59 protein-coding genes (1 of these 59 running past the window's edge) are annotated in these 55340 nt (G+C 69.6%); 23 read left to right on the top strand and 36 right to left on the bottom strand.

The genetic code is table 11. The features are described 5' to 3' along the window. Positions 1-89, bottom strand: partial view of an Lsr2 family protein gene (locus tag C2L59_RS20285; protein ID WP_103351070.1) — the 5' end (the start) only. The gene continues 262 nt to the left of window position 1, outside the view; only the first 89 of its 351 coding nucleotides appear in the window; the start codon lies at positions 87-89; its stop codon lies beyond the left edge, outside the window. A 144-nt stretch (positions 90-233) separates the two neighbouring features. Further along, positions 234-1745: a lysine--tRNA ligase gene (lysS, locus tag C2L59_RS20280; protein ID WP_103351069.1), complete on the bottom strand. Its 1512-nt coding sequence runs from the start codon at positions 1743-1745 to the stop codon at positions 234-236. Positions 1746-1822: 77 nt separating this feature from the next. Here lysS and C2L59_RS20275 point away from each other — a divergent pair, with 77 nt between their 5' ends. Continuing rightward, positions 1823-2584 carry a class I SAM-dependent methyltransferase gene (locus tag C2L59_RS20275; RefSeq protein WP_199199168.1) on the top strand — a complete coding sequence of 254 codons (762 nt, stop codon included), beginning with the start codon at positions 1823-1825 and terminating at the stop codon, positions 2582-2584. Between the two features lie 47 nt (positions 2585-2631). Beyond that, positions 2632-3030, top strand: a complete 399-nt coding sequence (locus C2L59_RS20270) for a DUF6640 family protein (protein ID WP_199199167.1) — start codon at positions 2632-2634, stop codon at positions 3028-3030. A 6-nt stretch (positions 3031-3036) separates the two neighbouring features. Here the strand turns inward: C2L59_RS20270 and C2L59_RS20265 are convergent, their stop codons facing one another. The 7 genes from C2L59_RS20265 to C2L59_RS20230 form a co-directional block, all read right to left on the bottom strand. Further along, positions 3037-3813, bottom strand: a complete 777-nt coding sequence (locus C2L59_RS20265) for a type III pantothenate kinase (RefSeq protein WP_103351067.1) — start codon at positions 3811-3813, stop codon at positions 3037-3039. A 5-nt stretch (positions 3814-3818) separates the two neighbouring features. Then, positions 3819-4316, bottom strand: a complete 498-nt coding sequence (gene panD / locus C2L59_RS20260; RefSeq protein WP_103351066.1) for an aspartate 1-decarboxylase — start codon at positions 4314-4316, stop codon at positions 3819-3821. Between the two features lie 9 nt (positions 4317-4325). Continuing rightward, positions 4326-5231 (bottom strand): pantoate--beta-alanine ligase, encoded by a 906-nt coding sequence (panC, locus tag C2L59_RS20255; protein ID WP_103351065.1) that lies wholly within the window; start codon positions 5229-5231, stop codon positions 4326-4328. Further along, positions 5228-6133 (bottom strand): Rossmann-like and DUF2520 domain-containing protein, encoded by a 906-nt coding sequence (locus C2L59_RS20250; protein WP_103351064.1) that lies wholly within the window; start codon positions 6131-6133, stop codon positions 5228-5230. Before C2L59_RS20250 ends, panC begins: the two co-directional genes overlap by 4 nt. 144 nt (positions 6134-6277) lie before the next feature. Continuing rightward, positions 6278-7381 (bottom strand): PrsW family intramembrane metalloprotease, encoded by a 1104-nt coding sequence (locus C2L59_RS20245; protein WP_103351063.1) that lies wholly within the window; start codon positions 7379-7381, stop codon positions 6278-6280. Positions 7382-7810: 429 nt separating this feature from the next. Continuing rightward, positions 7811-10123, bottom strand: coding sequence for a DUF6779 domain-containing protein (locus C2L59_RS20235; RefSeq protein ID WP_103351061.1), 2313 nt, complete (start codon positions 10121-10123; stop codon positions 7811-7813). 69 nt (positions 10124-10192) lie between these two features. Further along, entirely contained in the window at positions 10193-10654 is a 462-nt protein-coding gene (locus tag C2L59_RS20230; protein ID WP_103351060.1) for a DUF3180 domain-containing protein, read from the bottom strand. Between the two features lie 61 nt (positions 10655-10715). On the opposite strand from C2L59_RS20230, the gene C2L59_RS20225 reads away from it, so the two are divergent. After that, the gene (locus tag C2L59_RS20225; RefSeq protein WP_103351059.1) at positions 10716-11651 is read left to right on the top strand and encodes a MerR family transcriptional regulator; all 936 of its coding nucleotides are present in this window, start codon (positions 10716-10718) and stop codon (positions 11649-11651) included. An 84-nt stretch (positions 11652-11735) separates the two neighbouring features. On the opposite strand, the gene folK is transcribed toward C2L59_RS20225, so the two are convergent. The 13 genes from folK to dacB all read right to left on the bottom strand — a co-directional run bounded on the left by folK (position 11736) and on the right by dacB (position 25309). Then, on the bottom strand, positions 11736-12227 hold the full coding sequence (gene folK / locus C2L59_RS20220) for a 2-amino-4-hydroxy-6-hydroxymethyldihydropteridine diphosphokinase (protein ID WP_103351058.1): 492 nt from the start codon (positions 12225-12227) through the stop codon (positions 11736-11738). Beyond that, on the bottom strand, positions 12224-12583 hold the full coding sequence (folB, locus tag C2L59_RS20215) for a dihydroneopterin aldolase (protein ID WP_103351057.1): 360 nt from the start codon (positions 12581-12583) through the stop codon (positions 12224-12226). Before folB ends, folK begins: the two co-directional genes overlap by 4 nt. Continuing rightward, complete coding sequence (gene folP, locus C2L59_RS20210; RefSeq protein WP_199199169.1) at positions 12576-13382, bottom strand: dihydropteroate synthase; 807 nt, start codon at positions 13380-13382, stop codon at positions 12576-12578. Before folP ends, folB begins: the two co-directional genes overlap by 8 nt. 35 nt (positions 13383-13417) lie before the next feature. Next, positions 13418-14023, bottom strand: a complete 606-nt coding sequence (folE, locus tag C2L59_RS20205; protein WP_199199166.1) for a GTP cyclohydrolase I FolE — start codon at positions 14021-14023, stop codon at positions 13418-13420. Further along, positions 14001-16400, bottom strand: a complete 2400-nt coding sequence (gene ftsH / locus C2L59_RS20200) for an ATP-dependent zinc metalloprotease FtsH (protein WP_103351054.1) — start codon at positions 16398-16400, stop codon at positions 14001-14003. Before ftsH ends, folE begins: the two co-directional genes overlap by 23 nt. A gap of 201 nt (positions 16401-16601) precedes the next feature. Next, a complete protein-coding gene (locus tag C2L59_RS20195) occupies positions 16602-17435 on the bottom strand; it encodes an ESX secretion-associated protein EspG (protein WP_103351053.1) in 834 nt (277 codons plus the stop codon). A 103-nt stretch (positions 17436-17538) separates the two neighbouring features. Further along, the gene (locus tag C2L59_RS20190; RefSeq protein WP_103351052.1) at positions 17539-18324 is read right to left on the bottom strand and encodes an ESX secretion-associated protein EspG; all 786 of its coding nucleotides are present in this window, start codon (positions 18322-18324) and stop codon (positions 17539-17541) included. Positions 18325-18383: 59 nt separating this feature from the next. Next, complete coding sequence (locus tag C2L59_RS20185) at positions 18384-19793, bottom strand: hypothetical protein (RefSeq protein ID WP_103351051.1); 1410 nt, start codon at positions 19791-19793, stop codon at positions 18384-18386. A 23-nt stretch (positions 19794-19816) separates the two neighbouring features. Then, complete coding sequence (locus tag C2L59_RS20180; protein WP_199199165.1) at positions 19817-20182, bottom strand: hypothetical protein; 366 nt, start codon at positions 20180-20182, stop codon at positions 19817-19819. A 158-nt stretch (positions 20183-20340) separates the two neighbouring features. Continuing rightward, on the bottom strand, positions 20341-20892 hold the full coding sequence (gene hpt, locus C2L59_RS20175; protein ID WP_103351049.1) for a hypoxanthine phosphoribosyltransferase: 552 nt from the start codon (positions 20890-20892) through the stop codon (positions 20341-20343). Positions 20893-20895: 3 nt separating this feature from the next. Beyond that, a complete protein-coding gene (gene tilS, locus C2L59_RS20170; RefSeq protein WP_103351048.1) occupies positions 20896-21855 on the bottom strand; it encodes a tRNA lysidine(34) synthetase TilS in 960 nt (319 codons plus the stop codon). Beyond that, entirely contained in the window at positions 21852-22862 is a 1011-nt protein-coding gene (locus tag C2L59_RS20165; RefSeq protein WP_103351047.1) for a zinc-dependent metalloprotease, read from the bottom strand. Before C2L59_RS20165 ends, tilS begins: the two co-directional genes overlap by 4 nt. A gap of 89 nt (positions 22863-22951) precedes the next feature. Further along, positions 22952-25309: a D-alanyl-D-alanine carboxypeptidase/D-alanyl-D-alanine-endopeptidase gene (gene dacB / locus C2L59_RS20160; RefSeq protein WP_103351046.1), complete on the bottom strand. Its 2358-nt coding sequence runs from the start codon at positions 25307-25309 to the stop codon at positions 22952-22954. A gap of 176 nt (positions 25310-25485) precedes the next feature. On the opposite strand from dacB, the gene C2L59_RS20155 reads away from it, so the two are divergent. Next, complete coding sequence (locus C2L59_RS20155) at positions 25486-26001, top strand: inorganic diphosphatase (RefSeq protein ID WP_103351045.1); 516 nt, start codon at positions 25486-25488, stop codon at positions 25999-26001. 51 nt (positions 26002-26052) lie between these two features. Here C2L59_RS20155 and C2L59_RS20150 read toward each other — a convergent pair whose 3' ends face one another. From C2L59_RS20150 to C2L59_RS20125, 6 genes are all read right to left on the bottom strand, one after another. Continuing rightward, positions 26053-27708, bottom strand: a complete 1656-nt coding sequence (locus C2L59_RS20150; protein WP_103351044.1) for an MDR family MFS transporter — start codon at positions 27706-27708, stop codon at positions 26053-26055. A gap of 172 nt (positions 27709-27880) precedes the next feature. After that, complete coding sequence (gene glyA, locus C2L59_RS20145) at positions 27881-29149, bottom strand: serine hydroxymethyltransferase (protein WP_103351043.1); 1269 nt, start codon at positions 29147-29149, stop codon at positions 27881-27883. 150 nt (positions 29150-29299) lie between these two features. Next, positions 29300-29725 (bottom strand): uL11 family ribosomal protein, encoded by a 426-nt coding sequence (locus tag C2L59_RS20140; protein WP_103351042.1) that lies wholly within the window; start codon positions 29723-29725, stop codon positions 29300-29302. A gap of 33 nt (positions 29726-29758) precedes the next feature. Continuing rightward, on the bottom strand, positions 29759-30277 hold the full coding sequence (locus C2L59_RS20135) for a gamma carbonic anhydrase family protein (RefSeq protein WP_004559890.1): 519 nt from the start codon (positions 30275-30277) through the stop codon (positions 29759-29761). A 145-nt stretch (positions 30278-30422) separates the two neighbouring features. Then, on the bottom strand, positions 30423-31628 hold the full coding sequence (locus C2L59_RS20130; RefSeq protein ID WP_103351041.1) for a M14 family metallopeptidase: 1206 nt from the start codon (positions 31626-31628) through the stop codon (positions 30423-30425). Between the two features lie 107 nt (positions 31629-31735). Further along, a complete protein-coding gene (locus C2L59_RS20125) occupies positions 31736-32323 on the bottom strand; it encodes a TetR/AcrR family transcriptional regulator (protein WP_103351040.1) in 588 nt (195 codons plus the stop codon). A gap of 124 nt (positions 32324-32447) precedes the next feature. Between C2L59_RS20125 and C2L59_RS20120 the strand changes: the two genes are divergently transcribed. After that, complete coding sequence (locus C2L59_RS20120) at positions 32448-32903, top strand: GreA/GreB family elongation factor (RefSeq protein ID WP_103351105.1); 456 nt, start codon at positions 32448-32450, stop codon at positions 32901-32903. Between the two features lie 87 nt (positions 32904-32990). Here the strand turns inward: C2L59_RS20120 and C2L59_RS20115 are convergent, their stop codons facing one another. From C2L59_RS20115 to C2L59_RS20105, 3 genes are all read right to left on the bottom strand, one after another. Further along, the gene (locus C2L59_RS20115) at positions 32991-35681 is read right to left on the bottom strand and encodes an NACHT domain-containing NTPase (RefSeq protein ID WP_146060412.1); all 2691 of its coding nucleotides are present in this window, start codon (positions 35679-35681) and stop codon (positions 32991-32993) included. Between the two features lie 402 nt (positions 35682-36083). Then, a complete protein-coding gene (locus C2L59_RS20110; RefSeq protein ID WP_146060411.1) occupies positions 36084-36464 on the bottom strand; it encodes a hypothetical protein in 381 nt (126 codons plus the stop codon). Next, the gene (locus C2L59_RS20105; protein WP_103351037.1) at positions 36457-36912 is read right to left on the bottom strand and encodes a hypothetical protein; all 456 of its coding nucleotides are present in this window, start codon (positions 36910-36912) and stop codon (positions 36457-36459) included. Before C2L59_RS20105 ends, C2L59_RS20110 begins: the two co-directional genes overlap by 8 nt. A gap of 292 nt (positions 36913-37204) precedes the next feature. Here C2L59_RS20105 and C2L59_RS47130 point away from each other — a divergent pair, with 292 nt between their 5' ends. The 4 genes from C2L59_RS47130 (at position 37205) to C2L59_RS20085 (ending at position 40643) form a co-directional block, all read left to right on the top strand. Then, positions 37205-37525, top strand: a complete 321-nt coding sequence (locus C2L59_RS47130; protein WP_146060410.1) for a hypothetical protein — start codon at positions 37205-37207, stop codon at positions 37523-37525. Positions 37526-38339: 814 nt separating this feature from the next. Then, positions 38340-39434 carry a hypothetical protein gene (locus tag C2L59_RS20095; protein ID WP_146060409.1) on the top strand — a complete coding sequence of 365 codons (1095 nt, stop codon included), beginning with the start codon at positions 38340-38342 and terminating at the stop codon, positions 39432-39434. Positions 39435-39741: 307 nt separating this feature from the next. Further along, on the top strand, positions 39742-39930 hold the full coding sequence (locus C2L59_RS20090; RefSeq protein ID WP_086680911.1) for a hypothetical protein: 189 nt from the start codon (positions 39742-39744) through the stop codon (positions 39928-39930). Beyond that, complete coding sequence (locus tag C2L59_RS20085; protein ID WP_103351035.1) at positions 39927-40643, top strand: hypothetical protein; 717 nt, start codon at positions 39927-39929, stop codon at positions 40641-40643. The genes C2L59_RS20090 and C2L59_RS20085 overlap by 4 nt, the downstream gene beginning before the upstream one ends. A 143-nt stretch (positions 40644-40786) precedes the next feature. On the opposite strand, the gene C2L59_RS20080 is transcribed toward C2L59_RS20085, so the two are convergent. After that, on the bottom strand, positions 40787-42001 hold the full coding sequence (locus C2L59_RS20080; RefSeq protein ID WP_103351034.1) for a helix-turn-helix domain-containing protein: 1215 nt from the start codon (positions 41999-42001) through the stop codon (positions 40787-40789). A gap of 33 nt (positions 42002-42034) precedes the next feature. Then, on the bottom strand, positions 42035-42523 hold the full coding sequence (locus tag C2L59_RS20075) for an NUDIX hydrolase (protein ID WP_103351033.1): 489 nt from the start codon (positions 42521-42523) through the stop codon (positions 42035-42037). Between the two features lie 133 nt (positions 42524-42656). Here C2L59_RS20075 and C2L59_RS20070 point away from each other — a divergent pair, with 133 nt between their 5' ends. The 5 genes from C2L59_RS20070 to C2L59_RS20050 all read left to right on the top strand — a co-directional run bounded on the left by C2L59_RS20070 (position 42657) and on the right by C2L59_RS20050 (position 45232). After that, a complete protein-coding gene (locus tag C2L59_RS20070) occupies positions 42657-42869 on the top strand; it encodes a hypothetical protein (protein ID WP_103351032.1) in 213 nt (70 codons plus the stop codon). Beyond that, positions 42866-43162 (top strand): hypothetical protein, encoded by a 297-nt coding sequence (locus tag C2L59_RS20065; protein ID WP_103351031.1) that lies wholly within the window; start codon positions 42866-42868, stop codon positions 43160-43162. The genes C2L59_RS20070 and C2L59_RS20065 overlap by 4 nt, the downstream gene beginning before the upstream one ends. Before the next feature lie 49 nt (positions 43163-43211). Beyond that, positions 43212-43409 carry a hypothetical protein gene (locus C2L59_RS20060; RefSeq protein ID WP_233223604.1) on the top strand — a complete coding sequence of 66 codons (198 nt, stop codon included), beginning with the start codon at positions 43212-43214 and terminating at the stop codon, positions 43407-43409. Positions 43410-43412: 3 nt separating this feature from the next. Then, positions 43413-44207 carry a Scr1 family TA system antitoxin-like transcriptional regulator gene (locus C2L59_RS20055; RefSeq protein ID WP_103351029.1) on the top strand — a complete coding sequence of 265 codons (795 nt, stop codon included), beginning with the start codon at positions 43413-43415 and terminating at the stop codon, positions 44205-44207. A 128-nt stretch (positions 44208-44335) separates the two neighbouring features. After that, complete coding sequence (locus C2L59_RS20050; RefSeq protein WP_103351028.1) at positions 44336-45232, top strand: phosphotransferase enzyme family protein; 897 nt, start codon at positions 44336-44338, stop codon at positions 45230-45232. Here C2L59_RS20050 and C2L59_RS20045 read toward each other — a convergent pair. Next, positions 45191-46606, bottom strand: coding sequence for a hypothetical protein (locus tag C2L59_RS20045; RefSeq protein ID WP_233223603.1), 1416 nt, complete (start codon positions 46604-46606; stop codon positions 45191-45193). The two genes, C2L59_RS20050 and C2L59_RS20045, sit on opposite strands and share 42 nt — an antisense overlap. A gap of 185 nt (positions 46607-46791) precedes the next feature. Between C2L59_RS20045 and C2L59_RS20040 the strand changes: the two genes are divergently transcribed. Continuing rightward, positions 46792-46971 (top strand): hypothetical protein, encoded by a 180-nt coding sequence (locus tag C2L59_RS20040; RefSeq protein WP_103351027.1) that lies wholly within the window; start codon positions 46792-46794, stop codon positions 46969-46971. Here the strand turns inward: C2L59_RS20040 and C2L59_RS20035 are convergent. After that, positions 46968-47321 (bottom strand): GntR family transcriptional regulator, encoded by a 354-nt coding sequence (locus C2L59_RS20035; protein WP_103351026.1) that lies wholly within the window; start codon positions 47319-47321, stop codon positions 46968-46970. The genes C2L59_RS20040 and C2L59_RS20035 overlap by 4 nt on opposite strands. 143 nt (positions 47322-47464) lie before the next feature. On the opposite strand from C2L59_RS20035, the gene C2L59_RS20030 reads away from it, so the two are divergent. The 8 genes from C2L59_RS20030 to C2L59_RS19995 all read left to right on the top strand — a co-directional run bounded on the left by C2L59_RS20030 (position 47465) and on the right by C2L59_RS19995 (position 54705). Next, on the top strand, positions 47465-47698 hold the full coding sequence (locus C2L59_RS20030; RefSeq protein ID WP_103351025.1) for a hypothetical protein: 234 nt from the start codon (positions 47465-47467) through the stop codon (positions 47696-47698). Positions 47699-47789: 91 nt separating this feature from the next. Then, positions 47790-48578, top strand: a complete 789-nt coding sequence (locus C2L59_RS20025) for an ABC transporter permease (RefSeq protein ID WP_103351024.1) — start codon at positions 47790-47792, stop codon at positions 48576-48578. After that, positions 48578-50749 (top strand): FtsK/SpoIIIE domain-containing protein, encoded by a 2172-nt coding sequence (locus C2L59_RS20020; RefSeq protein WP_103351023.1) that lies wholly within the window; start codon positions 48578-48580, stop codon positions 50747-50749. Before C2L59_RS20025 ends, C2L59_RS20020 begins: the two co-directional genes overlap by 1 nt. 138 nt (positions 50750-50887) lie before the next feature. Next, positions 50888-51172 carry a hypothetical protein gene (locus C2L59_RS20015; protein WP_199199164.1) on the top strand — a complete coding sequence of 95 codons (285 nt, stop codon included), beginning with the start codon at positions 50888-50890 and terminating at the stop codon, positions 51170-51172. A 27-nt stretch (positions 51173-51199) separates the two neighbouring features. Beyond that, positions 51200-51730 (top strand): hypothetical protein, encoded by a 531-nt coding sequence (locus tag C2L59_RS20010; protein ID WP_199199163.1) that lies wholly within the window; start codon positions 51200-51202, stop codon positions 51728-51730. Then, positions 51730-53289 (top strand): DUF3631 domain-containing protein, encoded by a 1560-nt coding sequence (locus tag C2L59_RS20005; protein WP_103351022.1) that lies wholly within the window; start codon positions 51730-51732, stop codon positions 53287-53289. Before C2L59_RS20010 ends, C2L59_RS20005 begins: the two co-directional genes overlap by 1 nt. After that, positions 53286-53516, top strand: a complete 231-nt coding sequence (locus C2L59_RS20000; RefSeq protein ID WP_233223602.1) for a helix-turn-helix domain-containing protein — start codon at positions 53286-53288, stop codon at positions 53514-53516. The genes C2L59_RS20005 and C2L59_RS20000 overlap by 4 nt, the downstream gene beginning before the upstream one ends. Next, positions 53500-54705: a tyrosine-type recombinase/integrase gene (locus tag C2L59_RS19995; protein ID WP_103351021.1), complete on the top strand. Its 1206-nt coding sequence runs from the start codon at positions 53500-53502 to the stop codon at positions 54703-54705. Before C2L59_RS20000 ends, C2L59_RS19995 begins: the two co-directional genes overlap by 17 nt. A 125-nt stretch (positions 54706-54830) precedes the next feature. Here C2L59_RS19995 and C2L59_RS19990 read toward each other — a convergent pair. Then, the coding region (locus C2L59_RS19990) for a WD40 repeat domain-containing protein (protein WP_370444756.1) at positions 54831-55340 on the bottom strand (510 nt) is incomplete at its 5' end.

The raw sequence follows: 55340 nt of genomic DNA, 5'->3' as shown, positions 1-55340 counted from the left end.
CTGACGCCGTCCAAACCGAACTCGACGGTCTCTTCCGCCTCACTGCCGTCGAGGTCGTCGACCAGCGAGACGAGCACCTTCTGTGCCATCCGATTCCTCCTGCGGGGCTTACTCAATGATCTGGGTTCGGGGCGAGCCCCGGGACAGAAGACTTTGTCCAGAACATTAGTACCCGCTTCCGGAGGACAGCGCAAATCTCATTGCCATAACCCGGCCGCTATCCCACGGGCGGGTTATTCGGGACGCACCAGCGGGAAGAGGATGGTCTCCCGGATACCGAGACCGGTCAGCGCCATGAGCAGCCGGTCGATACCCATTCCGACACCACCGCTCGGCGGCATTCCGTACTCGAGGGCACGGAGGAAATCCTCGTCCAGCCGCATGGCTTCGCTATCGCCCTCGGCGGCCAGCCGGGACTGTTCGGTGAGGCGTTCCCGTTCGACGACCGGATCGACCAGCTCGGAGTATCCGGTGGCGAGTTCGAAACCGCGCACGTAGAGGTCCCACTTCTCCGCCACCCCCGGCCGGGAGCGGTGCTGCCGCGTCAATGGCGACGTCTCCAGCGGAAAATCACGGACAAACGTCGGGGCGTGGAGATGATCTCCGACGAGGTGTTCCCACAGTTCCTCGACCAGCTTGCCGTGACCCAGCTTCGGATCCACTTCCAGGCCCCTGGCCTGCGCGAATCCGTGCAGTTTGGCGGCGGGGGTCTCGGGCGTGACCTCTTCGCCGAGGGAATCGGACAACGACTCGTACATTCCGAGTGTGGTCCATTCGCCGGAGAGGTCGTACTCCGAACCGTCGGGCAGGGTGACGACCTGGCTGTCCAGCACGGCCTGCGCGGCCTCCTGGATCAGCTCGCGCGTCATCACCGCGTTCGTGTCGTACGTGGCGTAGGCCTCGTAGTACTCGAGCATCGCGAATTCCGGCGAATGGGACGAGTCACTGCCCTCGTTCCGGAAGTTGCGGTTGATCTCGAAGACCTTCTCGATGCCGCCGACGACGCAGCGCTTGAGGTAGAGCTCCGGCGCGATCCGCAGGAAGAGCTCCAGGTCGAACGCGTTGGAATGCGTGACGAACGGGCGGGCCGCGGCGCCGCCGTGCAGCGTCTGCAGCATCGGCGTCTCGACCTCGGTGAACCCGCGCCGGTGGAACGACTCCCGCAGCGACCGGACCACGCCGGCGCGCGTGCGCACGACGTCCCGCGCGCGCGGGCGCAGGATGAGGTCGACGTAGCGCTGGCGGATCCGCGTCTCCTCGGCGAGCTCCTTGTGCGCCACCGGCAGCGGGCGCAGCGCCTTCGACGTGATGCGCCAGGCGTCGGCCATCACCGAAAGCTCGCCGCGCTTGGACGTGATGACCTCACCCTGCACGAACACGTGGTCGCCGAGGTCGACATCGGACTTCCACGCCGCCAGCGCGTCTTCGCCGACCTTCGCCAGGCTGATCATCGCCTGCAGCTCGGTGCCGTCGCCCTCGCGAAGGCTCGCGAAGCACAGCTTGCCCGTGTTGCGCAGGAACATCACCCGGCCGGTGACGCCGACCACCTCACCGGTGGCGGTGTCGGCGGGCAGGCCGGAATGCGTCGCGCGCACCTCGGCGAGCGTGTGCGTGCGGGGCACCTCGACCGGGTAGGGATCGATCCCCTCGGCGAGGATCCGGTCGCGCTTCTCCCGGCGCACCCGCATCTGCTCGGGCAGTTCGTCTTCGGCGGGCTCGCTGGTGGAAGCGGGGTTTTCGGTCATGGCCCATAGGGTACGAACCCGGCCACGCGCTACGCCAACCGGATTACCTTTCCTTTCCCTCGATTATCCTGGGGTTCGTGAGTGAACCCACACCCGAGCACCGCGCCGAGCGGGCCTCTTCGTTCGGCACCCGCGCGGCCGAGTACGCCGAGCACCGGCCCGGTTACCCCCGGGAAGCGATCGTGTGGGGCCTTTCCGGTGCGACCGGAACCCCGCGCCGGGTGCTCGATCTGGGCGCCGGAACCGGCAAACTCACCCTCGGCCTGACCGCGCTCGGGCTCGACGTCACCGCGGTGGAACCCGATCCGGAAATGCGCGCGGAACTCGAGCGGGCCGCGCCGTCGGCGACGTCGCTGGCCGGCCGGGCGGAACGGATCCCGTTGCCCGACGGCGGCCTCGACGCGGTGTTCATCGGCCAGGCGTTCCACTGGTTCGACGTGCCGGAGGCGATGACGGAGATCGCCCGCGTGCTGCGGCCGGGCGGGGTGTGCGTACCGGTGTGGAACTACGAAGACGAATCGGTGCCGTGGGTCGCCGAGTTCACCGAACTGGGCCGCGACGGCGCCCGCCGCCCGGCGAGCATCGAAAACATGCGCGAGGTGACCCACCCGGCGTTCGAACCATTCGAAATGGAGCGGTTCCGCCACGCCCAACGGCGCACGGCGGAGAGCCTGCTGGAAACGATCGCGACGTATTCGGTGGTGATCGTCTCCGCCCCGGAGGAGTCGGCGGCCCTGCTGGACCGCCTCCGGCAGTACCTCTCGGCCAACCCGGCGACGGCGACCGGCGAGTTCGACCTCCCGCTGGTGACCACGGCCCTGCGCGCCCGACGTCGCTGAACCCGCGTCCTTGACCTCGATCAAGGTGGAGGTCCGATACTGCGGGAATGCGCATTTCACCGGGGCGGGCCTTGATCTCGCTGACCTCGTTGGTAACCGCGGTGGGCCCGTACAAGGCCGACTGGAACGAAACGCACGTGTTCAACCCGGACTGGCCGCCGCACGCGAAGTTCCACAACGGCCAGACGATGAGCCTGGGACTCGCGCTGGGGGCGACCAGCCTGTGGCAGCTCTGGCGACGGCCGACCCGGGCGGGGCTCGACGCCGGGGCCGTGCTGGCGTCGCTGTACTGGGCGACGCAGGTTTCGGCGCTGGCCTACCCCGGGTCCCGCGCGGTGGATCCGCCGGGGGCCGGGCGGTTCCCGCAGGCGAAGATCGCCTTCCCGGCGCTGGCGGTGACCGCGCTGGGGTACGTGCTGGAACGCCGCCGGCTGGCTCGCGGCTGAGGAGGGTCAGGCGCGGACGTTGCGCTCGTACACCAGCCGCAGGCCGAGCAGCGTCAGCTCCGGGACGTGGTCGGTGATCGTCTCCGACTCGCCGATCACCAGCGGGGCCAGGCCGCCGGTGGCCAGCACCGCCACCGGTTCCGTGCCGCCCGGGGCCAGCTCGCGGACGATCCGGCGGACCAGGCCGTCCACCTGGCCGGCGAAACCGTAGAGGATCCCGGACTGCAGGCACTCCACGGTGTTCTTGCCGATCACCGACCGCGGCGGGACCAGCTCGACCTTCCGCAGCGCCGCCGCGCGCAACGCCAGCGCGTCCACCGAAATCTCGATGCCCGGGGCGAAGGCGCCGCCCAGGAACTCGCCGCGGGCGGAGATCGCGTCCACGTTGGTCGACGTGCCGAAGTCGACCACCACGCACGCGCTGCTGTGGAGGTGGTGCGCGGCCAGCGTGTTCACCAGCCGGTCCGCGCCCACCTCCTTCGGGTTGTCCACCAGCAGCGCCACGCCGGTGCGGACGCCCGGCTCCACCACGATCTTCGGGATCGCGGCGTAGTACCGGGCGAGCATCACGCGCAGCTCGCGCAGCACCGCCGGCACCGTCGACAACGCGCTGATCCCGCTCACCGCGTCCGCGTGCGGGCCGAGCAGTCCGCGGACCGTCAACGCCAGCTCGTCGGCGGTGATGCGCGCGTCCGTGCGCATGCGCCAGTCGCCCACGAGCTCGTGCCCGGACCACAGGCCCAGCACGATGTTCGTGTTGCCGACGTCGACGGTGAGCAGCAAGCGGGTCAGCTTTCCGCGTGCAGCAACGCGTCGAGGCGGCGGGCGTCCGCCGTCTCGGCGACCGGGAAGATCGCCGTCTCCTCGTCCGGCGGCAGGGTCACCGTGCCGGACAGCAGCCCGGAGCCCTCCGGCGCGTGGCCGGGATCGGTGTGCCGGTTGACGATCCGGTTGTCGGCGTCGACGAACACCACGCGCGGCTGGTACGTCGCCGCCTCGGCGTCGTCCATCTGGCCGTACGAGATGAGGATGACCAGGTCACCCGGGTGCACCAGGTGCGCCGCGGCGCCGTTGATGCCGAGCACCCCGCTGCCGCGTTCCCCCTTGATGACGTAGGTCTCCAGCCGCGCCCCGTTGGTGACGTCCACAATGGACACCTGTTCCCCCGGCAGCAGGTCCGCGGCCTCCATCAGGTCTTCGTCGACTGTCACCGAACCGACGTAGTGCAGGTCGGCCTGGGTCACGGTGACCCGGTGGAGCTTCGACTTGAGCATCGTGCGGTACATCGTGGACTCCTATTCCCCTGCGTCCAGCCGTTCCGGGTGCTCGACGGCCTTGCCGAGCAACACCGGAACGTTGTCGATCAGCCGGGTACTCCCCACCCGGGCCGCGATCAACAGCCGTGCTTCACCATCGACGGGCGCCGGCCCGAGGTCGGTTCCCCGCAATTCCAGGTAATCCACCTCGACCGCGGGCCGCGCGGCGAGGGTCTTCCACGCGGTCTCCAGGACCGCGTCCGCCCCGTCCCGGCCGACGAACGCCCCCGCGGTGAGGGCGGCCGACAAGACGATGGCGTCTTCGCGCTGTTCCGGCGTCAGGTAGACGTTGCGCGACGACAACGCGAGCCCGTCCCGCTCACGCACGGTCGGCACGCCGATGACGTGCGTGTCGATGTTCAGATCCCGCACCATCCGCTTGATCAGGACCAGTTGCTGGTAGTCCTTTTCGCCGAACAGGGCGTAGTCCGGGCGGAGCAGGTTGAACAGCTTCGCCACGACGGTGAGCACGCCGGCGAAGTGCCCGGGCCGGACCGCGCCCTCCAGCTCCTCGCCGAGCGGGCCGGGGTGCACGGTCACCACGGCGCCGTCGGCGTAAAGCGCGTCGGCGCTCGGGGTGAACGCGATTTCGACGCCGTCCTCGCTCAGGACAGCGAGGTCGGCCTCCAGCGGCCGCGGGTACGCCTCGAAGTCTTCGCCCGCCCCGAACTGCAGGGGGTTGACGAAGATCGAGGTGGCGACGACGTTGTTCGGCAGCCGCTTCGCGCGGCGGATCAGTTCGCGGTGCCCGGCGTGCAGCGCGCCCATGGTCGGCACGAGCGCCAGCTTGCGGCCGACGCCGTGCAGCGCCCGGCTGACCTGGCTCACGTGCTGGGGCGACGCGAACGTGTTCAGGGTGCCGCGGCTGAATTTCGGTGTGGTCACTGGTCTGGGGGCCCTTCGGCGGGATCGTCGAGGAGTTCGGTGAGGTCTTTGGCGGCCGCGGTGTCCAGCAGCCCGGCAGCCGTCGAACGCGCCACCGTGCGCTTGGCCAGCGCGCGGTAGGCCGGCGCCACGTCCGGCGCCCGGTCCGCCAGCACCGCGAGGTGCTTGCGGACCGTGCCGGCGTCGCCACGGGCGACCGGGCCGGTGAGGGCGCGGTCGCCGTGTCGCAGCACATTATCCAACGCCGCCGAGAGCAGTGGCGCGACCAGGCGTTCGGATTGCCCGATTCCGGCCTCCCGCAACAGGTCGGCGCAGTCCGCGACCAGCGTCATCAGGTGGTTTGCGCCGTGGGCCAACGCTGCGTGGTAGAGCGCTCGCGCGGAGTCGGGGATGCGCACCGGCTCGGCGCCCATCTCGACGGCCAGCGCTTCGCCGACGTTCCACGCCGCTTCGTCGCCTTCGGCCGCCGTGACGCCGATGCTGCACGCCGCCAGCCGCTCGAGGTCCTCCTCGCGGCCGGTGAACGTCATCACCGGGTGCAGGGCGAGCGGCAGCGCGCCGGCCTCGGCCGCGGGGGCCAGGACGTCGATGCCGTGCGCGCCGGAGGTGTGCACGACGATCTGCCCGGGCCGCAGCGACCCGGTGGCGACGAGCCCGCGGACCATCCCGGCCAGCGCGTCGTCGGGGAGGGCGAGCAGCACCAGGTCCGCCTGGCGGACGGTCTCGTCGGGCGGCAGCAGGGGCACGTCGGGGAGGAGGCGTTCGGCCCGCGCCAGCGAAGAGGCGGACAGGCCCGACGCGGCGACCACGGTGTGCCCCGCCCGGGCCAGCGCGGCGCCGAGCACGCTGCCCACCCGGCCGGCGGAAACGACGCCGACCGCGAGGCGGGCGGGCCGCATCATGGCGTGCGCCTGTGGACGCTCATGGCTGGCAGACTCCCTCTGCTCTCGTTCCAGTCCCTTTTCCGGGTACCGGACGACGGCGCGAGACTAACTCGCGCCAGCGCACGCCGTTGAGCCCGGGTGACCAGCTTCACCCGGACCGGTTCACCCGCGGGCGGCCTCGTCGGCGAGGCGCGTCGCCTCCGCGCGGGCGGCCTTCAGGGTGCGCAGGAGCTCCTGCTGGCGCTGCCGGTCGACGTCGCTGGTGAGCTGGTGCCGATCGAGGAACGCGAGCTCCGTGACGCTGGCCTGGTACACCGCCACGGCCCTCGCGGCCTGCTTGCCGGACTGCCGTTTCGCCTGCCGCCGCCACGCCCGCCGGCCGGGCAGGCTGGCCAGCAGCTCGACCTCCGACGGCGCGATCCACCGGGCCGCCGCCATGTGCGGCAGCGCGGCGGCGATGATCCGCTGCTCCCGCCGTCGCTGCAGGACGACCAGGTAGACGACGCCGAGGAACAGCGGCAGCATGATCAGGAAGTAGACGGTGAGGAACTTCGAGCCGCCGAGCAGCGCGGCGCTGTTCCACAGGGCGTGCAGGCAGACGGCGGCGAGGTACCCGGCGATCGGCGCGACGATCTTCAGCGCCTTGGTGGTCGTCCGCGCGGCGATGCCGATCCCGATGCCGGTGAGCACGGCGAACAGCGGGTGGGTGAAGGGCGCGAGCACGCCCCGCAGGAAGAACGCGGTGATGACGCCCTGGCTGTGCCCGTCGCCGAAGCCGTAGTCGTAGAAGGCCCGCCCGAAGTAGTAGATGTTCTCGGTGAAGGCGAACCCGGCGGCGCTGAACCCGGCGTAGACGACCCCGTCGACGACGCCGTCGAACTCACTGGACCGCCGCCAGAGGATGAGGACGACGAAGAGCGCCTTCGCGGCCTCCTCGACGACGGGGGCGGAGACGAGCGCGGCGACGGTGTTGCCGCTGCCCTGGCCGAGCAGCTCGTCCCCGACGGCCTCGGCGGTGGTGTTGATGAGCAGCGCGGTGATGGTCGCGATGCAGGCACCCCAGGCGAAGGCGAGCAGCAGGAACTTGGCGGGTTCGGGCTCCCACCGGTCGACCCAGAGGAACCCGGCGACAACGCCGGCCACGGGCACGAGCGCGGCGAGGACACCGATGGTGACGGCGAGGGGCCCGACCCGCGCGGTGGCGAGCCCGAACAGGAACAGGCCGCACAGGGCCACCACGATCAGCCCGAGCACCGGCAGCAGCACGGTGATCCGGCGAGGCCGCCGTCCGCGATCAAGTCCCGTCGCGGGCGAGAGGGTTCCGCTCACAGCCGGTCACCCTACGCGAGGGCGCGGGGACCGGAATGCCGCCTCGGCCCACGCCGAAGTCTGAGCCGGGCCCGACCGCCCCCCGGCCCGCACGCCCCGGCCTTCCGCCTCGGCCCACGCCGAAGTCTGAGCCGGGCCCGACCGCCCCCCGGCCCGCACGCCCCGGCCTTCCGCCCCGGCCCACGCCGAAGTCTGAGCCGGGCCCGACCGCCCCAATGTGGCGTTGGGCGCACCCAATGTGGCGTTCGGTGCATCCAACGCACCCAATGTGGCGTTGGGTGCATCCAGCGCACCCAATGTGGCGTTGGGTGCGTCCAGCGCACCCAACGCCACATTGGGGCGCTTCGGGTCTGGCGAGCCTGCGGCTCAGTCCTCCGCGCGCCGGCGGCGGCGGGGGGTCGAGCCCGTGCCGCCGTTGGCCGCCAGGAGTTCGCTCACCGAACGGCCCGCCGCGTGGGATCCGCTGCCCGGAGGCGGCTCGGGCGTCCGGTGGCCGTTGCGGGCGCCGTTGTGGCCGTTCTGCTCCACGTCGGCCGGGTCGACCGGGGTCATTCCGCGGCGGGACATCGAGGCCCGCTCGGCGACCATGCCTTCCCAGGCCGGTGGCTCGCCGTCCGGGCGCCGCCGGCGACCGCTGGCCGGGGGCTCCGGCGCCGCGGGGACCGCCGGCATTTGCTGGGATTCGTCCGGCTTGCGGCGACGGCCGCCGGAACGGCCCTGGAAGTTGCGGACCGACTCCGGCAACGTCGGGTTCGCCATCGGCGCCTCGGCCTGGGCCGCGGCCTCGCCCGGCGCCCGGTGCGAACCACCGTGCCGCGACGGCGGCTCGTCCAGGATCGGCGACATGTCCGCCCGCGAGAACTGCTCCAGCCGCGACGGGCGGCGGCCGTCGGCGGCCGGCACCGGCGTCGTCGGCGGAACCACCGGCGGCAGGTTCGTGCGCGACGGCTGCCGCGGCGACGGGCCGTTGCTCGGCACCGGCGTCGTCGGCGGGACGACCGGCGGCAGGTCCGTGCGGGAGGCCGCAGCGTCCCGCGGCATCGGCGCCTTCGGCTCGGGCGGCTTCGGCCGGTTCGGCCGCTGGCGCTCGGCGAAGTCGTCGCGGTTCTGGAAGGCCGCGCTCAGGTCCTTGACCGGACGGATGTCCGACCGCGACATCTCCGAAGGCTTCGGCGGCGGCACGTTCGCCCCAGGACGGCCCGGCGCACGCGGCGGCTCGGGCGCCTTGCGCGGCTCGGGCCGCACGCCGTTCGGCTGGCCACCGACGCGCGGCAGGTCCGAACGCGACATCTCCACCCGCGGAATATCGGGCCGCGACATCTCGACGCGCGGAATGTCCGGCCGCGACATCTCCACGCGCGGAATGTCCGCACGCGACGCTTCACCACGCGAACCGTTCGGCCGCGGCGCTTCTACCCGCGGGATGTCCGGCCGCGACATCTCCACCCGGGGAATGTCCGCACGCGACGCTTCACCACGCGAACCGTTCGACCGCGGCGCCTCCACCCGCGGAATATCCGGCCGCGACATCTCCACCCGCGGAATATCCGGCCGCGACATCTCCACCCGCGGGATGTCCGACCGCGACGCCTCCACGGGCCGGATGTCCGACCGCGACATCTCCGCCCGGCGCGCGGGCGGCGGCTCGGGGCGGCGGATCTCGGTCTTCGGCTCCGGCGGCCGCCGGATCTCCGTCTTCGGCTCCGGCGGGCGGCGGATCTCGGTCTTGGGCTCGGCGGGCCGCGGCACGTCACGGCGCGCCGGCTCGGCCGCGGCCTCCGGACGGCGCTCGGGCTGCTTCGCGATCTCGTCCGGCTTCGGCAGCCGCATCGGCTGCGACTCGGCCTGGCGGCGGGCCGCCTCGGCGCGCAGCTCCGCCGCCTTCAGCTCGCGCTGGGCGGCGTTCAGCGCCGGGTCGACCGGCGGGACCGGCGGACGGCGTTCGCTCAGCGGCTTCGGCCGGGCCATCTGCTGGGTGCTCTGGACGGAGACGTTCGCCGGCGTCTTCGGGACCGGCTTGCCGCCGAAGCCCTTGCCCTTGCCGAGGCCCTTGCCGTTCGCGGGCTTCGCGCCCGAGGCCTTGCGGCGGCGCTCGTCCAGGACGCGGTCGATCAGCTCGGTCGGCCGCTCGCCGCCCTCGACCACCGGCTTCTTCCCGGCCATCAGCTGCGCCGGCTTCTTCTTCGGCGCGCCGTCGGGGATCATCCGGTTGTCGTCGGACACCTTGCGCATCCGGGTCGCCTGCGCGGTCAGCGCCACGCGCTCGAGCAGAACCTCGCCGCCGAACAGCGACTGGAGGCTGTCGCGCAGCGCGGACACCTCGTTGCGCAGCGCCTCCAGCTCCTCTCGGCCCTTGGAGTCGGCCGCGGTGCGGTTCTCGGCCTCCACCTCCAGCTCGAATTCGCGCCGGGCCGCGATCTCGCGTTCCAGCTCCAGTTCGTACACAGCCTGCGCCTCGGCGACCGCGTCCTCGCTCTGTGCCGCGTGCTTGCGATACTTCACGGCGAGGAAAGCGCCGATCAGGGCGGCCCAGAGGGCCGCGACGATCCCCAGCCGGAGATAGCGGAGGTCGTCGCTGAGCACCAGTGCGAGGGTGGCTCCGATGGCGAGGACAAAGCCGACAACGAGCCACGGCCTGCCCAAGAGGCGGCCGCGCGAGTCGTCACCCACGCCGGTCATGACTGACACCGTACCTGCTCGTAATCCGAACGAGACCTACTCGGTCCAGCGAGCGGTGGGATTCCAGCGCTAACCGGTCGTCCCGCGGGTGCGCTCACGATCGTGGTCCTGCGGGGTGCGGCAGCAGTGTTCGAGCCACAAAGCCGCTGCTACCAGGGCCGCGGCGGAGCCGGCGCCGACCACCGCGGCGCGGGTGTCGAGCACCGCCGCGACGAGTTCGTCACGTCGCGGAAAAAGATAGGCGAGCGCGGCCAGCCAGGCGCCCGTCATGAAGGCGCCAGCGAGTGACGACGCCTTGGCGAGCGCCACCGATCGGGCGACCCCGATCGCGGCAACGACACGGCCGTTCTTGATCCGCGACCGGATCGAGAAGGCCAGCACGAGCTCGAGCACGGCCAGCACGGCGAAGGTGATGCCGGCGAGCAGCGGCAGTTGCGGCAGCGAGCCGTACGCGACCTGGAAGAGCAGGTAGCCGAGGCCCAGGCCGAGCAGCCCGGCCACCACCAGGTCACGGGGCCGGGTGAAGTGCATGCCTCAACCGTACCGTGGCAGGGTTGACTCTCCCCCGACTGGAGACTTCACCATGCGTCTTGTGGGCACCACCGCAACCTTCACCATCGGCGAGCTGGCCCGCCGGACCGGCCTGCCGGTCAAGACCATCCGGTTCTATTCGGACGAGGGCCTCCTGCCCCCGACCGACCGGACGGACGCCGGCTACCGCCTCTACGACGCGGCGGCGATGGCCCGCCTGGAACTGGTCCGCACCCTGCGCGAGCTGGGCCTGGGCCTCGCCGACGTCTCGGCCGCCCTGACCCAGTCGGCGACGGTCGGCGAGCTGGCGACCCGCCACGTCGAAGCACTCGACGAGCAGATCCGGCGCCTGCGGCTGCGCCGGGCGGTGCTGCGCGCGGTGGCCAAACGCAACTCGGAGCTGGAGGAGGTGAACCTGATGAACCGCCTCGCGTCGATGTCCGACGAGGAGCGCAAGCGGCTGGTCGACGAGTTCTGGGACGAGATGGTCGCCGGGCTCGACATCGACCAGGAGTTCTACCGCCGGATGCGCTCGGGCAAGCCGGAACTGCCCGACGACCCGTCGCCCGAGCAGCTCGAGGCCTGGATCGAGTTCGCCGAGCTGGTCCAGGATCCGGACTTCCGGGCCCTGATCCGCCGCATGAGCGAAACCCAGGCCCAGCAGATCAAGGACGGCGAGTTCGAGCACCCCGCGGAGGCTTGGCGCACCCACTGGAACGAGTGGATGGTCCGTGCCCAGGAAGCGGTCGACGCGGGAGAAAGCCCGACATCGGAGACGGGGCAAACGCTTGCGGCCGAGATCGCGACCGCCTCGGCGCGCCCGGACCAGGACGCGGCTGCGGCCGAGTTCCGCAGGGAGCTGGCGGACCGCTTCGCAGCGAGCGGCGACGCCCGCGCGGAGCGCTACTGGCAGCTGCTGGCCACGATCAACGACTGGCCACCGGTGCCGACGACCCAGCCGGCGGTGGGCTTCATGATCGCGGCTTTGCGCGGCTGAGCGCAGGGAGAGGGCAGCTCGGCGACGGGCCGGGGGTGATCGGTAACGGTCACCGCCGGTTCACCGATGAGTCACCTTTCCGCCTCAGCGCAGTTCGAGGTTCGTCCGGCGGACCGTGGCCACCTCGGCCGACGGGCGGGCCTTCAGCAGCGCCGCGATCGGGCCGTGGCCCGGCAGGATTGCGTCCGGGGCGATCTCCACCCACGGCACCAGCACGCTCGCCCGGTCCGGTGTGCCCGGGTGCGGCAGGAGCAGCTCCGGGTCGTCGGATGTCACGCCGTCCACCGTGACCACGTCGACGTCCAGGGTGCGGGGGCCCCAGTGCAGCTCGCGGACGCGGCCCGCCGACTGCTCGGCCGCCTGGCCTGTGCGCAGCCATGCCCAGTGGTCGCGGGCCGGGTCGTCCACGATGCAGACCGCGTTCAGGAAGTCCGGCTGGTCCTCGACGCCCCACGCCTTCGTCTCGTACACGCTCGACACCGCGACCAGCGCCGGGCGGACCGCGTCGAGGGCTGACCGAAGGAACCCCAGCCGGTCGCCCAGGTTGGAACCGAGGGAGAGGACCGCGCGGGTCACCGGGTGCGCCGGATCGTGACCGCCACGTCGTCGAACGTCAGGGGGATCGGGGCCGATGGCTTGTGCACCGTCACCTCGACGCCGGCCAGGCGCTCGTCGCGCATGACCTCGTCGGCGATCTTGCCCGCGACGCTCTCGATCAGGTCGTACGGCTCGCCCGCGACGATCCCCGCCGCCAGCTCGGCCAGCTCGCCGTAGTGCAGCGTCTTCGTCAGGTCGTCCGACGCCGCCGCGGGCCCGAGGTCGAGCCAGACCGTGATGTCGATGACGAACTCCTGGCCGTCGCGCTTCTCGTGCTCGAAGACGCCGTGGCGCCCGAACACGCGCAGTCCGGTCAGCGTGATCCGGTCAGACATCCGGCGAACCCTTCCACCAAGCGGCGGCCACCGCGACCGCGTCGAGCGAAGCCCCGACCTCGTGCACGCGGACGCCCCAGGCGCCGGCCGCCGCGGCTAGCGCGGAGATCGCGGCCGTGGCGTCCTCGCGACCGTCCGGCGGGCGGGGGGTGCCGTCCTTTTCGGACAGGAGACGGCCGAGAAACCGTTTGCGGGAGGCCCCGACGAGCACCGGGAAACCCAGTGACAGCAGCGAATCGAGCCCGCGCAGCAACGCCCAGTCGTGCTCGGCGTTCTTCGCGAAGCCCAGCCCGGGGTCCAGCACGATCGCGCTCTCGGCGACCCCCGCCGCCAGCGCCTCGTCCACTCTGGACAGCAGCTCGGCGCGGACGTCCGCCACCACGTCTTCGTACTTCGCGAGCGACTGCATGTCCTCGCTGTGCCCGCGCCAGTGCATCAGCACCCACGGCACGCCGGTCTCGGCCGCGACGCGCGCCATGTCCCGGTCGGCCAGCCCGCCCGAGACGTCGTTGATCACCTTCGCCCCGGCTTCGAGCGCCGCGGCGGCGACGGCGGCACGGGTGGTGTCGACCGACAGCGCCACGCCTTCGGCGGCGAGCGCCTTGATCACCGGCAGCACGCGCTGCAGTTCCGTTTCGGCGTCCACCCGCGACGCCCCCGGCCGCGTCGACTCGCCGCCGACGTCGATCAGGTCGGCGCCGCGCGCCCACATTTCGCGGGCGTGCGCCAGTGCCTGGTCGAGCCCGAGGTACCGGCCACCGTCCGAAAAGGAATCCGGCGTCACGTTCAGCACGCCCATCACGACGCACCGGCCGGGAGCGGGAAGCCCCACGCTCACCGGCGCGCCTTGATGAGGTCGAGCGCCTCCGCCCGCGAAGTGGCGGAGTTCTTGAACTGCCCCCGCACGGCGGAGGTGGTCGTGCGCGCGCCGGGCTTGCGGATGCCGCGCATGGCCATGCAGAGGTGCTCGGCCTCGATCACGACGATGACCCCGCGCGGCTCGAGCTTCCGGACGATCGCGTCGGCGACCTGCGAAGTCAGCCGCTCCTGGACCTGCGGACGCTTGGCGTAGAGGTCGACGACCCGGGCGAGCTTCGAAAGCCCGGTGACCTTCCCGGCGGCGTTCGGGATGTACCCGACGTGCGCGACGCCGTGGAACGGCACCAGGTGGTGCTCGCAGCTGCTGTACATCGGGATGTCCGTGACCAGCACGAGTTCCTCGTGGGACTCGTCGAACGTCCGGTCCAGGACCGCATCCGGCTCGGTGTACAGGCCCGCGAACATCTCGCGGTACGCGCGGGCCACCCGGGCGGGGGTCTCCTTGAGACCGTCCCGCTCCGGGTCTTCGCCGCACGCCAGCAGGAGCTCGCGGATCGCCTTTTCCGCCCGGTCGTGGTCGAAGACCGGGCGGTCGGCGTCACTGGGACTTTTCGGGTCCATCCACGTCACGACGCTCCCCCTCGCTCTGCTGGTTGCCGGCCTGGTCGGCGAACCAGCCGTGCTCACGAGGGCGTTCTTCACCACCGGGGCGCCACGACTGGCCCGGCTGACCGCCCGGCGACGTCGCCGGCGTCCAGCCCGGAGGGGCACCGTAGTTCGGCGGACCGCTCTGGCCGGGCGGGTAGCTGCCCGGTTGCTGGGCGCCGCCGTACGTCTGCGGCCAGTGCGCCGTTCCGTTGGGGCCGCCGTTCGGGCCGCCGTAGGGACGGCCGCCGTTCGGGTAGGCGCCCGGCGGGGCGTACGGGTTCGCGTTCGGGTCGACCGGGGACGGGTACGGCGGGCCACCGGGCAGGTCGCCCGCGCCCTGGGCGGTGCCGACCGGGGTCGGCTCCGGCTTCAGGACCGGCTTCTCCTTCTCCGGCGGCGGCCACGGCTCGCCGCGCTCCATCGCCAGCTCGCCCGGGGTCTTGATCGGCGGCTTGTCCGACGGCGTCCGCTCACCGAACTCGTTGAACACGGTGATGTGCGGGCGCTTCTCGACCGTCGCGAAGATCCGCTCCAGGTCCTTGCGGGTCAGCGTCTCCTTCTCCAGGAGCTCGATGACCAGCTCGTCGAGCACGTCGCGGTAGGTGTTGAGCACGTGCCACGCCTCGGTGTGCGCCGTCTCGATGAGCTTGCGCACCTCCTCGTCGATCTCGTGCGCCACTTCCAGCGAGTAGTCCGCCTGCCGGCCGGCCGAGCGGCCGAGGAACGGGTCGCCCTGCTCCTGGCCGTACTTGACCGCGCCGAGCCGGGCGCTCATGCCGTACTCGGTGACCATCGCGCGGGCGATCTTCGTCGCCTGCTCGATGTCCGACGACGCGCCGGTGGTGGGCTCGTGGAAGACGAGCTCCTCGGCCGTGCGGCCGCCCATCGCGAAGACCAGCCGCCCGATCATCTCGGAGCGGGTCATCAGGTCCTTGTCGTCCTCGGGGACGAGCAGCGCGTGCCCGCCCGTGCGGCCGCGCGGCAGGATCGTCAGCTTGTAGACCGGTTCGATGTCCGGCATCGCCCACGCGGCGAGCGCGTGCCCGCCCTCGTGGTAGGCCGTGATCTTCTTCTCCTTCTCGGAGATGATCCGGCTCTTGCGGGCCGGGCCGCCGACGACGCGGTCGACCGACTCCTCCAGCGCCACGTCGGTGATCACGTGCCCGTTCTGGCGGGCGGTGAGGAGCGCGGCCTCGTTCAGCACGTTCGCCAGGTCGGCGCCGGACATGCCGACCGTCCGCTTGGCCAGGCTGGTCAGGTCCGTGCCCTGGGCGATCGGCTTGCCCTTGGCGTGCACCTCGAGGATCGCCTTGCGGCCGCGCAGGTCGGGCGCGGACACCGGGATCTGCCGGTCGAACCGGCCGGGGCGCAGCAGCGCCGGGTCGAGGATGTCGGGCCGGTTGGTGGCCGCGATCAGGATGATGCCGCCGCGCGCGTCGAAACCGTCCATCTCGACGAGCAGCTGGTTCAGCGTCTGCTCGCGCTCGTCGTGCCCGCCGCCGAGGCCGGCGCCGCGCTGGCGGCCGACCGCGTCGATCTCGTCGACGAAGATGATGCACGGCGCGTTCTGTTTGGCCTGTTCGAACAGGTCACGGACGCGGGATGCACCGACACCGACGAACATCTCGACGAAGTCCGAGCCGGAGATCGTGTAGAACGGCACGCCCGCCTCGCCGGCGACGGCCCGCGCGAGCAGCGTCTTGCCGGTACCCGGCGGCCCGTAGAGCAGCACGCCCTTCGGGATCTTCGCGCCGAGCGCCTGGTACCGCGCCGGGTTCTGCAGGAAGTCCTTGATCTCGTACAGCTCTTCGACGGCCTCGTCGGCGCCCGCGACGTCCCCGAAGGTCGTCTTGGGCATGTCCTTGTTCAGCTGCTTGGCCTTGGACTTGCCGAAGTTGAGGACGCGGTTGCCGCCGCCCTGGGCGTTGTTCATCATCCACATCAGCAGGCCCAGCACGAGGGCGAGCGGGATGGCGAAGATGAGGATCTGGGTCAGCACGCCCTGCTGGGTCACCTTGGTGGTGAACTTGGGGCCGGCGTCGCCGTTCTTCGCGGCCAGCAGCTTGTCGTAGATCTCAAGCGACGCGTTGGCCGGGTACTGCGAAATGATCTGGGTGACTTGCTGCCCGTCGACGTCGATCGGCCGCGAGAGGAGCAGCTTGACCTGCTGTTCCTTGTCCTCGAGGCTGGCTTCCTTGACGTTGTTCGAGGTGATCTGGGAGTTCGCCACCGAGATGGGTGCCTGGGTGTACCCACGATCACTGTCGAAGATCGTGTTGTACGCGAACAACGCCAGCAACCCCGCGACGATCCACAGCAGTGGGTTCCTGAGCACGCTCTTCCGGTTCATACGACTCGGCCCTGGTGGCCTCGACCCTCCCTGGTTGGGCGGCTCCTGTGATACCCGCCATCACGATCTTGACAACCCGTGGTGCCTGGACACCTGCCCATCAGGGTACCGCCCGCTGCCGCGTTCATCCCCTGTGAGCCTCTCGCAGGTCAACGGGCGATACCGCGCCCAGGTTCCCGGCGGGCGCCCGCAACGTTCACGCTATCGCGTGCCATCGGACACACTGCTCACCATCTCGCCCAGCCTGGTCCTCAGTGTCGCCGGGTCCGCCGGCGCCACGGTGACCCACTCGCGCCCGTCCGTACCTGCGCGGGAGAGGCTCAGGTAGCGCCCGGTCGCGGTGTCGAACCAGCCCAGCACCCGTGACCGCTGCCGGGCCCCGACCTGCGAACGGCTGTTCGCTGCCAGCTGACCGCCCCGCTGCCGGGGCTGCCCGGCGATCCGGCCGTACGCCTCGCGCGGATCGACGGCCAGGCGTTCGCTCAGCGGCACCCGCCGGGGCCGCCCGCGCCGCTTGCCGTCGTCCTCCGCCGGCCCGGACGGCAGCGGCACCGGCACCGGCACCCGGATCGGCGCGGTGTGCAGGGCCTCGTCCAGCGGAAGTGTGACCGACGCCTCGCTGCCGCGCGGCCCGGCCGGCAGGATCCCGACGACGGCCGAGACGAGACCGTCCGGCGGGACGTCCCGCAGCCAGATGCCGTCGGCGTCCTGGACCGCGAGCACGGCCTTGGTGTCGTCACCCGCCGCGAGGACGCCGACGGTCGGCGCCTCGAACTGCGGGATGTGCAGCGCATCGATGGTCAGCGGGGCGAAGGCCAGCAGGTGCAGCGCGTCCTCGATCGGCGGCGCGAGCCGGCCGCGCGGGTCGCGGATGTCCCGCGCCTTGAGCTCCACGTCGGCGCGGTGGCGCAGCGAGACGCGCTCGTCCTCGGTCGCGCCGTGCGACCGGACGATCAGCGGGTAGGGCAGCTCGCCGACCTGCGCCGACTCCCAGAGGAAATCGAACGCCAGCGGCGAGAAGAACTCTTGCATCATCACTCTCCCGGCTCGGACTCTTGCTCAGCGTAGCCCGCACCACCGACAAAACCGGACCGTCACGGGGCGGCTGGGCACGTCCGAAGACCGATCTTCCCGGAGTTCAGACCGTGCTGGTCGTCGCGGCGCCCGCGAGCATCTCGCCGAGGCGGTGCCGCAGCGTCGCGGCGTCGGCGGGGGCGATGGTGATCCAGTCCCGGCCGTCACGGCCGCGGGTGGCCTGGGTGAAGTAGCGGCCGGTCTCGGTGTCGAACCAGCTCAGCACCGGCGAGCGGCTGCGCCCGCCCATCCGGGTGCGGGCGTTGGCGCCGATCTGGCCGCCGCGCAGCCGGGGCTGGGCGTGCAGCCGGGCCAGCGCCTTGCGGTCCTCGTCGGCCGAAGCGCGCTCGTCGCCGTTGCCCCGGCGCTGCATGAAGTCGACGCCGTGCGCGCCGACCAGCTGCTCCAGCGGCACGGTGAGCGACTTCTCGCTCCCGCGCGGGGCACCCGGCAGCAGCGAGACGATCGCGCTCGCGAGCCCGTCGGGCGGGCACGGCTGCAGGTGCAGGCCGCGGGTGTCCTGGACGGCGAGCAGCCCCTGGCCGCCCAGCACGCCGGCGAACGACAGCAGCGGCTCGGCGTCCGGGGCGATCAGCTGGACGGCGTCCAGGCTCAGTTCCGCGGTCGCCAGGACACCGAAGTAGTCCTCGAGGTGCGGCTCGGGCCGGCCGCGGCCGTCGGCGAGCCCGCGCGCGGTGAGCCCCTCCAACGTGCGGCGGCGCAGCAGCGCCCGCTCGTCGACGGTCGCACCGTGCGAACGGATCCGGAACGGGTACGGCAGCTCGCCCAGCCCGGCGGACTCCCACAGGAAGTCCACCTCGACCGGGGTGAGCAGCTCAGCGTTCGGCATCGAGCCACTCCCAACGAGAACGGGCCGGGCACACCGGCGGTGTGCCCGGCCCGGACGGATCAGCGGTCTTCGTCGTCCCCGGACCACGCGCCGATGACCGGCGGCGGGGTCGCCTGGTTCGCGCCGAAGGCCTCGTCCGGGTCCGCCTCGATGAGGAAGGACGCGTGCGTGTGCTCCTCGTCCTGCTCGCCCTGGGCACCGTGCGGAGCCATGCCGCCCATGCCCGGGCTCATCGGCGGCGGGGTCTGCCCGCCGATGGTGCCCGCGGACGAGACGACGCCCTGCTGCGGCGCCTGGGCCGAAGCGGCGCTCTGGCCCTCGGCCGAGGCCAGGGAGGTGTCGTTCTCGGCCTTCGCGCCGGACTTGCTGCCGGAACCCAGCGCCCGCGACGCCAGCGCGCCGAGGCCGCCGGCCAGGCCGCCGACGCCGAGGCCCATGCCGATCTTGCCGAGCGGGTTGCTGCCGCCGGGGTGGGCGCTGCCCGACCCGGCGGTGCCCGCGCCGGTGACCGAGCCGGCCCCGGTGACCGAGCCGCCGGCCGCGTCGCTGCCCAGCGCCGCCGCGTCGTGGCCGAAGCCCGACGCCGCCGCCGCGCCCGGGACGCCGCCGTGGCCGCCGTTCGGGCCGACCCCGGCGTGCTGCGCGCCGAACGCGCCGCCGTGGCCGCCGAAGCCGGTGCCGTTCGCGGCGAAGACCGCGCCACCGGCACCGGAGAGGCCCTCGACCGGGCCGGTGCTGCCGACGGTGTTGACCGAGTTGAACGAGAAGGAGTTGTGCGACGCCGTCGGCTTCATGCCGAGCGACTCCGGGCCGAAGCTCGGGGTCGAGTTGTCGACCTCCTTCATCGCCTGCGTGTAGGCGTTGAAGAAGGCGACCTGCTGCGCCTTGACGTCGTTGGCCGCGTCCGCCTGCGCCTTCTGGTCGGCGATCAGCGCCGCCGGACCGCCGGCCAGCGCGGCCGTCATGGCCTGCTTGGGGTCGTAGTCCTTCGGCGCGGGCATCTTCTTGACCTCGGCGGCCGCCGCGGCCTGCCGGGCGAGCCGGTCGGACATCGTGTGCGCGGCGTCGGAGGCCTGCGAACCGGAGTTCGCGATGGCCACCAGCGCGCCCTGCGCGCCCGCGGCACCGCGGCCGACCCAGGCGTTGCCCAGCTCGGCGATCGCGTTGTACAGGTGGTCGGACGCCTGCTTCAGCTCGCTGCCGTGGTGCGTCCAGACGTGCCCGGTCGCCTCGGCGGTGCCGGGGTCGTTGTTGTTGACCGCGCCGGCGTAGAGCTGCTGGCTTTCCTGCGCGTTCCAGTTCGGCGGGTTGGCGATCGCGCGGTCGCTGCCCATGTCGAAGCCGCCGGCGCTGCCGCGGGCGTTGGCGACGATGTTCTGCGACGACGCGTTGTCGCCGAGCGGGACCAGCGAGCCCTGGTCGGCAGAGCCGGGAGTGGTCGCCGGCTGGTCGGTGTGGTTCGGAGCCATGACTACGAGTTCCCCCTCTGGGCTCAGGCGTTGCGGAACGGATCGGCGGCGGCCTGGTCGATCTCGTGGTACCGGGACATCGCCGTGACGATGCCCTCCTCGGCGGCGGAGTACTGGTCGAGCAGGTTCTGCAGCGCGGCGGCGTAGGAGTCGCCCCCGCCGTCCGCGCGCTGCACGAACTTCGCGGCCATCGCGTTGCCGACCGGGTTGTCGCCGAGCTTCGGCGGCTGGGCGAGCGTCCCCGCGCCGGCGAGCAGGGCCTCGACGGCGTCCTTGCCGGTGCGGATCTTGTTCAGCACGGCCTGTGCGGCGTCGGGATCGATCCCGACCTGACCCGCCGCGGCCGCGGCCTTGAAGGCGTTCGCGTCGGCAGTGCTGCTGTTCCCCATCTGCACTCTCTCCCGTTCCCCCGACCCGGTTCACCGCGGGCACGATTGGTCTTCGCATAGGTTAACGCACGTGATCAGAGCCTATGACGCAAACAGCGTCCCCCGGGTTCCGAAAATCCGGTGGTTGCGGTGAACGGTCGGTGAACTCCACCGGCGGACTACGAGGTGTAGACCTTCGGGTCCAGGGTGCCGATGTAGGGCAGGTCCCGGTACCGCTCGGCGTAGTCGAGGCCGTAACCGACGACGAACTCGTTCGGGATGTCGAAGCCGATGTACTTCACCGGCACGTCCACCTTCACCGCTTCCGGCTTGCGCAGCAGCGAGACGACCTCGAGCGACGCCGGGTTCCGGCTGGCGAGGTTCTTCAGCAGCCACGACAGCGTCAGGCCGGAGTCGACGATGTCCTCGACGATCAGGACGTCCCGGCCCGCGATGTCGCGGTCGAGGTCCTTGAGGATCCGCACGACGCCGGACGACGAGGTCGCCGACCCGTAGGAGGACACGGCCATGAATTCCAGCTGCGTCGGCAGCGGCAGCGCGCGGGCGAAGTCGGTCATGAACATGACCGCGCCCTTCAGGACGCCCACCAGCAGGAGTTCGCCCTGCCCGTTGGCCGGGTAGTCGGCGGCGATCTGCTCCGCCAGCTCCGCGATCTTGTCCTTGATCTGCTGCTCGGTGACGAGCACGGAGGCGATTTCGCCCTCGTACACGGGTCATTCTCCTCGGGTGGTGGGTTGGGAGGTGAGGCAGAGCCTGCCACGGCACCGGCTCGCCTCCAAGTTGCCGGGTAGCCAGACGCCGCCCTGTCCACGCCAGTGGGCGACCAGCGCGTCGACCGCCCGCAGGTGGGCGTCGGTGAGTTCTCGCACGCCCGAGGCCAGCAGCCACCTGCGGAGAACCCGGCGGCGGACCGCCGCGGGCACCGGCTCGAGGACACCCACATCCAGCCCATCGGGGCCGCCCGCGCGGGTGAAGATCGTGTCCGCCATTGTGTCCAGCGCCTCATTGTCCTCGCGCAGCTGGGCCGCCGTTCGGGCGAGCGCAGCGGCCACCCCGCCGTTGAGGACGTCCTCCAGCAACGGCAGGACTTCGGTGCGCAACCGGACGCGCGTGAAGCGCGGTTCGGCGTTGTGCGGGTCGTCCCACGGCTCGACGCCGAGTTCGGCGCACGCGGCCCGGGTGGTGGCGCGCGGGACGGCGAGCAGCGGCCGGCCCCACGGCGGGTCGTGCGGGCGCATTCCCGCCAGGCTGCGCGGGCCGGAGCCGCGGCCGAGCCCGAGCAGCACCGTTTCGGCCTGGTCGTCGAGGGTGTGGCCGAGCAGGACGAGGGCGTGCCCGGCGAGCGTCCGGTAGCGGGCCTTGCGCGCGGCGGCTTCCGGGCCGCCGGGGCCGGTCACGTCGGCCCGGCGCACCTCGGCCTCGTCGACGCCGAGGGACTTCGCGGCGGCGGCCGCGTCGAACGCGATCTTCGCCGAGCCCTCCTGCAGGCCGTGGTCGACGACCAGCGCGCGGACGACGTGCCCGCGGTGGTGCCCGACGTACGCGGTGGCCTCGGCCAGCGCGAGGGAGTCGGCGCCACCGGAGACCGCGACACAGAGTTCGGCCGGGGCATCGACGGTCTCCAGGAAGCCGCGCACGGCCCGCCGGACGGCCGCGACCGCGGGCCCGGTCATCCGTGCAGGCGCCGGACCCACGCCGCCGGATCGGCGATCTCGGCGCGCGACGGCAGGGTGTTCGGCGACCGCCAGACGGCGTTGAAGCCGTCCATGCCGACGGCGTCCACGACGTGCTTCGTGAACTTCGCGCCTTCTTCGTACTGACGGATCTTCGCGTCGACGCCGAGCAGCGCGCGCAGCAGCCGGTCGAAGACGCCGCCGCCCTTGCGCCGGGCGGTGAACCGCGCGCGGATCGTGTCGACGCTCGGCACGACCTGCGGCCCGACGGCGTCCATCACGTAGTCGGCGTGGCCCTCCAGCAGCGTCGAGAGGGCCAGCAGCCGGTCGAACACCGCGCGTTCCTTCGGCGACTGGAGCAGCTCGGCCAGGTTCAGCTTCGGGCCCTGCTTGATCGCCTCGGGCAGCCGGCCGAACAGGTCGGCCAGGCTGTCGGTACCGCCGCCGGCGAGGCCGGAGACGAGTCGCTCGACCTCGTCGGCGAAGTAGTCGCGCAGCCACCGGACCGCGGTGAACTGGAGCCGGTGGGTGCATTCGTGCAGGCAGACCCAGAGCCGGAAGTCGTGCCCGGACACGTCCATCGCGCGCTCGGCGGCGACGACGTTCGGCGCCACCAGCAGCAGCCGGCCTTCGCGGTCCGGGCCGCCGAAGGGGTCGTACTGGCCGAGCACGCGGCTGGCGAGGAAGGCGAGCACCAGCCCGGTCTGCACGCCGGCGCCGCCGGCCAGGATCGGCCCGAGCGGCCCGCCCTGCTGCGGCAGCGCGCGCCCGGTCAGCGCGTCCAGCCCGGCCGCGGCCGACCGGACCCAGCCCGGGCGGTCGACGACCTCGCCGGGCAGCAGCGGCAGGTCCAGCCCCAGGTTCGTCAGCCCCCGCACGTGCCCTTCGGCCTCGACGGTCAGCTCGCGCAGGTCGGTGACGGCCTCTTCGGCCTGTTCGCGCGGAACCTGCGGGCCACCGCGCACGAGCAGCGCGCCGGTCTGCGCGGCGATCGCCCAGTCGACCATGGGCCGGGTCTGCGTTTCCTGACTCACCCTTCCGACGCTACCTGCCCCGGGCGGGTTTCCGGCCACGATCTTCGTACGGTTCGGCTCCGCTACGAGCAGCCGCACTTGCGGAGGCTCGTCGCGAGGGCGTCGATCGCGTCGCGGCCGGGTTCGGTGTCGGAGCCGTTGGACATGAACGCGAACACCAGCACCCGGCCGTCCTGGTCGAGGACCAGCCCGGCCAGCGTGTTCACGCCGGTGAGCGTGCCCGTCTTGGCCCGCACCCAGCCGCGGCCGGCCTGCGACGCCGGCGTGTCGAACCGCTTGTCGGCGAGGGTGCCCGAGCCGCCCGCCACCGGCAGGCCCGCCAGCACCGGACGCAGCTTCGCGGTGCTCGGGTTCTTGCCCTCCGGCGCCGCCGCGGCGGCCAGCAGCTGGGTCAGCAGCCGCGCCGGGATGCGGTTCTGCGACGAGATGCCGCTGCCGTCGGACAGCACGACCCCGCTGACGTCGAACCCGTGGTCCTTCAGGACCTTGATGGTCGCCTTGGCGCCGCCGGCGTAGCTGGCTTCCTCACCGTTCGCGAGCGCGACCTGCCGGGCGACCGCCTCGGCGAGGACGTCGTCGGACAGCTCCATCAGGTCCGACACCAGCTCGGTCAGCGGAGCCGACTTGACCTCGGCCACCACCTTCGCGTCCTTGGGCGCGGTCGCCAGGCCGCCCGCCGAAGCGCCCAGCTTCGAGGCGACCGAAGAGGCCAGCGCGCTGCCCGCGTTCGCCGTGCGTTGCGAGTTGTTGTCCTTGGGGTTGATGCGGCCGCCGTCGGCCATCACCGGCGCCATCTGCGTCGCGTACGTCGAAGGCGCGTCACCGGCTTCCCAGCCGGGCGCGGTCGTCGCCCCCTTGAACAGGGTCAGGTCGACCTGCACCTTCTTGACCCCCGGCACCGCCTTCTTGACCTGCGCGACGAGGTCGTCGACGTGCGCGCCGCCCGGGTACAGCGGGGAGTCGGTGCCCAGCGGCAGGTTGGTGAGCGTCGTGTCGCCGCCGCCGACCAGGATCACCGTGCCCGGGTCGGCGCCCTGCACGATCTTGGTCGACAGGCGCAGGTTGTGATCCAGCGAGAGCAGCGCGGCCGCGGACGTGAGCACCTTCGTCGTCGACGCGGGCGTCACCGGGGTCCCCGAGCTGTGGTCCCACAGCGCGGTCCCGGTCACCGGGTCGACCACGCTGCCGGTGAGCTGCCCGAGCGCGCCGCTGCCGGCCGCCCCGGCCAGCGCGGACTTGACGCCGTTGGCGGTCGGCGCCGGGCCGGCCACGGCCGGGCCCTGCAGCTGGCGCGTCGCCGAGGCCGGCGACGGCGCGTCGCCCTTGGGCGCGTTGGGCGCCCACGGCAGGGCGAGCCGGTTCGCCACCTTCGGCATCGCGGCGGCGACCCCGCCGCCCGCCAGCACCAGGAGGACGACCACGACCAGCGCGATCAGCTTGCCCTTGCGCCGCTTCTTCGGCGGCTCTTCGCCGGCCGGCGCCTCGGCCGCGGGCGGCACCGGCGGCTCGGCGGGCGGCTCGGTCCGCGGCTGGTCCGGGCGGGGCTGGTCGGGCCGCGGCTGGGGCTGCTGCTGGAAGGCGCCGGGGAACTGGGTCGGCCGCTCGATCCCGACGGTCGCCTCGGCGTCGAACCGCTGCCCGTCGGGCTCGATCCGCTGCGGGCGGGCCAGCGTCCCGGCGGACGCCGAGGGCACCACCCCGCGCGGCGGCTCCGGCGGCAGCGCGGGCCGGCGGTCACCCGGCTCGGCCGGCCGGTCGCCCGCCCGGTCCTCCCGCAGCTCGATGCGCTGGGACCAGGGTGCGTCGGGCCGCTGCTGCTGGGGTTCGACGCGCTGCGGCTCGGCACGTGGTGGCTGCTGCGGCGGCTCTTCGCGGCGGCCCAGCTGCTCTTCGCGGCGTTGCTGCTCCTCACGCCACAGCTGCAGCTCTTCACGCCACGGCTGCTGCGGCTCCTCGGGCTGCTCACGACGTTCCGGCTGCTCACGGGACCAGACATCGCGCTCGACCGGCACCACCGGCGTCGGCTGCTTCACCTCGATGAACTGGGTGCTCTCCGCGGCCGGCTTCGGCTCGGGCTGCTCGACCCGGATGTACTCGGTGCCCTCTTCGGCCGGCTTCGGCGGCTGCTGAGGTTCGCGGCTGCCGAGCCGGTCGGCCAGGTCCTGCTTGGCCGGGGCCGGGGCCGGTGGGGGCGCCGGCTCCTCCGCGGGCGCGTTCAGGCCGGGGACCGGCTCAGGCGCCACGTTCGGCGCGAACCACGATCCCTTCGGCGCGTCGCTGGCTGTGACCTTGGGCACGCCGGGATTGCCGCCGTGACCCGCCGGCGGGTCGGGCAGGGCCATCGGAGTGGTTTCCCGCACGCCGGACGACGAGCGGTCTTCGTCCGACGAAGGCCACATCGGCTGGTCGTTTTCCGGCACCCACCACTCCTTCTCACCTGCCCCGGAAGGGGCCAAGCTCACATGCCGCGAGGCCGACATCGATGCGACTCCGCGCAGGGGCGTAGTCCACACTAGGAGACGTCAAGACAGTCTTGAAGGTTGCCGCCCGCGACGGGCGGGCACGCCCGGATCTATAAAGAAGCAGCGAGGACGCCGTGGAGTTCGACGTCACGATCGAAATCCCCAAAGGGGAGCGCAACAAGTACGAGGTCGACCACAAGACCGGCCGCATCAAGCTGGACCGGACCCTGTTCACGGCCACGCAGTACCCGGCCGACTACGGCTTCATCGACGACACCCTCGGCCAGGACGGCGACCCGCTCGACGTGCTCGTCCTCGTGCAGGAGCCGACGTTCCCCGGCTGCCTGATCCGCTGCCGCGCCATCGGCATGTTCCGGATGACCGACGAGAAGGGCCCGGACGACAAGGTCCTCGCGGTCCCGACGAACGACCCGCGCCTGGAGCACCTGCGCGACATCCACCACCTGAACGAGTTCCACAAGCTGGAGATCCAGCACTTCTTCGAGGTCTACAAGGACCTCGAGCCCGGCAAGAGCGTCGAAGGCTCGTCCTGGGTCGGCCGCACCGAGGCCGAGAGCGAGATCGCCCGCTCGTACGAGCGCGAGACCGACCGCCTGGCCAAGGAAGACGCCAACGGGACCGGTCACTGAACTGAGAAAAGGCCCCCTCGGGAGATCCCGAGGGGGCCTTTTTTCGTGCGGTCAGTGCGCCAGGGCGAGCGCCGGGGCGTCCGCCTCGGCCTCCGCGCGCTGCTCCATCGCCGACTTGTCCGACAGCGGCTTCTCCTTGAGGAACCACACCAGCGCGAAGCCGACGGTCAGCACGATCCCGCCGACCAGGAACACCGTGCTCATCGAGTCGGCGAAGCCCTGCAGGATCGGCCGCGCCAGCGCCGGGTCGAGCGTCGAGAGGAACGACGTGTCGTTGACGTCGAGGCTGCCGCTCTTCAGTTGCTGCGCGAACGCGGGGTTCTGGGCCAGCGCCGACACGTAGGCCGGGTTGGTCAGCGCCGAGCGGATGGCGTTCGCGATCCGGTCGCCGACCGTGCCGAACAGGATCGACAGGAACACCGCGGTGCCCGCCGTGCCGCCGATCTGCCGGAAGAACGTCGCCGCCGAGGTGGCGACGCCGATGTCCTGCGGGCGGACGTCGTTGGTCGCGGCCAGCACCAGCGTCTGCATCGAGGCGCCGAGGCCGAGGCCGATCACGAAGGCGATCACCATGACCAGCGCCAGCGAGCTGTCGACGGTGATCGTCGACAGCGCGAACAGCGCCGCCGCCATCAGGCCGATCCCGGCCACCGCGAACATCTTGTACCGGCCGGTGGCCGCGATGATCCGGCCACTGGTCAGGCTGGCGACCATGATCCCGAGGGTCAGCGGGAGCATCTGCAGGCCGGCCTGGGTCGGCGTCGCGCCCTTGACGATCTGCAGGTACAGCGGCAGCGACATCATCGCGCCGAACATCCCGGCGCCCTGGACGACGGTGACGATGGTCGACATCCGGAACACCGGCCGGTCGAACAGGCGCAGCGGCAGCAGGGCGGCGTCGCCCATCCGGCGTTCGATCCAGACGAACGCGGCCGCGCCCAGCCCGCCGACGACGTACATGGCGATCGAAGCGGCGGAGCCCCAGCCCCACTCGCGGCCCTGCTCGGCGACGATCAGCAGCGGCACCAGGCCGGTGGCCAGCGCGACCGCACCCCAGTAGTCGACCTTCTGGTCCACGCGGCTGTGCGGGAGGTTCAGCACCTTGCTGACGACGACCAGCGCGGCGAGCGCGATCGGGACGTTGACCAGGAAGACCCAGCGCCAGCCGGTGATGCCGGCGAAGGTGTCGATGCCGGCGAAGAACCCGCCGACGACCGGGCCGGCGACGCTCGAGATGCCGAAGACGGCCATGAAGTAGCCCTGGTACTTGCTGCGCTCACGCGGCGCGGTGATGTCGGTGATGATCGCCAGCGCGAGGGACATCAGGCCACCGGCACCGAGCCCCTGGAAGGCGCGGAAGGCGGCGAGCTCGTACATCGACGTCGCCATGCCGCTGGCCAGCGAGCCGACCAGGAACAGCGAGATCGCCGTGAGGTACATGGGCTTGCGGCCGTAGAGGTCGGACAGCTTGCCGTACAGCGGCGTCGAGAGCGTCGCGGTGATGAGGTAGGCGGTGGTGGCCCAGGCCTGCAGGGACAGGCCGTGGAGCTCGTCGGCGATGGTGCGCATCGAGCTCGACACGATGGTCTGGTCGAGCGCGGCGAGGAACATGCCGAGCATCAGCCCGGACAGCACGGTCAGGATCTGGCGGTGAGTCAGTTTGCCGTTCGTAGCGGCTGCTCCTTCCGCCGTGGTGGTGTCGCTCATGGTGGTCTCCCTCGGAAGTCTCCGCGTAGTTGCTTGTACCGTTCAACTACTTGCTTGACCCAAGTATTCCGCGAGACGCTTGTATCGTGCAACCAAATATTCTGTGACCCCGGTCTCGGACACGCCGAAGGGCGGCACTTTCACGTGAAAGTGCCGCCCTCGGGGTTCGGGGTCAGGCGGAGTAGCCCGGGATGGGGAACGGCGCCAGGAACTCGCGGATCTCCGCGGCGATCGTGTCCAGCGAGGCCTCGTCGGACGCGGCCGCCGCGGTGATCGTGCGGTCGATCCACGCCGCCACCTCGACCTGGTGCTCCGGCCGCAGGCCGCGGGTCGTGATCGCGGACGTGCCGAGGCGGATGCCGGACGGGTCGAACGGCTTGCGCGGGTCGAACGGCACCGTGTTGTAGTTCAGCTCGATGCCCGCGCGGTCGAGGGCCTGCGCGGCCGGCTTGCCCGCGACCCCCTTGTTCGTCAGGTCGATCAGCAGCAGGTGGTTGTCGGTGCCGCCGGACACGAGGTCGTAACCGCAGGCCAGCAGCGCGTCGGCCAGCGCGCGGGCGTTGGCGACGATCGTGTGCGCGTAGTCGCTGAACGACGGCTGCTGCGCCTCCCCGAGGGCGACCGCGATCGCCGCGGTCGTGTGGTTGTGCGGGCCGCCCTGCAGCCCCGGGAACACCGCCTTGTCGACGGCCTTCGCGTGGTCGGCGTCGGAGAGGATCATCGCGCCGCGCGGGCCGCGCAGGGTCTTGTGCGTGGTCGTCGTGATCACCTGCGCGTGCCCGACCGGCGACGGGTGCGCGCCGCCCGCGACCAGGCCGGCGATGTGCGCGATGTCGGCGACGAGCACCGCGTCCACCTCGGCGGCGATCTCGGCGAACGCCGGGAAGTCGATCGTGCGCGGGATCGCCGTGCCGCCGGCGAAGATCAGCTTCGGCCGGTGCTGCCGAGCCAGGTCGCGCACCTGGTCGAGGTCGACGCGGCCGGTCTCCTTGGCGACGCCGTAGCGCACCGGCGTGAACCACTTGCCGGTCGCGGAGACGCTCCAGCCGTGCGTGAGGTGGCCGCCGTCGGGCAGCGCCATGCCGAGCACGGTGTCACCGGGCTGGGCGAAGGCCAGGTACACGGCCAGGTTCGCCGGCGACCCGGAGTACGGCTGGACGTTCGCGTGGTCGGCGCCGAACACGGCCTTCGCCCGCTCGATGGCCAGCTGCTCGACCTGGTCGATGAACTGCTGGCCCTCGTAGTACCGCTTGCCCGCGTAGCCCTCGGAGTACTTGTTGGTGAGCACACTCCCGGTCGCCTCGAGCACGGCCTGTGAGACGTAGTTCTCCGAGGCGATCAGGCGGATCTTGTCGTGCTGGCGCTTGGCTTCGTCCTCGACGAGCCCGGCGATGGCTGGGTCGGCGGTGGCGAGCGCGTTCAGTTTCGGCTGGTGTGTCATGGCGTACTCCGGCTCTGGAGTGGCCTTCACCCAGGCGCGCGGTGCCGGCCTCGTCGTCGCTTCCCGGTGGTGCTCCACCTCGATGGCGCCAGTCGCTGCTGCAGGGGAAGAGCGTAGTCCACGACGCTTGAGCCTCGGTTTACGCGATGTTCAGGGCACGACCACGACGCCCATCGACCGGGCGGTGCCGGCGATCGTGCGCATCGCCGCCTCGACGTCGGTGGTGTTGAGGTCCGGCAGCTTGCGTTCGGCGATCGCGCGCAGCTGCTCTTCGGTCAGCTTGCCCGCGACCTCGTGCCCCGGCCGCGAAGAACCCTTGTCCCCCAACGCCTTCTTGATGAGGAACGACGTCGGGGGCGTCTTGAGCCGGAGCACGAAGGAGCGGTCCTCGAACACCGAAACGACCACCGGCACGATGTCGCCGCGCTGCGCCGCCGTCGCCGCGTCGTAGGCCTTCTTGACCTCGACGAGGTTGATCCCGGTCTGGCCCAGCATCTTGCCGAGGTCGACGACCGGGGCGTTGCCCGCGCTGAGCTCGAGCGTGACCTGGTGGGTGAGTTTCCTCTTCGGAGCCATGTCCCGAAGCTAGAGTCTCCAGCTACTGGAGGGTCAAACCGGTTTGGTGCCCGCTCGGTGCCGGCGCGCCAGCTCCTGGTAGATCGCCGCGTTGTGCTCGACCCACATCCGCGCCGAGTCGGTCAGCGGGACGAACTTCTTCGCCGGGCTGCCCATCGCGATCACCTCTTCCGGCACCTCCGTCGCCGGCGTGACGGTGGCTCCGGCCGCGACGAGCGCCCGCGCGCCGATCTTCGCCTTGTCGAGCACCGTAGAGCCGTTGCCGATCAGCGCCTGCTCCCCGATCGTGCAGTCGTGCACCAGGCACTGGTGGCCCACGGTGACGTTCTTGCCGACCTCGCAGACGCCGTCGTTGACGTGGATCACCGAGTTGTCCTGGATGTTGGCGCCCTCGCGGATGACGATCCGGCCGAAGTCGGCCCGGATCACCGCGCCGAACCAGACCGAGGCGTCCTTCTCGACGACGACGTCGCCGATGAGGGTGGCGGTGGGGGCGATCCAGGCGTCCGGGTGGACCTGCGGGCTGAGCCCTTCGAACGAGAACAGAGGCATGCCCGCACCCTAAACCGCGCAGGCCCCCTTCCCCGGTCCAACGGGGAAGGGGGCCGTTCGCAAGCCGCGCCGGACTGGGCCATCCGAGGCTTCGCCTCGGGCCGGGGGCTCCGCCACCCGGAACCCCCGAAAGCACCATCGGGGGTCAGCCGGAGATCGCGGCGTTGATCAGGATGTCGACGGCTTGGTCGTTGCGGGTGGTCTGCGGGACGATCTGGGTGTCGCGCGGGTAGAAGCCCGGGCTGCTGCCCTTCGGGTACATCTCGAAGGTGAAGCTCCAGATCTTGTGCGTCGCCCACATCCAGTCGTTGACGCTGCCGTCGGTGATGTAGAGGTCGCTGGACTGCTCCGGCGTGTAGCCGTTGGTGGCGGCCATCTGCTTGCCGAGCGTCTGGAACTTCTGCGCCTCGGCCGCGGTGAGGCCGGGCGCGGTGTCGGCGTAGGTGTAGCCGAACGGCCAGAGCACCAGCTCGGAGTAGGTGTGGAAGTCGATGTGGGTCTTGATCTGCTGGATGCCGCCGACGACCCGCGAGTTCACCCAGTTCGAGACGGCCCGGGTCTCGGGCGCGGAGAAGGCCGCGGTGCCGCGGTAGGTCTCGCTCGACGTCGAGCCCGACGAGCCGCCGCAGCAGCCCCACTTGTAGCCCCAGTTGCGGTTGGTGTCGGTACCGGGACCCTGGCGGTTCTTGCGCCAGCTGTGGAACGTGCCGCCGGAGATGTCGTACTCGGAGCCGTCCGGGTTGACGCTCGGGATGACCCAGATCTCGGTGCTGTCGACGAGCCGCTTGATGGCGGGGTCGGTCGCGTATCCGCTGGTCAGGCGCTGCACGATGTGCAGGCACATCTCGGTGGTGAGGTGCTCGCGCGCGTGCTGGTTGCAGGTGAAGAGGACCTCGGGCTCGTTCTCGTCGGTGGCGGCGTTGTCACTGATCTTGATCAGCGAAAGCGCCCGGCCTTCGTACGAGGTGCCGGCGCTGCCGAGCTTGGTCAGGGACGGGTAGTTCGCGACGGCCTTCTGCAGCTCGGTCTGCGTCTCGGCGTAGGTGTGGTAGCCGGTGTAGCCGGCCGGGAAGTCCGCGGCGGCCGCCGCGCCCGGCGACCGGTCGACCTGGCCGAGCGCCTTGACGCCGAAGCCGAGCGCGCGCAGCTGGGCGGCCTCGCCGGGGTTGGCGATGACGGTGGTCGTCGCGCCTTCGGCGTCGAGGATGTCCGCGCCGGTCCGCGCGACCTCGGTGCGCTGCTGGGCGGTGGCGGCACCGGTCACCTCGTACACCTGCGGTCCGCCGGGCTGGGCGGCACCGGCCGGGCCGCCGGTGGTGAGCACCAAGAGGGCGGCCGCGGCCGCGGCCATGCACGTTCGTGTGCGCATCACGTCTCCTGCTCTCGGGGGTGCCTCGACCTTGGCCGGAGCCGGACAGAGGGCGCAATCCGGAGCAGTACGGATCTAATGGGTGGTTTCTACCCGTAGTTCGCGAAACAGAGCGCCTCGATGTCGGCACGCAGCGTGGCGAACGGCCGCGGGCGCACCCGCTGCTGGACGACCGTGCCCAGCAGGTAGGACAGCAGCGCCCGGGCGCGGGCCCGCGGGTCGTCGACGTCGAGCGGGGCGAGGAGCTCGGCGAGCAGTTCGGTGAGCGAGGTGAGCATGACGTCGATGGCCTGCGGGTGCTGCGCCCGCCCGGCGGCGATCCAGTACTCGAACCAGAGGAAGGCGGCGTTCGGGTTGGCGGCGAAGACGCGCAGGTACTCCTCGAGGACGGCGAAGAGCCGTTCCCGGGGTTCGTCGTGCTTCGCGGCGACCTCGCGCAGGCCGGCGGCGAAGGCGGTGATGTGCGCGGCCATCGCCCGGTCGATGAGGACGTCGATGTCGGCGAAGTAGTAGTGGATGGCGCTCTTGGTGAGCGGCCCGGCGTCGGCGATGGCGCGGACGGTGCACCCCGCGAGGCCGTCACGGGCGAGCACGACACGGGCGGCTTCGACGATCTGCTCCTGCTTGGCCAGCTGGTTCGGCGAGAGCCGTTCGCTGCGACCGGGGACTGCGCTCACGGTGATTCTCGTTACCTTCTTCCTGGACGCCGGCCTGGAAATCCTAGGGCAGACGTCCTGTCGGTGGCGTTCGGGTGAAAAACCGGATTGGCCACCCCGCTCCGCGCAGCGGACAATGCCCGGCATGGTGATCTCAGGGGACAAGGGGCTCAGCCCGGCTGCGCGCAGCCAGCTGGAGAAGGAAATCGCGAACTTGCGCGCACAGCGGGAGGCCCTCGCGCCGCAACCGGGCGAGCAGGAGCGCACGGGCGACGCGGCGGACCAGGCGGACGTGATCGACCGGGCGGAGGCCGCAGCCCGCCTCGACCGCCAGATCGCCGACCTGGCGGCCAAGATGGAGCACGGAGGCTACGGCAACAGCCAGCTCCCGGACGGCACGATGGTCGCCCTCCGCTTCCCGGACGGAGACGAAGAGACGTTCCAGGTGGTAACGGTCCCGGGAGAAGACGCGGACGCGATCACCTCGGACAGCCCCCTGGGCCTGGCCCTGGTAGGAGCCAAGTCAGGCGACGAGATCACCTACCGGACGCCACGAGGCGACGCGAAGGCCACGGTGGTGAAGGTGACGCCGCCGAAGTAGCGGTGACGATCCCGAAGGCCCCCGCTCGGCGAGCGGGGGCCTTCTCTCGTGTTCGAGATGCCCCTTCCGGGTGGTTCTCACTGTCGGTCACCCCTCGTTGTCGGCCAGCAGGGCGCGCACGGTGTTGCGCCGCTCGTCTTCAGCGGCTGTTGCCGCCACCGAAGACACGAAGGTTTCCCGCCGCAACTGGACACCGGCTGCCTTCACCCTGCGGAGCACCAACCGAGGGAGGCGAAGCAGGAAGAGCCATCGAAAGACGCGACGCCAGGGACTGCTGCCCCAAGGCGGCTGGACGTTGGCCAAGATCGCATAGGAAAACCGCCGGGCCCGCGGGTACATCAGCGCGGCGCCGATCAGCGCCAGCATCACGTAGAACAGAAGAGCGAATACCGTGCCAATCGTCGCGCCCAGCAGGGTGGGCACCCTCCCGAGGGGTAGGACGACCGCTGCGAAAACTGCCGGGTACGCCGCCAAAGAGAGGAAGGCGAACGAAACCGAAACCCACCGCGGTCGAAGACGCCCAGGAGGGACCAGCGTGGCCAGGAGGTCGATCCCGGTTGCGTCCGGTTTGGTCCCGAACGGTGACGGCAGCCTCCGGGTGATCACCAACGTCAAGGCGTAGCTGTACATCGAAGGCCCCAGAATCCGCCGCGCATTCCACAGTGATCGTGTCTCGGCCGACGGGGGTTTGCCGTCGAAGTACCACCGGCTCGAGTCGGCCAGTGAACCGTTGACGCGCGTCTGCAGCGGTGTGGGATCTCGGTCTGCCAGTTCGTCCGCGATGAATTCGCTGGTCATCCCCGCGTGGGCGAGGACGATGCTCCACTGCTCCAGCTTTTTCGTGTTCTGGGTGACCGGACGAAGTGCTTCGAACTTCTGGATCGCCAGCGAGCGAAACGCCGGATCGTCGAAGCTCGCGATGATCAGCCCCGGCCGTTCCGCCACCAGGTCCATACCAACCGCGTCGGCGAGTCGAAACGCGGCGGGAGCGTCCGTCCTGGCGAACGTCACGAAGACTCGGCTCAGGCGACTCTTGTCCGACTGGATGAGGGCGGCGAAGAACTCGTCCTTGTGCCCATCGTCCTCGCGGTTGAACAGGACCCGCCACTCCGCTTCGTCGGACAGCACCACGCTGAACAGGTGCAACCGTCGGAGCCAGTCCTCGTCCCATCGGTCGGAGGGGGTCGACTCCAGCGCTTCCTCCTCGCTGGCGCGGTAATCCGCCCAAAGGGCGAGGTCGTAGGTCTGCGTCTCCAAGAAGCAGCGCCCGAGTGTCTCACTTTCGACGAAGGGGGCGAGTCCGACAAGGGCGTCCGTCCGCTCAGACCGGTGCATGGACGCCACACAGAAGGGAATGACCTCCACAAGTCGGCTCCGCAACTGCGCCTGAGACGACTTGGCGAAAGCCTTCTGCAGGTCACGCAAAGCTTGCCACCCGCCGGTGATTCCCTGCGCGAATTCGCGTGCGGCGAGGAACTCGCAGAAAGTCAGGTGGATGAACCGGAACGACTCGCGTGGCCGTTCTTCCGAGATGACGCCGGTTTCGTTCAAAATCCGCAGGAATTCGACCTCGGCGACCTCTGCGGACGCTTGGAGGACATCCCGCACCACCTCGATCGCCTTCGACCAGCTCAGTGAATTGGCCGGCTGCGCCGGGTCGGCGATGTTGTCGCGGGCCAGCCGCCCGAGAATGGTTTCGCGCTGCTCGCGCAGCATCGACCGAGCTTGGCCGCCGAGCTGCCGGCTGCGTCGCCGGACCAGCAGCTCCTCCACGACGTTCGAGTAGAACGCAGTACGGGTGTCCGGGGCGCCGCCGTCGTGCCTGCCCTCGACGTCGCTGGCGACGTACATGGCCAGCACGAGCGGGTTCGAGCACATTTCCCGGAGCGTCGGCCGGTCGGCCAGCTCACTGTAGAGCCGGGTGACGTGCGCTTCGTGGTCGTCGTCGAACGGCCAGTTGCTGAGGAACCGATAGACACCGCTCGGCGTGAACGGCTGGATCTGGACCACCATCGGGAAGCCGTCGTCGAAGTGCTCGCCGATCTGCTGGTGGAACTGGCTGCGCATGGTCAGCACGACCGAGTTGCCGTCGCTCTTGTTCTCCAGCAGCTTGCTCAGCTCCAGGATCGCCGTGGCGACCCGGGGATAAACGTCGCTGGCGACCTCATCCAGCCCGTCCAGCAGGACCACCACGCCACGGCCGAACGCGTATACGTCGAACAGCTTCTCCATCTCAAAGCCCTCAACGGCGGCGACACTGCGACGCAACTCCCCATAGGCCCATTCGCCGAGTAAGTCTTCGGCCAAGTCGGGCGGCGAGAAGGTCTTCAGCTCCAGCATGATCGGCAGCTTGTGCTGGGGGTGACCGTGCAAGCCCTGGCTCAGCATCTGCCGAAACATCTTCTTGACGAGAGAACTCTTACCGGAGCCGGGATCGCCGATGATCCGCACCCGGAGACCCTTGCTCGACACCTCTCGCAGAAGGTTCTGAGAGCCCAGTTTTTTGCTGAACCGCAGCGGCACGAAGACCGAGTCCGTCTCCAGGAAAACGGACGTCCTTCCGGGAACGGCGAGGTACCGGCTGCCGGACTTCCCGAGCAGGGTGCGGCAATACCGCCGAAGACTGACGCGGCGCATCAACGCGGTCCGGAAGACCCGCCCAACCGCGAAGAAGACCGCGTCGAGGAGCTCTGAGGCGTGCTCCTTGAGGAACTTGACAAGCCGGCGGATCAGGAAGTAGCCGATCGGCAGTACGACGGCGGAGAGAGCCGCCGTCATGGGATCGAACCAATTGAGCACGCAGACCACCCCTCGCTCGACGTCCGCGCACCTTGGTCGCTCACCGCGGCGCAGCTGTTACGGCGCGCGGTCTACCCCAGCGGGTGGTCTCCGGGATCTGTTCAACGGAGCCGAGTCACTCAGCCAGTCACCCACCAGACGAGTCAGGCCCCACCCGAGGTGTCTCGGATGGGGCCTGACCTGCGGAGCCGCCTGGGGGAATCGAACCCCGACCTATTCATTACGAGCGGAATTCGTCACTTGTTGACCTGGGTCGCGGGGTTCTGACCTGCATGTTCGGAGTCTTCAGGCGTCCGTGGACGTCCGTCGGTTGCCACCCTGATTGACCCTCACATCGCCCCTCAGTCGGCATGAGATAAGAACCCAGGCAGCACTGTCGAGCTAGCTCGCTCTCCGGTCTGCGAAGAGGTATCCAACGACGGCGGACAGGGCTCCGAGGATGGGACTTACGACGGTTTGAAGGATGGTCTTCGCGAAGTCACTGTCGAACCAGTGCGCGGCGAGACCGAGGGCGACGAGCAGCAGGCCGGCCCCTACGATGCCGACTAAGATCCAGAGAGTCCAGAGTCGCAGCTGATGCGTCTTCTGAGGCGTCCCGACTTCGACCGTCTTGCCCGACTCGACCGGATCGTTCGTGATGACCGTCCTACCGACGCCGACAGGGTCGTCGGCGATGATCTCCTTCGACGGCAGCCCCACTGCGCGGCGATTCGCCTCTTCAGTTTCACGCTCCAGCGAGTTCTCGCCGTCGGGATCACTCATCATTAGCCGTGAGTCGCTTGTAGAGCTCCTCGTATGTCGAGCGTAGATGGGGCGACGAAGGCCCCGCCAAAATAATCCTGACGCTGGCCTCCGCCGTGGCCGGCAGGCGGAAGGAGCGGTGGTAGCGGAGCTGGCTCCCGTCCCAACTCGCCGCTTGCACCTCTGACGCAAGGTCGATTGCCTGATCTCCGACCTTCTGCCGCAAGAAGGTGGAGAGGGCGCCCAGGAGTACGTCGTTGCGCTCGCGCTCGATCGCAAGCTCCGCTTCGAGGGCGTCGCACCGCGCATCAACAGTGGGACACCGAGTGCAGTCCGGATGGTGCGGCGCGTCGGACAGGGCGGGCGTGAGTTGGATGTCACCGCGGTGAAAGCCCGGAATGACGTCAATAGGCGTCTCGGACTCCGGCTCCTCATGCGACTCGGCGAATGCTTCACCTCGGCTGGCCACCCAGGACCTCCTGCTCCACGCTCACACCCCACGGCAAGGTGGCGCACAGACTACTCCCGCTTCCCGACACTCCTACGGGAGGCATCTCCGCAGGTCAGACCGTACGGTCGTACTGGATATAGGGGGTCGGACATGGTAACAGCCACATCTCGATATGCAAGTTCATCACATCGAGCACGCCAACATGTCGCATCAGAACCGCACGCATGACATACTTGCGCCGGTCCCAGGGGCGGTTTGACAATGATAAGACGAGATGATAAGGCGCCCCTTGAGCTCAGGAGGATTGACGATGTCCGCTGCAAGAGGACGCAAGGACTACGAATCCAGCGGTGACACCGAGGTCCGCACTGAAAGTGTCGAACAGGGCGAATCAAGCGTGGACCCGAAGCGACAGCTCGCCGCAGCGTCCGTCACCCGACTCACTGTGAACATCGGGCCCTCCACCGCCGAAGCTCTGCGGATGGTCGCTGACAACGAAGGCGTCACTGTCACGGAGGCGCTCCGACGTCTCGTGAGCTACGGCGAACTCCTCTACCGCGCCGTGAAGGTCGACGGAAAGGATGTCCTCTTCCGCGAGGGCAAGGAGACCCAGCAGGTGTTGATCGCCTGAGTTCCTCCCTGCGGCCACTCAGGCCGTGGAGCCAAGACTAGGCAGTCTTGATCAGCCATCCCTCGGACCTGTCGGGCTACTCTCTCGCGCCGAGCACGGGCGAGCACTTCGCATACGAAGGAGTTCGTCCAGGTACGGACGTGTCCCAGCTTCTCAGCCTGGACCAGGAGCGCCAGCACCTCGTCATCGGGATGACGGATGTCATAGAGGGCGCGAACATGTTCGATCAGGAACGTGGTGCGGCGCGAGTCGATGGTTAGCTCGGCTGGGTCAACGGTTGCGGCCAGGCGGGCGGCTTCGGCGTGGTCGCCGCATTCGGGGTTGACGAGACGCGCTAGAGCACGACGTTGACCGGCTGAACAGCAGGAGTTCCGGTTGCCCTAATCGACGTGCTTGGCCAGGCCGACGGCCTCGTCGAGCCGCGGTGACGTCGCCGCCCAGGACGGATTCGGTGTAGCAGGCGGTGAGGGTGAGCGCGCCGCGCACGTCGTAGGCATCGGCCGGCACGTAGGTCAGGGCAAAGCTCGGCGAGCCCGAAGACTCGGCTTATTCCCACCGAGACCGGACAGAGCCTACGTGCGCGCGAACTCAGCGAGGGCGATCCGACCGGGTTCACCGAGCTGCTGCACTGCCTCGTGGCCACGGTCGGCGGCGAGCCAGCCAAGCTCGAAATGCCAGGTCAGAGCAATGTGCCGGACAGAGCAACTCGCGCTGCCTATCATCGACTCCTGACCAGGAGAGCAAATCGCACGGTGGAGGGGACCCGATACCTATATATGGGCGCCTCGTGTAGTGAAACCGCAAACCGCCGATGGTGAGCCGCACCGGCGGTGACTGGGTTGCGCTCGGTCGCGCCGCGATCCTTGACCTTCTTGCCGACCAGCACGCAGCGCCGCTGGTCGAACTCGAAGCCCGCATCTGCGATCGCCCGTGGAAGGACCGGCACAACCCGATCGACCCGCACATGCTGACCCGGGCGCGCAAGGAACTCCTCGCCGAGGAGCTGATCGACGAACTTGTCGCAACCACTCGGGGCGGCGGCGACGTTGCAGTCTTCCACCTCAGCCCAATCCGACGTGGCATGAGCCGAACCATCACCGACGCTGCCGCCCGCAAACGCCTGCTGATCGCCCGCTGGAAGAGCTGGTCTCGCGGCAGCAAGCACATGCCCAACCTCATCGGCGCCGGCGGCGAGCACGTCGTCCACCAGTCTCTACTCACCTCGGCCGCCTACGGCTACCGAGTCCTGCAGCCAACGCGCGGCGAGGTCGGAACCATCTACGAACAGCCCGTCCCCGGTGGGCCGCTCGACAACGCCGCCTGGCTGCTGACGATGGACCAGCGCACCCAAATGCCGGGGCTCCCCTACCTGGTTCCTATCGAGGTCAAGAACGTCCGACACACCCTCTATCCCAACCACTGGGAGTGTTACCAGCTGTTACACAAAGCCGCCGGCCTCGCCAACGCACATCCCGAATTTCCCGTGCTGCCCATCCTCATCTGCCGCAAAGCGCACTACCGCGCTCGTCAGCTCGCGAAAGACCTCGGCTTCCTGATCTTCGAGACCCACGACCAGTACGTCTTGCCTAGCGAGCGTCTCCGACTCGACCACTTCGAGGAAGTTCGCAACGAACTCGGCTTCACCGACCTCACCGTCACCGACCAGCCCAACCCTCGCCTCGTTGACTGGCTCTCCGGCACGGTTCATCGCGAAGCCCCGAGGTTCGCGACCCGCTGGATGACCTTCGGCCGCCACTACATCGACACCTACGCGGCACTGCGCGACGAACGCCTGCGTTGGCGCCAGCGCACCCCCTGGCTGGAAGCCCTACACGCTGCGGTCGTAGCCAATTTCGACACCGCCGGAGGCTGGGCGCCTGCGGAGGAGGACGAACCCGACTCGCCGTAGGACGGCCAGCCCGTCGGATGTCCACTGAGACAGCTGACCCCACGGGGGTTGTCAGCTGGTTCGTCAGGCATCAGCAAGCCTTGACCTGCAAGAACGGGTCTGCCCCGGCAACGGCCTCGTACTCTTACTGGGTCATCCAGAGGAGCAGATTCCCGAATGGCGCCCGCCACCATCGACAGACGCTGACTGGTAACGAATAGGTAACATCTCGCCACGAAGGGGTAGTTCGACACGACAGCGGTACGTTTCTGTCAGTGGTTCCGCACATGATGTCAGCGGGAGTTCGACGAGCCGGGAGGGGGCAGCGATGACCGTTGAAGTGATCAAGGTGTCGACCGATCAGCTGCGCAGGGATCGCGAGCAGTTGCTTCGCGACCTTCGGATCACCGAAGATGACTTGCGCAGCCGAGTGACCGGCGAGCTTGCCACCAGCGACGAGCGCGCAGCACTGGAACGTCTCAAGGAGATTGCCTTCTTGCTTGGCGAGGACGAGTGACAGCTGACCTCCACGAGGAAAGCGTCAAGTTCGCGCAGCAGATACAAGATTTGCTCGACGCGGTCCTGCCGGTAGCGAAAGAAGAAGACCAGGAAGTTCGAAAACTCAAAGTTATCGAACACGAGGACAGCTACGCCATCCGACCAGGCACCCTACAAAAGGTCGGCACAGTGTGGCTTACGAAAGGTGGGGATCATGTCGCAGACCTTCACCTCTCGTACTTGTGCGCACTCGACCGCAGCCGAGGATTCCTAGCCGTTCGGAAGTCAAAGTTTCAACTGACTTCCGTTCGCCCGAAAGAGGGGACACCCCTCTTGCGACTGGATTTCGAAAGCAAAGCCCATACTGTGCCTGCCGCACACTGGAACGTAAACGGTGAACGCGGGGCTACCTCAGTGCTGCTTTCCCGGTGCAACCCCGATCACGTCGGCTTGCTTTCGCAGGTACACCTGCCCGTCGGCGGCGTCAGATATCGCCCATGCCTAGAAGACTTCTTGGACTTGCTGCTGACGGAGTTCAAATTTGACCGAAACCCAGCATGGCAAGACCAAATCGAGGATGGCCGCGAAAACTGGCGACGCCTACAGACACGTGCAATTGTGCGCGACTCCCCTGAAGACGCAGCAGAAGTGTTGGCCAAACTTGGCTACTCAGTAACGCCTCCCGATAGCGGCCATACTGCGACCAATCTCGAAGCCTTACGTTGCCGCTAGCGTCAAGGCCTTGCCTGTGAACTCTGAGCGTAGCTGCGTCGCGTCACGAGTGGAGCGCAGCTGCGTATGTAGCAACGGGGGGCTCGATCGTACAATTCCCGCGTCGATTGAGGCCGTTCCCGTAGTTCCGGCACCAGGAATTCCTATTCGACCACGCCGTAGTGGGTGGCGAGCGCAGCGAACTCCGACCCACGACGCCGTGTAGCTCGGTCGACCAGACGACGCATCGTGGTCTTGCCGAGTGGCTGATAGCGCACCCAATCAGGGGCCAAATCGCGCGCCTCGGCGAGCCAGGCCAGCGCGTCTCGGTCGTGGCGAAGGTCAGCAGCCGCCGCCGCGAGGAGCAGACGATGGCCAGCTTCCCAGAACGCCGGAACATCGCCCGTGGTGTCAGGTACGGCGGCCGCCAGACGGAGGGCCTGTTCGGGGTCGCCAGCGCGCGCCGCAAGCTCGACGTTCTGGAGTGCAGCGACGCGGGGGCCAAAAATCGCGGCCTCGGTCGCCGTGTCGCCTCGTGACCGGATCGCAGCCGCATGAGCAGCTACAAGGAGGTCCTCGGCGCGGCCGGCGCTCCCAGCGCGTAGAGCCGCGGTAGCCGCGTTGAACAGCAGGTTGCCGAACACACCAGCGCGCACCGGGTCGCGGTCAAGCATCCGCGGTTCGATCGTGGCGGCCGCCTGCGTGGCGACGCGCTCAGCGTCCTCTGCCCGCCCCTGGCGGACCAGCGTCCACGCGAGGTAACGCAGCGAGATTGCGGCCTCGACCTCCGGAGCGTCCGACTCAGCAGCAGCCTCAATCGCCCGAGCAGCGGAGGTGTACGCCAGGTCGTCGAAACCGAGCCGACCCGCGATGCCGGCGCCGAGCCGGTACGCAGTCGATAAGACGCGATGCGCGCCGGCCCGCTCCTCGTTGTGAGTGTCGCGGACGCCCCGGCGAGCATCGGCCAGGACGACCGGCAGCGCATGCAGCAACTCGGTGTGCCGGCCGTCGACGTACGCCCGCCATGCCGCGTGTGCGCTGGCTGTGAGCTCCGGGAGGGGCAGCAGGTCCCGGGTGTCGGCTAGGTCCTCAAGGCCGGGGATGGATGAGTCCGCGGTGATTGCCCGGCGAAGCGGGGCCACGTCGACGTCACGGGAGTGGGGTGCCGGCATCGTGCCGAGCAGGGCATCAACCGGCACGCCGAGCGCGGCGGCGAGTCTCCGGAGGGTGGCGGGGCGGCTGGTCGTCCGAGTGCCCTGTTCGATGCGGGCCACGGTGTCTACGCCAACCGAGGCAGCTTCGGCGAGCCCTTCCTGCGAGAAGTCGCGGGCTTTGCGGATGCGCGTCAGGTTCTCGGCGAGCGGGTTGTGAGCGGTCATCCGTCCTCCGACTGTGTGCGCGCGGTAACCAGACTATCGCGCTATGCGCCTGCCGTCTTCGCAGATCAGCAGCTCTCCGGTGTGCGCGGCGTCGAGCGCAGCCGCCATTCGCCGGGCGAGGATCGGTTTGAGTCGCGGCGCGGCGGTGTCGAGCGGCAGGAGCGCCACCGACACGATCTCGGGGTCCGTGATCGGCAGCGCCTTGATCTCGGCCTCGGTCACGAGACCACCGTCGAAGACGAACGCCATCCCCTCCGGCATCCGCGAGTCGTCCGGGATGTAGTCGATCACCAGCAGGTTGCGGAGCGGTCGGTCAATACCGACTTCCTCGGACGTCTCGCGGGCCGCGGTGCGCCAGGGCGGTTCTCCCTCTTCACAGGCGCCGCCCGGGATGTCCCAGTGCGACTTGTACGACGGCTCGACGAACAGCACGCGGTCGGCCTCATCACGGAACAGGACGCCGGCGGACATGCGCTTGCGGTTGAGCGAGCGCACGTAGTCGTCGAACGGGAGCAAGTCCACGAGGCGAGGCTACCGGCGGCGGGCGAAGCCCCGCTGATCTATGCCTTTCGCCCCTAGTTCATGGGCTTTGAGCAGCCGAAAGCATGGTTACTGGCTGTGTTTTGAGTGTCCGCGTTGGACGACAGTTGATCAGGTGACGGCACAAGACGGGGGATCGACCGGGCGCGATGACCGGCCGACGTTCTGGTGTGGTGCGTCGCTGTTCAACTCGGGTGGTCAGCGGCTCAACGAGATCGATCTCGACACCTACCGGCATCCGCAGAAGCACGCGGACATGACCGATGCTGACTGGGAGCAGGCCGCCGCCGCTCTCCGGGCGTTCGAGGTCGAGCGGGGGCTTCGATGACTGCGGTGGACGACGGGCCGATGACCGACGCCGGCTCGCATCAGGACTTCTGGGAGTGGCACGAGTTCACCGGGGGCGACGGGTGGGCTCACCTGTACTTGCACTCGGAGATGGCCAACCCGCGGCTGTTCATGCTGCTGCCCTGGTGCCTGACCGACGTCCGCTTCCCGCTGGAACACGACCGGCCCAGCATCAGCCCCCGCCGGATCATCCCGAGACCGGGCCGGGTGTGCCCCGTTTGCGCGACCCAGAACGAGCACCGGCGAATCGAGGTGCCGCGTGCACGCTCATGACCGCGAACTGCTCGCCGCACTCTCGAAGGTCAACTCCAAGATCGGGAGCGTGACGGTCGAGCTGCTGGCCCTCCAGCCGGACGACGCAGCCTACGCCGCAGGCTTGCGCACCCTCGGCCGCCAACTCGTCCACATCGGCGTCGCGTTAATCCATCGCATCGGTGAACTTGATGGCACCGACCTCGATCTATTTGCCTTGCTCACCGCACCCGACATAGAACCCCCACGACCGAACGGAGCGGTCTAAACCGTGACCGAAACTGCCCTCCGACCAGCCGTCATCGCCCTGGCGGGCGGCCTGCGCGAAGCCCGCAACGAGCGCGGCATCGGCCTGCGCCGGCTCGCCGACATGATCGGCATCTACCCCGCCGTGCTGTCGAGCTTCGAACTCGGCCACCGCGCGCCACAGGACACGATCGTGGCCCACATCCTCGGTGTCCTGCGAGCACCGCAAGACGTGCGCGAACACCTCATCGACCTGGCCCGCCGGTCCCACGACCCTGACCTGATCGACCGCACCGGACGCGCCGAGAACTACCTGCACACCGCCTTCGAACAGCGATCCACCCGCGTGACCGAGTGGTCGCCCACGCTCATCCCCGAGGTCCTGCAGACCGCCGAGTACGCCCGCGCCTTACGCGACACCGGCCTGCTCGACCCCGACGCCGCCGACGTGGGCTGTCTTCTCCGGACCGCACGTCAGCTCGCCCTGTCCGACGAGCCGGGGCCGCCGCACACCTTCCTGATCGGCGAGGTGGCCACGCGGCCCGACGCTTGCACCGGCGATGTCCTCCGCGACCAGCTCGACCAACTACGCACCTGGGCGAGAAAGCCGCGGATCGGCGTGCGGATCGTCCCCGCCGCCAACTGCCCGCCTGGTCTGGTCGAACCGTTCACCCTCTACGAACGCCGCGCCGGCGCACTCGCCATCGCGCTGCGCCACCACCACGGCGCGGTCTACTCCACCCACCAAGCCGCCTTGACCACCTACGAGAACGCCGCCCGAGCACTCCAACGCCACGCCACAGAGAACGCGTGGCCCTAAGCCCCCGGCCGGCACGTCCTGCTATCCCCCCCGAGCGGCGCGCCGGCTGGGCCTCACGCCCCGATTCGCTGAGCACACGTTCCTGCCGAAGCTCTAGCCTGGCCAAGGCACCCCGATAGAGGAGTCTGATGACATCGACGAAGGCTTTCACGACGGAGCGGACACAAGCTGTCTTCGAGGCAGCGTGCGCCTTCGCCGGGCTGGACGCGACCGACGCAAAGCGAGTCCGGTTCGGGGAGAACGCCATCTACCGCCTAGCCGACGGCTCCGCCGTGGTCCGCATCGGCCGCTCCATCCCCGCCGCCACGAAGGAAGTGCTCGTCGCCGGATGGCTCGCCGAGCATCGATTCCCCGCAGCGACGGTGCTCGACGGCAACGAACAGCCCTTCGTCGAAGACGGGCTACCCGTCACCTTCTGGAACTGCCTCGAAGAGGACGACACACCGATCACCCCGGCGGAGTTCGGGAAGCTGCTGCACGACCTGCACGCGCTCCCCCACCCGACGGACTTCCGACTGCCGGCCTTCTCCCCAATGCCGAAGGTCGAGCCCCGCCTTCAAGCCCTGAAGGGCAAGCTGCCCGAAGCCGACCTCGACTTCCTGCGCGACCGGCACGAGGAACTCTCCGAGAAGTTCCAAAACCTTGAGTTCCCCCTGCCCGCCGGCCCCGTGCACGGCGACGCGCACCCCGGGAACGTCATGCGCGCCCCGGACGGAACGCTCAACCTGATCGACTTCGAGGACTTCGCCTACGGACCGCGCGAGTGGGACGCCGCCGTGCTCTCCGTCCGTCACCAGGCGTTCGGCTGGGCGTCCGAAATCGAGTACGACTCGTACACCGCGGCCTACGGCTTCGATCCGATCGACTGGCCGGGCTTCCCCGTGCTCAGGGCAACACGAGAGCTGAACATGACCATGTGGCTCTCGCAGACCGTCGACGAGTCCGCCGAGGTGAAAGCCGAGGTCGAGAAGCGGATCAGCGACCTACGCGACGACCAGGCGCCCCGACACTGGAAGGTTTTCTGACGGCAGGTGGATGTTGGCGAAGTCAAGGAATTCCTTCACCAACGGGTCGCCGGCATGCCCGCCCAGGCGTCCGCGGAAGTCGTCGAGATACGAGATCACCCGGAACGACTTCAGCTTCGCCGCGGTCTCGACGACCGACCTGGCCACGTCCAACGCCTCTTCGAGGTTCCCGCCTTGCAGATGGGACGTGGCCAGCACGGTCCGGCAGAACGAGAGGCTGCGAACGTAGGTCGACTCCGAGGCAGCAATCGACGCAGCCGCGTGGTGGTTCGCCAACTCGGCGTTCCCGATATCGCGGAAGCAGTGCGCGAACTCGGCGTGCAACTCGGCTTCGTCGAAGTAGTGAATCCACTCGGGATCGTTCTCCCGGATGCCCTGGCAATGCCACCGTTCAGCCGTGAGCAGCGCAGCCGTGACGTCCTCCGCCCGACCGAGCGACGCAAGCGCCCTCGCTTCCATCGCGTGAAACAGCGCCATCGTGGTCGGAGTGGCGTAGCCGTTCGCGCCCTTGTACGCGGCTCGTGCCAGGTCGACCGCCCGCTGGAAGTGCCCGAGGAAGTTCGCCTGGTGGGACATGCCCGCGAGGATTCGGCCGCATAGCGCCTTGTCGCTGGCCGCCTTCGCCAGGCGGAACGCCTGTGTCAGGTACCGCTGCGCGAGGCCGTGCGCGCCCGTGTCGTAGGTCGTCCAGCCGGCGAGCCGCGTTAGGGCAGCGACCTCCCGGAAGTACTCGCGGCCGATCGGGTCCTGCGGGGACACGTGCCTGATGTTCGGCAAGATCTCCTGGTCGAGGAACGAGGCGACGAGCGACTTCGGCCGGCCGCCGCCGTACTTGTAGTCGAAGCTGCTGAACATCGCGGTTGCCTCGCGAACCGCCTCGACGTCCACGACGGTGATCGAGCGCGGCTCGGTCGGCGGCCGCGATCCTTCGGTGTCCGAGTCGGTCAGCCACCGGATGACCAGGCCGCTCCATGCCTCCGGGACGACGGACAGCGGTCCGACCCGCTTCGGCGTCCGTAGCTCGAGTTCGGTGATCGCGCCCAACGCGACCAGGCTGTGAGCGATCTCCTCCGGGTACTCCAAGCCGACGTCATCCGAGGTGGTCTCGGCCGCTGCGGCGAAGCCGATCTCCTCCAGGCCGACGGGCCGGCCGAGCAGTTCGCCGAGGACGCCGGCGATCAGCTGACAGGTGCGCGGGTGCGGCTTCGTGCCGTCGAGCCAGCGCTTTACCGACACGTGGTCAGCGCTGACCAGCTCGCCGCCGTCTCTCTGGCTGCGTTCGCGCACACGGCGGGCGAACCCCTTGTTCGTCGCCCCCGCCTGTCGCATAACCGCAGCTAGAAGTGCGTTCGGCTGCTTCCCCTTGTCGACCACCGGTACCTCCGAAGGTCATTAAAGCACCCCCCGTGCACCCCCCACGTGCAAAAAGGCACCCCCGCGTGCACACTGCTGCACCCCCGCCTCCGCGCGGTTTCCTGGGTTCATCAGCGACAACGTCGAATCGAAAACCTCGATTCGGATCGGCCTCCAGGCCCGTCGCGGAACGAAAGGAGACCGTGATGGCGAAGAACAACTTCCCGGTTATGAAGAGCGGGGGCGGCCTGGTCGTCGGGCTCGCGATCGTCGTGCTGATCGTCAAGTACCCGGCCGACTCGGCGAGCTGGGCGAGCGGAGCCGCGCACGGTGTCGGCGTCGTGATCGACGGCGTCGTGCAGTCCCTCCGCGCCCTGTTCGGCTAGCGCTCCCCCAGCTTCCGCTCGATCTCGCCGAGACGCTTCCTGATCTCGGCAATGGCCTGCCAGACCCGCTCGTCTCCCGATGCCTCGGAGCGAACCGCGGAGTCACCCTCGGCCGGCTGGGTGCGGACGAACGAGCCCTTGCCGTGCCGGATCACCACCAGGCCCTCTTCCCTGAGGTGGGCAACGGCGCTCTTGGCCGTGTTCACCGCCACCCCCCAGGAATCGGCCAGTTCCTGGTAGGTCGGCAGCTGCGCCCCGGGGGCGTACTCCCCCGACAGGATCGCGGCCCGGAGACCGCCGGCTACTTGCAAGAACGGCGCACGCGGGTCGTCCGGATTCAGGGATGCCATACCACCAGCGTAGGCCAAGTCAGTTGGCTAAGTCAGTTCTCCCATGTCAGTTGACAGAGTTAATAGACAGGACTTACGTTGAGTTCCGGCCGACACCGGCCGCTCCCGAGCGGGAGACCTACAAGTCGTTGGAGTTCACACCAATGGATGACCTCATCCCTTTGCCCAGCTACGCCCCGGACGGCCTGACCGAGTCGGACATCGACGCGATGATCGCCGAGCACTTCGTGACGGCTCACGACCAGGAACCGGCGAACACCGACCCGGCACCGACCACGGACCGCGCCGCCACGCATCGACACGTCCGGCGCATCAGCCGCCAGAACGTCAGCTCGGCTCTCCGGGGCCGGTCGGACAGCCCCGGCGCGGCTGCTTGAAGCCGCCCCGGCCCGGCGCACGGAACCGCCAAGAACCACCCGCCGGACCGGGCTTCTCCCAACCACTTCCAAGCCAGTCAGGAGAACACCCATGGTAGGGCTCGACACGCCCACGAACACCCGAAGCGCGTACCCGCCTTCGGTCACCGACCTGCTGCCCCGCGTCCGTGAGTTCGCCGCGGACCTGGGCGAGTGCCCCTCCCGGAACCGGATCATGACCGAGTTCAAGGTGGGTGCGCCGAAGGCCCGCGCCATCCTCGCCGCGCTGAACGAGAAGGCCGACACCAAGCCCGTGCGGAAGCAGCACGCGGTGACGGAACCCGCCGAGGTCGAGGAACCGGATCAGGAGTCTCAGATTCCGGACGAACCGGCCTCAGATGACGCAGAGCCGCAGGTCAACGTCACCGCAGACCCGGGCGCGTCGCCGGAGAAGGTGCGGCGGATCAAGCTGTGGCCGGTGCTCCTCCTGGCCCTGCCGGCGTTCGTCGCCGTCTGGAGCGGCTGGGTCGGCCTCGGCAGGCTGACCGGGTTCGGCCCGATCCAGCTCCTACCGGGCATCTGGGACCACCTGACGATCAACTCGGCGATCACGCTCCCGATCGGGGTCGAGACCTACGCGGCGTTCGCCCTGCGAGTCTGGCTGTCCCCGGCGACCCGGACCCACCGGGTTCGCAGCTTCGCGAAGTGGTCGGCCCTGGGTTCGCTCGTCCTCGGCATGGTCGGCCAGGTCGCCTATCACCTGATGTCCGCCGCGGACGTCGAGCGTGCTCCCTGGCCGGTGACCACGCTCGTCTCCTGCCTGCCGGTGGCCGTCCTCGGCTGCGGCGCTGCCCTCGCACACCTCGTACGCGACATCACCGACCAGGAGGTGAACGACTGATGAGCACCACCAACGAACCGCACGGCGGACGCGTGATCGCGTTCCCCAGCACGGCGCCCGCCGACGCCGACCCGTTCGTCATCGACGCCGAGTCCGGCGACGAGGCCGCGGAGCAGTCGCCGGCCATCCCGGTCGACCGCCCGGTCACGGACGGCTCGTCCTGGCTGGACCGCCTCCGCTCGCAGAACCGCCAGGCGATCATCCCCGGCTACCTCAAGTCGACGGCCGACGCGAAGGACGCCGCGAAGTGGGTGGGGAAGCACTACGCGCATAAGGCCGGCTACCACGCGGCCCGGTCACCGCTCTACGCGCTTCGGCTCGCGGCGCGCTCCCCTCGCGGCCTTTTCCTCCTGCTCGCGGCGACCGGCCGATACGTGACCGACGCTGAGGGGCGCCCGGCCCGCTCGGAGACGGCCACGGCCGACAAGGCCGATCTCTACCTGAAGCTGTCGCAGCAGCGTGACCGGCGAGTCGTACTCCGGCTGATCCAGCTCGGTCTCGTGTCGACGGTCGGCTTGGTCCTGGTGTTCACGCTGCCGAACGTCCTGCCGGAGTGGGTGATCTGGGCCTGCGGCGCCATCGCGGTTGGCCTGCTCGGAAAGCTCGGGTCCACCCGGGACAACCCGGTGGTGTCGTCTCGCGCTGTCCTGTCCACGCAGGTCCAGAAGCTCACGAGTGACAACGTCGTTCAGGCGCTGTCGGTGCTCGGCATCGCGGGCATCAACCAGGCCCTTGCCAAGATCCCGAACGCGATTGGGTTCACGGCGCCGATCACTCGCGACGGGCCGGGTTGGCGCGCCGACGTCGACCTTCCGCCGGGCGTCACGGTGTCCGAAGTGGTGGAGCGGCGCGCGAAGCTCGCGTCCGGCCTCGGCCGTCCCCTCGGGTGCGTGTGGCCGGAGGGCAACGCCGAGGTTCATCCCGGGCGGATGGTCCTGTGGGTCGGTGATCAGGACCTGTCCAAGTCGCGGCAGGCAGCTTGGCCGCTGCGGAAGCCCGGCACCGTGGACCTGTTCAAGCCGCAACCGTTCGGCACCGATCAGCGCGGCCGGTGGGTGGACGTCACCCTGATGTTCATCTCGATGGTCATCGGCGCGATTCCGCGGATGGGCAAGACGTTCACGCTGCGAGAGCTGCTGCTGATCGCCGCGCTGGACCCGCGGGCCGAGCTGCACTCGTTCGACCTCAAGGGAACCGGCGACCTCTCGCCGCTGGCGCCGGTATCGCACCGGTACCGCGCCGGCGACGAGCCTGAGGACATCGCGTACGCCGTCGCCGACCTGCGGGCGCTCGCCGACGAGCTGCGGCGCCGAGCGAAGGTGATCCGCGAGCTGCCGAAGGACCTGTGCCCGGAGAACAAGGTCACGCCGGAGCTGGCGGACAAGAAGTCCCTCGGCCTGCACCCCATCGTGATCGGTGTCGACGAGTGCCAGAAGTGGTTCGAGCACTCGGAGTACGGCGCGGAGATCGAGGAGGTCTGCACCGACCTCGTGAAGCGCGGCCCGGCACTGGGCATCGTGATCATCCTCGCGACGCAGCGACCGGACGCGAAGAGCATCCCGACCGCGATCAGCGACAACGCGGTGATGCGGTTCTGCCTCAAGGTCACCGGCCAGCAGGCCAACGACATGGTTCTCGGGACGTCGTCGTACCGGAACGGCATCCGGGCCACGACGCTGTCCTTTCGCGACAAGGGCATCGGGTACCTGGCCGGCGAAGGCGACGAGCCGCGCATCACCCGCGGCGTCTACATCGACGGCCCGGACGCCGAGAAGATCGCGGCCCGCGCACGAACAGCACGGCTGGCGGCCGGGCGGCTGACCGGCTACGCCGCAGGCCTCGACCTCACCCCCGAGGACGACGAGGACACGAGCACTTTGCTCGCCGACGTGCTGACCGCGATCGGTGACGCCGAGAAGGCGTGGTCGGAGCGAATCGTGGACCGGCTCGCCGAGCTCCGGCCGGCGGTCTACGGCCCGTGGGCCGAACTGCCGACCGGGGCGGCGAAGGCAACCCAGCTGTCCACCGCGCTGAAGCCGCTCGGGATCGCCACGAAGCAGGTTTGGGGCAACGACGCCGACACCGGCAAGGGCGCCAACCGGATGGGCGTCAAGCGCGAATGGATCGCCGACGCACTGACCAAGCGTGACCGGAACCGCAAGAGCGGCTAGCTCCCGCAGGGCTCTAGGTCTAGAGCCTCGTCCCTCTAGACCTAGAGCCCTCCCTAGACCACCACAACACCGCTGATCAGCGCCCTAGCACCTAGAGGCGCGGGCCGAGTGCGGCCAAAAACAGCCCCGGAGGCTCCGTTGAACCCCCTCAGCAACCCGTCCGTCCTACTCCTGCTCGTTCTCGCGATCGTCACTCTCGGCTACTCCTGGTCGTGCGCGGTCTACCCGTACAAGCCGTGCCGCTCCTGCCGAGGCTTCGGCAATTTCCGCTCGACGCTGCTCCGCGCGATCCGGCTCTGCCGACGGTGCAGCGGCACCGGGCGCACGCTCCGCGCCGGCCGCCGCGCCTACAACTCCTGCCTCCGCGCCCGCCGGTCGTACCGCGATCTCCGCGACCGCGACCGCCGCGACAACAGCCGCTGACGCGCAGTTCAATCGAAAGGCCACCCCATGAAGACCACCCTGCTCGACCCCGAGCGTCAGTTCCTGGGCTGCGTGATGCAGGTCCGGCTGACAGCGGCCCGGCGACTGCTCACCGGCATGCGCGCCGACGACTTCGGCTCGCCGATCGCCGCCCGCGTTCTCCAGCTGATCATCGAGCTGACCGGCGCGGGCCACGCACCGACCCCGATGGCCGTGATGGACCACGCCCGCGAGCGGACGGCGACCGAACCGAGGTCCGGCGGCGCGCACCGCCTGCACAGCCTCGGACTCTGGATCGTCGAGACCTACACCGACGGCCCGATCCTGCCGCTGCCGTACTACGGCGCCTGGCTGAAAGCCGTCGTCCTCAAGAACGCCTACCGCCGAGCAGTCCGGGAACACGCGGCCCGCCTGGTCCAGGCCGTCGAAGACGACTCGCCGACCGACGTCCTCCGCCACCAGCTCGACGACACCGAGCGCCTGGACGACCTGTGGCGGCGCTACCGCGAAGCCGGAGGCGACGACGAACCAACCGCACGCCTGGAGGTGGCCGCCTGATGTCCGGATTCGACGACACCCTGTCCGTGATCGACTTCGTCATCTCCGACGAGCCAGCACCGACCTGCCAGCAGTGCGGCCGACCGCGCGGTGACTCACCGTCCGGCGACTTCTGCTCGGAGAACTGCCAGCGCGTCTGGCGCGGCCGCCACATCGCGGCCCAACCGGCCGAGGACGGCGGCGCCCAGCCGAGGGAGGCCCTTCCGGAGGCTGCGCCGGTCACGCCGCTGACGTGGCTCGGGCCTGCCCCGGCCGGCGCCTTCGTGAAGCCGGGTCACGAGGTCTTGGACGCGGTCGTGACGTTCGTGTCGCGCTTCTCCGCCTTCGCCAACGAGCACGCCGCGCCGACGCTGGCGCTCTGGTACGCCCACACCCATGTGGCAGAGCGGCTCTACGTCACCCCACGCCTGATCCTCGACTCGGCGGAGCCGGGGAGCGGCAAGACGCGCGTTCTGGAGGTCGCGCAGTACCTCGTGGCCAAGCCGGAGATGACGATCAGTATCACGCCAGCCGCGATCTTTCGGATGCTCGCCGACGGACCAATGACGCTGCTGTTCGACGAGATCGACGCAGTGTTCAACCCGAAGACCGGCGGGAACAACGAGGACCTCCGCGCACTGCTGAACGCGGGCTACAAGCGGTCGGCGACCGTGACACGGTGCGTCGGCGACGCCAAGAGCATGAACGTCACGCGGTTCCCGGTCTACGCGCCGGTCGCGCTCGCCGGGATCGCCGGGGGAATGCCGGACACGATCACCACCCGGGCGATCACCGTGCACATGCGCAAGCGCCGGTTCGACGAGGTCGTCGAGGAGTTCATCGAAGAGGACGTCGAACGGGAGTCGGCGCCGGTGCGCGCCGAGCTGGCGGAGTGGGTCGGTCGCGTCGGTGACGAGGTGAGCCGCGCACGGCCGGAACGCCCGGACGGCGTGCGCGACCGGGCGGCCGAGATCTGGCGGCCGCTGCTGGCGATCGCGGACGCGGCCGGCGGGCACTGGCCGGAGACCGCGCGGAAGGCGTGCCGTCACTTCGTGCTCGAAGCCACGGCGCAACCGGCCTCGATCGGCGTCCGGCTACTGGCGGACATCCGGCAGATCTTCGCCGCGGAACACACCGACCGCATGGTCACCGCCGAGTTGATCCGCGAATTGCACGCCATCGAGGACGGCCCGTGGACCGACGTCCAGAGCAAGCCGCTCGACAGCCGCCGTCTCGCGAAGGAACTCGACCGGTACCTGGTCCGGCCGAAGGACCTCAAGGTCAGCGGCAAAACCCTCAAGGGCTACCGCATCGACGGCGACGGCGGCCTGGCCGACGCCTGGAGCCGCTACCTCCCACCGCCCGAAACCGGGGCGACCTCCGCGACCAGCGCAACCCCGCAGGTCACCGCCACATCCGGCGTCGCGGAGTCGCCTCGTTCGGCCGCGACCTCCGCAACCCGGGTTGCGGACGGTCGCGGCACCCAGCAACCGCTCGCACCCGCGCTGACCAGCCCGGTCGCGGAGGTCGCGGACGTCGCGCCCGCCAAGCCGGACCACGACGCCGAGGGGGATCGATGAACGCCGTGCCCATGCCGGTCGCCGTGCCCGAACGGCATCTCTACCGGATCACCGAAGCCATGCGCCTGCTCTCGATGAGCCGCTCGGTCATCTACGAACAGCTCCGCTCGGGACGCCTGCGCTCGGTCAAACAGGGACGCGCGCGCCTCGTGCCGGCCGTCGCCATCCAGCAGTACGTCGAGTTGCTCATGAAGGAAGCGGAGGTCGGCTATGGCGAGTCGGCGTAGTCGCGGAGATGGCACGGTCTACTGGTCCGAGGACCGGCAGCGCTGGATCGCCGAGCTGACGATTGGCTACCGGCCGAACGGAAAGCGCATATACCGCAAGGCCAGCGGCAAGACCAAGACCGAAGCCAAGAACAAGCTCAAGGAGCTGATTCGCGCCGTCGAAGAGGGCGCCACTAACGCTTCGACCAGGTACACGGTCGAGCAAGCGGTCAACGACTGGCTCGTGGGCTACGAACGCGGCGAACGAGACCCCAACACCGTCAAGGCCGTCCGGTCGCTGGTGAACAACCACATCGTGCCCACGATCGGCGCCCGACCGCTGGTGAAGCTCGAAGTCGACGACGTCGAAGACTGGCTAGCGGAGAAAGCCGAAGTGCTGGTGACCTCGACCTTGCGCAACCTCCGCTCGATCCTGCGCCGGGCGATCAACCGCGCTCAGGTGCGCAAGCGGGTTCCGTACAACGTGGTGCTGTTGTGCGACGAGCTGCCAGCAGGGAAGGGGACCGGGCGTCCGTCGAAGGCGCTCACGCTCGCGCAGGCCGAAGCGGTGCTCGCGGCGGCGGAGTCGTCGCCGATGCGCGCCTACATCGTGGTGTCCCTGCTTACTGGCGCGCGGACCGAGGAGATGCGCCCGCTCACCTGGGATCACGTGGACCTCCTGGGCAAGCCGGACGCGACGCCAGCCGTCCCGCCGAACATCAAGGTGTGGCGTTCGGTCCGCGCCAAGGGAGAGACGAAGACCCGGAAGTCCCGGCGCACGCTGGCACTGCCTGAGCGCGCCGTGAGGGCGCTGGAGGACCACCGGGTGGCCCAGAAGGCCGTGAAGGCGGTCGCGGGCGAAGACTGGCGCGAACAGGGGCTCGTGTTCGCGACGAAGGTCGGCACCGAGCGGGACGTCAACAACGTCCGGCGGGACTTCCGCCGAGTGATCAAGGCGGCCGGACTCAACCCGATGCAGTGGACGCCCCGGGAGCTGCGCCACAGCTTCGTCTCGATCCTCTCGGACGGCGGAATGCCGATCGAGGAGATCTCGCGGCTGGTCGGGCACAGCAGCACGGCCGTCACGGAGCTGGTCTACCGGAAGCAGATCCGCCCGGTGGTGGAGTCTGGAGCAATCGCAATGGACCGGCTTTTCCCCGCAACGGACGAACCTACGGGACTTCCTCCGACCACCAATCAGGCGACTTAGCCACGCACCCGACGTGCCAGGCCCCGCCCGAGCAGTCGGTGGGGCTTGGCACGTTGCACAACTCAAGATCGGACCAAGTGGTTCGTCTACCCCTGTCTGCCCTATCTCTTCCGCGAATATGGTCCTTAGGAGGCCGTGGTTGGAGCTGACTTTCTGTAGTGCAACTCATACGGCTGAAGGTGCAACAAGCGGTTCTGGCTGTCGAGGCATGCCGCCCGCAGAAACAGCCACGCATCGCCGGTCGTAGACAGCAACGTATCCCTGACCTGTGACCATGACGCCGTAGAGGTCCTGGTGAAGGATGCCATCAGCAAGTCGGATTGTCCCGCGTCCGCATCCCAGATCCGCGCAGTGCCGTCGTCGCCGGCGGTGGCAAGTTGGGTCCCATCCGGGCTAAACGCGACAGCCCGTACCCAGTCGGTGTGACCGGCGAGGATGTGCAGGACCTCGCCGGTCATCACGTCCCAGATCCGCGCGGTGCCATCGCTGCCGGCGGTGGCGAGTCGGGTCCCGTCCGGACTGAACGCGACACCCAAGACCGAACCGGTGTGTGCGGTGAAGGTGTGCAGGGTCTCGCCGGTCATCACGTCCCAGACCCTCGCGGTGCCATCGCTAGCTCCGGCGGTGGCGAGTCG

This window comes from Amycolatopsis sp. CA-128772 (assembly GCF_002904295.1).
Taxonomy (GTDB): domain Bacteria; phylum Actinomycetota; class Actinomycetes; order Mycobacteriales; family Pseudonocardiaceae; genus Amycolatopsis.
This window is presented reverse-complemented; position numbering and strand designations above follow the sequence as displayed.

Excerpts from the sequence above, each read along its gene's own strand:
- glyA (WP_103351043.1), bottom strand. The coding sequence starts at position 29,149 with ATGACACACCAGCCGAAACTGAACGCGCTCGCCACCGCCGACCCAGCC.
- folB (WP_103351057.1), bottom strand. The coding sequence starts at position 12,583 with ATGTCTGACCGGATCACGCTGACCGGACTGCGCGTGTTCGGGCGCCAC.
- C2L59_RS20110 (WP_146060411.1), bottom strand. The coding sequence starts at position 36,464 with ATGAGTGATCCCGACGGCGAGAACTCGCTGGAGCGTGAAACTGAAGAG.
- lysS (WP_103351069.1), bottom strand. The coding sequence starts at position 1,745 with ATGACCGAAAACCCCGCTTCCACCAGCGAGCCCGCCGAAGACGAACTG.
- C2L59_RS20185 (WP_103351051.1), bottom strand. The coding sequence starts at position 19,793 with ATGGCTCCGAACCACACCGACCAGCCGGCGACCACTCCCGGCTCTGCC.
- C2L59_RS20165 (WP_103351047.1), bottom strand. The coding sequence starts at position 22,862 with ATGGTCGACTGGGCGATCGCCGCGCAGACCGGCGCGCTGCTCGTGCGC.
- C2L59_RS20040 (WP_103351027.1), top strand. The coding sequence starts at position 46,792 with ATGGCGAAGAACAACTTCCCGGTTATGAAGAGCGGGGGCGGCCTGGTC.
- C2L59_RS20020 (WP_103351023.1), top strand. The coding sequence starts at position 48,578 with ATGAGCACCACCAACGAACCGCACGGCGGACGCGTGATCGCGTTCCCC.
- folP (WP_199199169.1), bottom strand. The coding sequence starts at position 13,382 with ATGGGCGTGCTGAACGTGACGCCGGATTCCTTTTCGGACGGTGGCCGG.
- C2L59_RS19995 (WP_103351021.1), top strand. The coding sequence starts at position 53,500 with ATGGCGAGTCGGCGTAGTCGCGGAGATGGCACGGTCTACTGGTCCGAG.
- folE (WP_199199166.1), bottom strand. The coding sequence starts at position 14,023 with ATGGACCCGAAAAGTCCCAGTGACGCCGACCGCCCGGTCTTCGACCAC.
- C2L59_RS20090 (WP_086680911.1), top strand. The coding sequence starts at position 39,742 with ATGACCGTTGAAGTGATCAAGGTGTCGACCGATCAGCTGCGCAGGGAT.
- C2L59_RS20010 (WP_199199163.1), top strand. The coding sequence starts at position 51,200 with ATGAAGACCACCCTGCTCGACCCCGAGCGTCAGTTCCTGGGCTGCGTG.
- C2L59_RS20000 (WP_233223602.1), top strand. The coding sequence starts at position 53,286 with ATGAACGCCGTGCCCATGCCGGTCGCCGTGCCCGAACGGCATCTCTAC.
- C2L59_RS20115 (WP_146060412.1), bottom strand. The coding sequence starts at position 35,681 with ATGACGGCGGCTCTCTCCGCCGTCGTACTGCCGATCGGCTACTTCCTG.
- C2L59_RS20150 (WP_103351044.1), bottom strand. The coding sequence starts at position 27,708 with ATGAGCGACACCACCACGGCGGAAGGAGCAGCCGCTACGAACGGCAAA.
- C2L59_RS20005 (WP_103351022.1), top strand. The coding sequence starts at position 51,730 with ATGTCCGGATTCGACGACACCCTGTCCGTGATCGACTTCGTCATCTCC.
- C2L59_RS20080 (WP_103351034.1), bottom strand. The coding sequence starts at position 42,001 with ATGACCGCTCACAACCCGCTCGCCGAGAACCTGACGCGCATCCGCAAA.
- C2L59_RS20025 (WP_103351024.1), top strand. The coding sequence starts at position 47,790 with ATGGTAGGGCTCGACACGCCCACGAACACCCGAAGCGCGTACCCGCCT.
- C2L59_RS47130 (WP_146060410.1), top strand. The coding sequence starts at position 37,205 with ATGTCCGCTGCAAGAGGACGCAAGGACTACGAATCCAGCGGTGACACC.
- C2L59_RS20270 (WP_199199167.1), top strand. The coding sequence starts at position 2,632 with ATGCGCATTTCACCGGGGCGGGCCTTGATCTCGCTGACCTCGTTGGTA.
- C2L59_RS20120 (WP_103351105.1), top strand. The coding sequence starts at position 32,448 with ATGGTGATCTCAGGGGACAAGGGGCTCAGCCCGGCTGCGCGCAGCCAG.
- C2L59_RS20140 (WP_103351042.1), bottom strand. The coding sequence starts at position 29,725 with ATGGCTCCGAAGAGGAAACTCACCCACCAGGTCACGCTCGAGCTCAGC.
- C2L59_RS20030 (WP_103351025.1), top strand. The coding sequence starts at position 47,465 with ATGGATGACCTCATCCCTTTGCCCAGCTACGCCCCGGACGGCCTGACC.
- C2L59_RS20190 (WP_103351052.1), bottom strand. The coding sequence starts at position 18,324 with ATGCCGAACGCTGAGCTGCTCACCCCGGTCGAGGTGGACTTCCTGTGG.
- C2L59_RS20135 (WP_004559890.1), bottom strand. The coding sequence starts at position 30,277 with ATGCCTCTGTTCTCGTTCGAAGGGCTCAGCCCGCAGGTCCACCCGGAC.
- C2L59_RS20035 (WP_103351026.1), bottom strand. The coding sequence starts at position 47,321 with ATGGCATCCCTGAATCCGGACGACCCGCGTGCGCCGTTCTTGCAAGTA.
- panD (WP_103351066.1), bottom strand. The coding sequence starts at position 4,316 with ATGTACCGCACGATGCTCAAGTCGAAGCTCCACCGGGTCACCGTGACC.
- C2L59_RS20235 (WP_103351061.1), bottom strand. The coding sequence starts at position 10,123 with ATGACCGGCGTGGGTGACGACTCGCGCGGCCGCCTCTTGGGCAGGCCG.
- tilS (WP_103351048.1), bottom strand. The coding sequence starts at position 21,855 with ATGACCGGGCCCGCGGTCGCGGCCGTCCGGCGGGCCGTGCGCGGCTTC.
- C2L59_RS20195 (WP_103351053.1), bottom strand. The coding sequence starts at position 17,435 with ATGATGCAAGAGTTCTTCTCGCCGCTGGCGTTCGATTTCCTCTGGGAG.
- ftsH (WP_103351054.1), bottom strand. The coding sequence starts at position 16,400 with ATGAACCGGAAGAGCGTGCTCAGGAACCCACTGCTGTGGATCGTCGCG.
- C2L59_RS20065 (WP_103351031.1), top strand. The coding sequence starts at position 42,866 with ATGACTGCGGTGGACGACGGGCCGATGACCGACGCCGGCTCGCATCAG.
- C2L59_RS20250 (WP_103351064.1), bottom strand. The coding sequence starts at position 6,133 with ATGATGCGGCCCGCCCGCCTCGCGGTCGGCGTCGTTTCCGCCGGCCGG.
- C2L59_RS20130 (WP_103351041.1), bottom strand. The coding sequence starts at position 31,628 with ATGGCCGCGGCCGCGGCCGCCCTCTTGGTGCTCACCACCGGCGGCCCG.
- C2L59_RS20050 (WP_103351028.1), top strand. The coding sequence starts at position 44,336 with ATGACATCGACGAAGGCTTTCACGACGGAGCGGACACAAGCTGTCTTC.
- C2L59_RS20180 (WP_199199165.1), bottom strand. The coding sequence starts at position 20,182 with ATGGGGAACAGCAGCACTGCCGACGCGAACGCCTTCAAGGCCGCGGCC.
- C2L59_RS20230 (WP_103351060.1), bottom strand. The coding sequence starts at position 10,654 with ATGCACTTCACCCGGCCCCGTGACCTGGTGGTGGCCGGGCTGCTCGGC.